Source organism: Apolloniradiicaulis salifontis (assembly GCF_053756655.1).
This window is the reverse complement of sequence record NZ_CM132387.1, coordinates 2872065-2929735: the sequence shown is the minus strand read 5'-3', so window position 1 is coordinate 2929735 and position 57671 is coordinate 2872065. Positions and strand designations below refer to the sequence as shown.

General features: G+C 61.8%; 44 protein-coding genes, 1 other RNA gene and 2 pseudogenes (2 of these 47 cut by a window edge). 26 read left to right on the top strand and 21 right to left on the bottom strand.

Annotated elements, in window-relative coordinates:
• The 5 genes in view from ACWCOP_RS13885 to ACWCOP_RS13865 are tightly spaced (at most 60 nt apart) and all read left to right on the top strand, a layout consistent with a single transcriptional unit that may run on beyond the window.
• Positions 1 to 386: the 3' portion of a KdsC family phosphatase gene (locus ACWCOP_RS13885; RefSeq protein ID WP_478248883.1), read on the top strand. Its footprint begins 145 nt before the window's first position; only the last 386 of its 531 coding nucleotides appear in the window; its start codon lies off the left edge, out of view; the stop codon is at positions 384 to 386.
• Positions 383 to 1237, top strand: a complete 855-nt coding sequence (locus ACWCOP_RS13880; RefSeq protein ID WP_478248882.1) for an SDR family oxidoreductase — start codon at positions 383 to 385, stop codon at positions 1235 to 1237. Before ACWCOP_RS13885 ends, ACWCOP_RS13880 begins: the two co-directional genes overlap by 4 nt.
• 32 nt (positions 1238 to 1269) lie before the next feature.
• Positions 1270 to 2742: an aldehyde dehydrogenase family protein gene (locus tag ACWCOP_RS13875; RefSeq protein ID WP_478248881.1), complete on the top strand. Its 1473-nt coding sequence runs from the start codon at positions 1270 to 1272 to the stop codon at positions 2740 to 2742.
• Positions 2742 to 3506, top strand: a complete 765-nt coding sequence (locus ACWCOP_RS13870) for an acylneuraminate cytidylyltransferase family protein (RefSeq protein ID WP_478248880.1) — start codon at positions 2742 to 2744, stop codon at positions 3504 to 3506. The genes ACWCOP_RS13875 and ACWCOP_RS13870 overlap by 1 nt, the downstream gene beginning before the upstream one ends.
• A gap of 60 nt (positions 3507 to 3566) precedes the next feature.
• Positions 3567 to 5477 (top strand): transketolase C-terminal domain-containing protein, encoded by a 1911-nt coding sequence (locus ACWCOP_RS13865; protein WP_478248879.1) that lies wholly within the window; start codon positions 3567 to 3569, stop codon positions 5475 to 5477.
• A 1196-nt stretch (positions 5478 to 6673) separates the two neighbouring features.
• On the opposite strand, the gene ACWCOP_RS13860 is transcribed toward ACWCOP_RS13865, so the two are convergent.
• Genes ACWCOP_RS13860 through ACWCOP_RS13840 form a run of 5 tightly spaced genes read right to left on the bottom strand, consistent with a single transcriptional unit; the run spans position 6674 to position 10811 of the window.
• Complete coding sequence (locus ACWCOP_RS13860) at positions 6674 to 7291, bottom strand: class I SAM-dependent methyltransferase (RefSeq protein ID WP_478248878.1); 618 nt, start codon at positions 7289 to 7291, stop codon at positions 6674 to 6676.
• Entirely contained in the window at positions 7288 to 7731 is a 444-nt protein-coding gene (locus tag ACWCOP_RS13855) for a GtrA family protein (protein ID WP_478248877.1), read from the bottom strand. Before ACWCOP_RS13855 ends, ACWCOP_RS13860 begins: the two co-directional genes overlap by 4 nt.
• Positions 7728 to 8636, bottom strand: coding sequence for a class I SAM-dependent methyltransferase (locus ACWCOP_RS13850; protein ID WP_478248876.1), 909 nt, complete (start codon positions 8634 to 8636; stop codon positions 7728 to 7730). The genes ACWCOP_RS13855 and ACWCOP_RS13850 overlap by 4 nt, the downstream gene beginning before the upstream one ends.
• Positions 8637 to 8640: 4 nt before the next feature.
• Entirely contained in the window at positions 8641 to 9603 is a 963-nt protein-coding gene (locus ACWCOP_RS13845; protein WP_478248875.1) for a glycosyltransferase family 2 protein, read from the bottom strand.
• A 44-nt stretch (positions 9604 to 9647) separates the two neighbouring features.
• Positions 9648 to 10811 carry a DegT/DnrJ/EryC1/StrS family aminotransferase gene (locus ACWCOP_RS13840; protein ID WP_478248874.1) on the bottom strand — a complete coding sequence of 388 codons (1164 nt, stop codon included), beginning with the start codon at positions 10809 to 10811 and terminating at the stop codon, positions 9648 to 9650.
• Between the two features lie 192 nt (positions 10812 to 11003).
• On the opposite strand from ACWCOP_RS13840, the gene ACWCOP_RS13835 reads away from it, so the two are divergent.
• Positions 11004 to 11702, top strand: a complete 699-nt coding sequence (locus ACWCOP_RS13835; protein ID WP_478248873.1) for a WbqC family protein — start codon at positions 11004 to 11006, stop codon at positions 11700 to 11702.
• Between the two features lie 12 nt (positions 11703 to 11714).
• Here the strand turns inward: ACWCOP_RS13835 and ACWCOP_RS13830 are convergent, their stop codons facing one another.
• The 7 genes from ACWCOP_RS13830 to ACWCOP_RS13800 all read right to left on the bottom strand — a co-directional run bounded on the left by ACWCOP_RS13830 (position 11715) and on the right by ACWCOP_RS13800 (position 18934).
• Positions 11715 to 12476, bottom strand: a complete 762-nt coding sequence (locus tag ACWCOP_RS13830) for a class I SAM-dependent methyltransferase (protein ID WP_478248872.1) — start codon at positions 12474 to 12476, stop codon at positions 11715 to 11717.
• Positions 12477 to 12562: 86 nt separating this feature from the next.
• Positions 12563 to 13012 (bottom strand): GNAT family N-acetyltransferase, encoded by a 450-nt coding sequence (locus ACWCOP_RS13825; protein WP_478248871.1) that lies wholly within the window; start codon positions 13010 to 13012, stop codon positions 12563 to 12565.
• Entirely contained in the window at positions 13009 to 13965 is a 957-nt protein-coding gene (locus tag ACWCOP_RS13820; protein WP_478248870.1) for a glycoside hydrolase family protein, read from the bottom strand. The genes ACWCOP_RS13825 and ACWCOP_RS13820 overlap by 4 nt, the downstream gene beginning before the upstream one ends.
• A gap of 2 nt (positions 13966 to 13967) precedes the next feature.
• Positions 13968 to 14933, bottom strand: a complete 966-nt coding sequence (locus ACWCOP_RS13815; RefSeq protein ID WP_478250695.1) for a glycoside hydrolase family protein — start codon at positions 14931 to 14933, stop codon at positions 13968 to 13970.
• Between the two features lie 52 nt (positions 14934 to 14985).
• On the bottom strand, positions 14986 to 15876 hold the full coding sequence (rfbA, locus tag ACWCOP_RS13810) for a glucose-1-phosphate thymidylyltransferase RfbA (protein ID WP_478248869.1): 891 nt from the start codon (positions 15874 to 15876) through the stop codon (positions 14986 to 14988).
• Positions 15876 to 16940 (bottom strand): dTDP-glucose 4,6-dehydratase, encoded by a 1065-nt coding sequence (gene rfbB, locus ACWCOP_RS13805; RefSeq protein WP_478248868.1) that lies wholly within the window; start codon positions 16938 to 16940, stop codon positions 15876 to 15878. Before rfbB ends, rfbA begins: the two co-directional genes overlap by 1 nt.
• Positions 16937 to 18934: a hypothetical protein gene (locus ACWCOP_RS13800; RefSeq protein WP_478248867.1), complete on the bottom strand. Its 1998-nt coding sequence runs from the start codon at positions 18932 to 18934 to the stop codon at positions 16937 to 16939. The genes rfbB and ACWCOP_RS13800 overlap by 4 nt, the downstream gene beginning before the upstream one ends.
• 532 nt (positions 18935 to 19466) lie before the next feature.
• On the opposite strand from ACWCOP_RS13800, the gene ACWCOP_RS13795 reads away from it, so the two are divergent.
• The 4 genes and pseudogenes from ACWCOP_RS13795 (at position 19467) to ACWCOP_RS13780 (ending at position 22987) form a co-directional block, all read left to right on the top strand.
• On the top strand, positions 19467 to 19706 hold the full coding sequence (locus ACWCOP_RS13795) for a hypothetical protein (protein WP_478250694.1): 240 nt from the start codon (positions 19467 to 19469) through the stop codon (positions 19704 to 19706).
• A 625-nt stretch (positions 19707 to 20331) separates the two neighbouring features.
• Positions 20332 to 20943, top strand: coding sequence for a hypothetical protein (locus ACWCOP_RS13790; protein ID WP_478248866.1), 612 nt, complete (start codon positions 20332 to 20334; stop codon positions 20941 to 20943).
• Between the two features lies 1 nt (position 20944).
• A complete protein-coding gene (locus ACWCOP_RS13785) occupies positions 20945 to 21907 on the top strand; it encodes a hypothetical protein (protein WP_478248865.1) in 963 nt (320 codons plus the stop codon).
• 130 nt (positions 21908 to 22037) lie between these two features.
• Positions 22038 to 22987: pseudogene (locus ACWCOP_RS13780) on the top strand (IS630 family transposase).
• A gap of 9 nt (positions 22988 to 22996) precedes the next feature.
• Here the strand turns inward: ACWCOP_RS13780 and ACWCOP_RS13775 are convergent.
• The 3 genes from ACWCOP_RS13775 to ACWCOP_RS13765 are packed head-to-tail and all read right to left on the bottom strand — an operon-like array spanning position 22997 to position 26460.
• Positions 22997 to 23956, bottom strand: coding sequence for a glycosyltransferase (locus ACWCOP_RS13775; RefSeq protein ID WP_478248864.1), 960 nt, complete (start codon positions 23954 to 23956; stop codon positions 22997 to 22999).
• A 9-nt stretch (positions 23957 to 23965) separates the two neighbouring features.
• Entirely contained in the window at positions 23966 to 24925 is a 960-nt protein-coding gene (locus tag ACWCOP_RS13770; protein ID WP_478248863.1) for an NAD-dependent epimerase/dehydratase family protein, read from the bottom strand.
• An 8-nt stretch (positions 24926 to 24933) separates the two neighbouring features.
• Complete coding sequence (locus tag ACWCOP_RS13765; RefSeq protein ID WP_478248862.1) at positions 24934 to 26460, bottom strand: glycosyltransferase; 1527 nt, start codon at positions 26458 to 26460, stop codon at positions 24934 to 24936.
• Between the two features lie 155 nt (positions 26461 to 26615).
• On the opposite strand from ACWCOP_RS13765, the gene ACWCOP_RS13760 reads away from it, so the two are divergent.
• The 9 genes and pseudogenes from ACWCOP_RS13760 (at position 26616) to ACWCOP_RS13720 (ending at position 35652) form a co-directional block, all read left to right on the top strand.
• On the top strand, positions 26616 to 27326 hold the full coding sequence (locus tag ACWCOP_RS13760) for an acyltransferase (protein ID WP_478248861.1): 711 nt from the start codon (positions 26616 to 26618) through the stop codon (positions 27324 to 27326).
• 37 nt (positions 27327 to 27363) lie between these two features.
• The gene (locus ACWCOP_RS13755; RefSeq protein ID WP_478248860.1) at positions 27364 to 28203 is read left to right on the top strand and encodes a class I SAM-dependent methyltransferase; all 840 of its coding nucleotides are present in this window, start codon (positions 27364 to 27366) and stop codon (positions 28201 to 28203) included.
• 68 nt (positions 28204 to 28271) lie between these two features.
• Positions 28272 to 29981: a capsular polysaccharide export protein, LipB/KpsS family gene (locus tag ACWCOP_RS13750; RefSeq protein ID WP_478248859.1), complete on the top strand. Its 1710-nt coding sequence runs from the start codon at positions 28272 to 28274 to the stop codon at positions 29979 to 29981.
• Between the two features lie 14 nt (positions 29982 to 29995).
• Positions 29996 to 31066 (top strand): GDP-mannose 4,6-dehydratase, encoded by a 1071-nt coding sequence (gene gmd, locus ACWCOP_RS13745; RefSeq protein WP_478248858.1) that lies wholly within the window; start codon positions 29996 to 29998, stop codon positions 31064 to 31066.
• 3 nt (positions 31067 to 31069) lie between these two features.
• A complete protein-coding gene (gene fcl / locus ACWCOP_RS13740; RefSeq protein ID WP_478248857.1) occupies positions 31070 to 32002 on the top strand; it encodes a GDP-L-fucose synthase in 933 nt (310 codons plus the stop codon).
• Between the two features lie 149 nt (positions 32003 to 32151).
• Positions 32152 to 32865, top strand: coding sequence for a hypothetical protein (locus tag ACWCOP_RS13735; RefSeq protein ID WP_478248856.1), 714 nt, complete (start codon positions 32152 to 32154; stop codon positions 32863 to 32865).
• A complete protein-coding gene (locus ACWCOP_RS13730) occupies positions 32862 to 33701 on the top strand; it encodes an ABC transporter permease (protein WP_478248855.1) in 840 nt (279 codons plus the stop codon). Before ACWCOP_RS13735 ends, ACWCOP_RS13730 begins: the two co-directional genes overlap by 4 nt.
• A 257-nt stretch (positions 33702 to 33958) precedes the next feature.
• Positions 33959 to 34609, top strand: a pseudogene (locus ACWCOP_RS13725) (ABC transporter ATP-binding protein); the annotation flags it as partial.
• A 35-nt stretch (positions 34610 to 34644) separates the two neighbouring features.
• A complete protein-coding gene (locus ACWCOP_RS13720; protein ID WP_478248854.1) occupies positions 34645 to 35652 on the top strand; it encodes a Wzt carbohydrate-binding domain-containing protein in 1008 nt (335 codons plus the stop codon).
• Positions 35653 to 35658: 6 nt separating this feature from the next.
• On the opposite strand, the gene ACWCOP_RS13715 is transcribed toward ACWCOP_RS13720, so the two are convergent.
• From ACWCOP_RS13715 to ACWCOP_RS13700, 4 genes are all read right to left on the bottom strand, one after another.
• Positions 35659 to 37251 (bottom strand): hypothetical protein, encoded by a 1593-nt coding sequence (locus tag ACWCOP_RS13715; protein WP_478248853.1) that lies wholly within the window; start codon positions 37249 to 37251, stop codon positions 35659 to 35661.
• A gap of 599 nt (positions 37252 to 37850) precedes the next feature.
• Entirely contained in the window at positions 37851 to 38906 is a 1056-nt protein-coding gene (locus tag ACWCOP_RS13710) for a phytanoyl-CoA dioxygenase family protein (protein WP_478248852.1), read from the bottom strand.
• Between the two features lie 38 nt (positions 38907 to 38944).
• A complete protein-coding gene (locus ACWCOP_RS13705; RefSeq protein ID WP_478248851.1) occupies positions 38945 to 41416 on the bottom strand; it encodes a sulfotransferase domain-containing protein in 2472 nt (823 codons plus the stop codon).
• Between the two features lie 102 nt (positions 41417 to 41518).
• A complete protein-coding gene (locus ACWCOP_RS13700) occupies positions 41519 to 42970 on the bottom strand; it encodes a glycosyltransferase (protein WP_478248850.1) in 1452 nt (483 codons plus the stop codon).
• 163 nt (positions 42971 to 43133) lie between these two features.
• Between ACWCOP_RS13700 and ACWCOP_RS13695 the strand changes: the two genes are divergently transcribed.
• Positions 43134 to 43835, top strand: coding sequence for an FkbM family methyltransferase (locus ACWCOP_RS13695; protein ID WP_478248849.1), 702 nt, complete (start codon positions 43134 to 43136; stop codon positions 43833 to 43835).
• Positions 43836 to 44012: 177 nt separating this feature from the next.
• Here ACWCOP_RS13695 and ACWCOP_RS13690 read toward each other — a convergent pair whose 3' ends face one another.
• Both ACWCOP_RS13690 and glmM read right to left on the bottom strand, forming a co-directional pair.
• The gene (locus tag ACWCOP_RS13690) at positions 44013 to 44570 is read right to left on the bottom strand and encodes an NUDIX hydrolase (protein ID WP_478248848.1); all 558 of its coding nucleotides are present in this window, start codon (positions 44568 to 44570) and stop codon (positions 44013 to 44015) included.
• Positions 44567 to 45916, bottom strand: coding sequence for a phosphoglucosamine mutase (gene glmM / locus ACWCOP_RS13685; RefSeq protein WP_478248847.1), 1350 nt, complete (start codon positions 45914 to 45916; stop codon positions 44567 to 44569). The genes ACWCOP_RS13690 and glmM overlap by 4 nt, the downstream gene beginning before the upstream one ends.
• Positions 45917 to 46106: 190 nt before the next feature.
• On the opposite strand from glmM, the gene ACWCOP_RS13680 reads away from it, so the two are divergent.
• The 6 genes from ACWCOP_RS13680 to ACWCOP_RS13655 form a co-directional block, all read left to right on the top strand.
• Complete coding sequence (locus ACWCOP_RS13680) at positions 46107 to 46430, top strand: DUF4164 family protein (RefSeq protein ID WP_478248846.1); 324 nt, start codon at positions 46107 to 46109, stop codon at positions 46428 to 46430.
• Positions 46427 to 46849, top strand: a complete 423-nt coding sequence (locus ACWCOP_RS13675) for a cell division protein ZapA (RefSeq protein ID WP_478248845.1) — start codon at positions 46427 to 46429, stop codon at positions 46847 to 46849. Before ACWCOP_RS13680 ends, ACWCOP_RS13675 begins: the two co-directional genes overlap by 4 nt.
• 34 nt (positions 46850 to 46883) lie before the next feature.
• A non-coding RNA gene (gene ssrS / locus ACWCOP_RS13670) (6S RNA) lies at positions 46884 to 47043 on the top strand.
• 101 nt (positions 47044 to 47144) lie between these two features.
• On the top strand, positions 47145 to 47717 hold the full coding sequence (locus tag ACWCOP_RS13665) for a 5-formyltetrahydrofolate cyclo-ligase (RefSeq protein WP_478248844.1): 573 nt from the start codon (positions 47145 to 47147) through the stop codon (positions 47715 to 47717).
• Between the two features lie 155 nt (positions 47718 to 47872).
• Entirely contained in the window at positions 47873 to 57100 is a 9228-nt protein-coding gene (locus ACWCOP_RS13660; protein WP_478248843.1) for an Ig-like domain-containing protein, read from the top strand.
• Between the two features lie 57 nt (positions 57101 to 57157).
• Positions 57158 to 57671 carry the 5' end (the start) of a GspE/PulE family protein gene (locus tag ACWCOP_RS13655; RefSeq protein ID WP_478248842.1) on the top strand. The gene runs 1076 nt beyond the window's last position, so 514 of the gene's 1590 nt are visible here — the first part of the coding sequence; its start codon is at positions 57158 to 57160; its stop codon lies beyond the right edge, outside the window.

Genomic DNA, 57671 nt, shown 5'->3' with positions numbered 1-57671 from the left:
AGGGTTACGGGCTGCGCCGGCTCGCCGCGCACGGTGTTGGAATGGCGGTGATCTCTACCGAGATCAATCCGGTGGTCGCGCGGCGCTGCGAAAAGCTGAAACTGATGTGCGTTCAGGGCGTCGAGGACAAGGTCGGGGCGCTTGGCGCCCTGCTTGAGCAGCGCGGCCTGGATTTCACGCAAGCCGCGTTCGTCGGAAACGACGTCAATGATCTGGCGGTGCTGTCGCGCGTGGCGTTCCCGGTCATCGTCGCCGACGCCCACCCCGATCTCGACGGCCTGGGCGCGTTCCGCACCAGCCGGCGCGGTGGTGACGGCGCGGTAAGGGAAATTTGCGATTTGATATCGGCGGTCATCGAGGCCGAAAATGAGGAGGGCCGGGCATGAGCGTGCACAGCGACGCGCTGTTTTCGGTGGAGGGGCGCACCATTGTCCTGACCGGCGGCTACGGAAAGCTTGGACGGACATTTGCGGAGGGGCTGCTTGAACGCGGCGCCAATGTGGTGGTCATCGAGCGCGCCGGGGCCGCGGCGATGGTCGCGGACATGTTCCCCGTTCACGCCGGGTCTGACCGGCTGCTGGTGGTGGAGGCCGACGTCACGTGCCGGGAGTCGCTGGAAGCGGCTCTCGAAACCATCCGCGCCCGCGGCCTTGAGCCCGACGGGTTGATCAACAACGCCGCGATCGACAGCCCGCCGGACAGCCCGCCGGAGGAAAACGGCCCGTTCGAGGATTATCCCGAAGCCAGCTGGGATCGTGTCTTCGACGTGAACACCAAGGGCGTGTTCCTGTGTTGCCAGGTATTCGGCGCCGCGATGGCGCGTCGCAACTCGGGTTCGATCATCAATATCGGCTCAATCTACGGCGTGGTCTCGCCTGACCAGGCGCTGTATCAGTATCGCCGCGATCGTGGCGAGGTGTTTTTCAAGCCAGTCGCCTACAGCGCCTCCAAAAGCGCACTCTATAATCTGACGCGCTATCTGGCGGTCTACTGGGGTCCGAAGAACGTGCGCTCGAACATTCTAACTTTCGCCGGCGTGTTCGGCGGTCAGGACGAGGCGTTCTTGAACGCCTACGCGGCCAAGATCCCGCTTCGCCGGGGGGCGGCGAACGAGGGGCTGGCCAATATGGCGTCAGCCCGTGACTATCTCGGCGCCCTGATTTACCTCCTGTCGGACGCGTCAAGCTACGTGACCGGCTCGGAGATGCGGGTGGACGGCGGCTTCACGGCGCTCTAGGGCGAAAGCACGATACAGACGAGGGGCGAGCCATGCTCGAGACATTCGACAAGACGCGGATCCGGTCCATCGTGGGCGGCGAGGCGCGCGGCTCCGGCCGAACGGCGGACATCCTCAATCCCCACGACGGGGCGCGCATCGGCGCGCTGGAGCTGGCGGGCCCGGATGTGGTCGAGGAGGCGCTGGCCGCCGCGTCGAAGGCGCAGAAAGCCTGGGCGGCCACGCCGGCCGTACAGCGCGGTGCGATCCTTCACAAAGCCTGCAATCTCATCGAGGCGCGCGCCGAAGAGCTTTCGGCGCTGGTCGCCGAGGAAGCCGGCAAGCCGCTGGCCGATGCGCGCGGCGAGACCGGCGGGGCGGTTCTGTGCGGCCGCTTCTTCGCCGGCGAGGGTCAGCGCCTGTTCGGCCGGACCATGCCGTCCGGCGCGCCGGACAAGTCGGCGATGACCGTGCGCCAGCCTTGCGGCGTCGCCGTGCTGATCACCGCGGCCAACACGCCGGCTCCCAATTTCGCATGGAAGGTGTTTCCAGCCCTGATTTGCGGCAACGCCGTGGTCCTGAAACCGGCTGAGGACACGCCTGTATCCGCCGACTGGATGGCGCGGGCCCTGATCGAAGCCGGCGTTCCGGCGGGTGTTCTCAACGTGGTGCAGGGTCTGGGCCCGGAGGTCGGGCCGCCGCTTTATTCCGACCCCCGCGTCGACGTCGTCTCCTTCACCGGCTCCACCGGGGTCGGGCGCATGATCGCAGAGCAGTGCGGCAAGGACCTGCGCAAGGTGTCGCTCGAGCTTGGCGGAAAGAACGCCTTCATCGTCTGCGACGACGCGGATCTGGACACCGCGGCGAAATGGGCGGCGGCGTCGGCGTTCTCCAACGCGGGCCAGCGCTGCGCCTCCGGCTCCCGGTTTCTGGTGTTCGAAGCCGTATATGACGCCTTCGTTGAAAAATTCGTCGCGGCGGCCCTGGCGCAGAGGCTCGGGGTCGCCGAGGGCTCCACGCTGGGCCCGGTGATCAATCAGCGCCAGCTTGACCGTATGGTCGCCGCCGTGAAGACCGCGCAGGAGCAGGGTGCGCGCGTCCTGACGGGCGGCGCGCGGGAGACGGAGAACGGGCTCGGGTCGGGCTACTATATGCAGCCCACCATCATCGAGAATGTCGATCCGGACGCCGAGTTGTCACAAACCGAACTCTTTGGTCCGGTGGCGGCGCTCTACCGGGTTTCCGGCTACCAGGCGGCGGTGGCGATGGCCAATGACAGCCCCTACGGATTGACCGCCGCGATCCATACTCGCAGCTTTGACCGCGCCTGGACGTTCGCGCGCGAGGTGTCCGCCGGCGTCGCGGTGGTGAACGCGGGCACTTTCGGTTCCGAGCCTCACATGCCGTTCGGAGGCGTGCGCGCGTCCGGCAACGGCACGCGCGAGCCCGGCACCGAGGCGCTGGACATCTATTGCGAATTGAAAGACGTGTACCTCATCACCGATCCGGGAAAGCTCGAGACCTGATGAACGACAGCACCAAGACTTGCGTCGCGCTTATCCCGGCCCGGTCCGGCTCCAAGCGCGTTCCGGACAAGAACATCGCCCGGCTCGAAGGCCATCCGCTGATGGCCTACACGATCTGCGCGGCGCGGGCCTCGGGGGTGTTCGACGAGGTCATGGTCTCCACCGACAGCGAGGCTTACGCCGACATCGCCCGCTATTACGGTGCAACCGTTCCGTTTGTTCGGCCGGCCGAGCTCGCCGGCGACACCTCGCCGGACATTGACTGGATCCGGCATGCGCTCACCCATTACAGATCGCAGGGGCGCGCATTCGACGCGTTTTCTATTCTCCGGCCCACGAGTCCCTGCCGGAAGGCGGCGACCATCCGGCGCGCCTGGACGCAGTTTCTAGCCTCCACAGGCGCGGATTCGCTGCGCGCCGTCGAGCTGTGCGCTCAGCATCCCGGCAAGATGTGGGTGGTGCGCGGAGACCGCATGCACCCGCTCATGCCGATGGCGCCGGACGGCGTGACGCCGTACCACTCCACCCAGTACGCCGGCCTGCCGAAAGTCTATGCGCAGAACGCCTCGCTGGAGATCGCCTGGAGCGCGGTGGCCATGGACCATGGCACCATCGCCGGCGAGGTGCTGACGCCGTTTCTGACCGAGAAAGACGAAGGGCTCGATGTGAACGCGCCGATCGACTGGCGTCTCATCGTGCAATTGCTGGCCGACGGCGAGGCGAGCCTTCCCGAGATCGACCGGACGCCCTATCCCGGCGCCTGAACTGACTGCGCAGATGCGGGGGGCGCATGCTGCGAAACCAAACCTTGAGGAGAATGACGCGTGGGTGATCTGGTTACGGCCGCCGTTTCGGGCAAGCTTTACTACGCCGGCAAGTCCGAGTTCGAACGTGTGGCGTCGAGCAACGCCGCGGCGCACGAGCGCGCGGCGCTCTACGCCGACATGGCGCGGCTGAATACGCTCTACATGATCGCGACGGCGGGATCGGGCCATATTGGATCGAGCTTCTCCAGTCTCGACGTCGTCACCTGGCTCTATACCGAAGGCATGGCCGAGAAGGACGTGTATTTCTCCTCAAAGGGTCACGACGCGCCCGGCCTCTATGCGGTTCTCACCGCTCAAGGCGTGCTGGACTTTGATTTGATCCACAAGCTGCGCCGGATTGACGGTCTACCGGGCCATCCGGACGTCAACGTGCCGGGCATGGTGACCAACACCGGTTCTCTGGGCATGGGCATCTCCAAGGCCAAGGGCATGGCCTTCGCCCGCCGGCTACGCGGCGAGCCCGGCCGGTTCTACGTGATGACCGGCGACGGCGAACTGCAGGAAGGCCAGATCTGGGAATCGCTGGTGTCGGCCGCTAATCACAAGCTGCACGAGATCACCTGCATCGTCGACCATAACAAGATCCAGTCCGACTATTCGGTGGAACGGACCTCGTCGCTCGGCGATCTCGAGGCCAAATTCGCCGCCTTCGGCTGGCATGTGCAGTCGGTCGACGGCCATGACTACCCCGCCCTTGAGGCCGCGCTCGACGCCGCCGCGAAAGAAACCGATAAGCCCAGCGCGATCATCGCCCACACAATCAAGGGAAAAGGCGTCGGCTTTATGGAGGGCGTCTCCATCGACTCCGATGTGGAGCGCTTCAAGTTTCACTCCGGCGCCCCGCAGGCCGATGATTACACCCGCGCCGCGCAGGAGCTCATAAGCGCCATCAAGACCCGCGCCGTGAAGCTGAATCTGGGTGAGATCGAGTTTGAACTGGTCGACCGTCCCGCCGGCCCGGCTCCGGGGGAAACCGTTCGCCTCTTCCCCGCCTACACCGAGGCCCTGCTCGACCAGGCCTCGCGCAACGACAAAATCGTCGCGCTGGACGCCGATCTCGTGCTCGACATGGGACTGGAGCCGTTCCGCGACGCCTATCCGGACCGGTTCGTGGAATGCGGCATCGCTGAGATGGACATGGTCAGCCAGGCCGGGGGCATGGCCCTGGAAGGCCTTCTTCCGGTGGTGAACTCCTTCTCCTGCTTCCTGTCGACGCGTCCCAACGAGCAGATCTATAACAACGCCACCGAGCACACCAAGATCGTCTATGTGGGCGGGCTTTCCGGCGTCGTGCCGGCCGGTCCGGGCCACTCGCACCAGTCTCTGCGCGAGGTGTCGACGCTCGGCTCGAACCCGAACTTCGCCGTCCTCGAGCCGGCGTGCCCTGAGGACGTCGCGCCGCTCCTGGACTGGGCGCTGAACACCCATGACGGATCGAGCTTCATTCGCATGGTCTCCATCCCCTACGCCACCGCCTTCAAGGGCGAACGCGCCTGGAGCCCGCAGTCCGGCTGCGGCCGGGTCGTGCGCGCCGGCGACGACGTGGCGATCGTCGCGTCCGGTCTCGTCGGGGTCTCCGAGGCCCTCAAGGCCGCAGACGAGCTGGCGAAATCCGGCGTCTCGGCGCGCGTCATCGCGGCGGCGTTCCTCAACCTCGCCGACACTGGCTGGTGGGCCGACGCGGTGAAGGGCGTCAAGGCGATCGTGACGGTGGACAACCACTACAAGCGCTACGGTCTGGGCGATACGGTGGGTATTGCGCTGGCGGAAGCGGGTGTGTTGGCGTCGGTGGGCTTCAAGCGTCTCGGCGTTGAAGCCACGCCGCCGTGCGGCTCAAACACCGAAGTCCTCGACGCGGTGGGGCTGGACGCGGCCGGCGTCGCGAAAGCGGCGAAGGCGCTGCTTTAGGGACCGGACGCACCGCTTGGACTGTGAGCCGTTGCGGCTAAGCGCGCCAGTCTGGTCTGACTTCGGGCTCTAATCGGGGTATGACTTTGTATGTCGGGTGTCGGTGCGCGGTGACGGGATGAGCAGTCTAGCGGCTCGAGAAGCTCGAAGCTGTCTTGGCGCCTCCCGAACCGGCGTTACCAAAGTTTGGCTTTCCCTTCGAGCGAACGGCTTTGGTGCGTAATTGCACGCTTGCACGGCGTAGCCACAGGGCGCGGGCCCGCCGAGAGGAGCCTGCGGTCGCCGAAGATCATACCCGAACCTCTTTTGCTCGACCGATTTCGGTGGACACTGATTGACCAATATCGCTCTAAGTCGTTGACGTGCGGTCTTTTCGAACCGCGAACCGCGAACCGCGAACCGCGAACCCGGTACCCGCTTTCGCTGAAATGGCTCTATATCAGGCGGCCAGGCTGGCGATTGCGAACGGGCGACGCTCGCCCGCCAGGTCGTGCGCGCGTATTAGCGAATCGTCGTCGTGGCTAGAGCGTTTTGGGACTGGAAGGTGGACCGATCGAGCACTTCAAGGTGCAGGCGGTCTTGATTTAGCCCGACTAACCATTACATGAAACCAGCTAGGCTTGTTGTCGATAACTACGCATAGTTTAAGCGCTTAGGGGGATCGCATTATGCAACGGAGCGTCAATGATAGCGTCTTGTGCACCGGTGCCCTGGCAATGCTGCTGGTATTGTCGGCGTGCGGACAAGGCAATCAGGCTGCTCAGAATGTCGTTGCTGCAGAAGAGCCACTGGTCGGCGCTTACAGCTGGCAGTCGATTGCTCCAGCAATTATTGATCTTGGCCCACCGGCCACCCTGCAGCTTTCGGGCTCTGGGTACGCTTTCATAGCGCTTCCTGATATGAGCGTTAGAGCCGGCGAAATGCTAAGAGCGAGCTATACAATTCAGGGGAGCGCAGGTCGCGTAGTACTCGTTATGGTGTCCCGTCATTGTGATGCTCAGAACGGCGATGATCACGCTAGGGAACGTGTTACCCTAACTGGTGTCTCACAGGTAAGTGAGGTAAGTCACGTATTCGAGGCAAATTATTCATGCGTTCGGATTTCATTCCATTCTTCAGATGGCGATCCTTTAGGGCTTACGGTGTCCGAAATAAAAGTCATGAGGTCCGCGCAACCGCAATAAGCTTTAATCAAGTCAGGGCTGGCACACCATGATGCAGGCAGCGTAGGGAAGGGGAGCCATACCATGATCGAGATGGACGTCGACAACGCCCATCACCGATTGCGCCAACCGCTCATAATCGCGTACGTGCCGCACATTTTGTCCGCGATCATTGCTGCTAACGTAACGGGAGAGTGGATCCTGATTGTCGAAGAAGCACGGATCAACGCTCAAGATGCGGCCCGTCGGCTTTAGCGCCGTCTTGGCGATCTCGAACAAGCCCTGCGCCCGCTCATCGTCGAGGTGGTGCAAGATCCCGTAGGCGATCGCAATATCGAAGTCGCCCTGATCGTAAGCTGCAAAATTTTTCACGTCATCGCAATGAAAGCGACCGCGACCAGCGAAACGCTGACTTGCATACTGTATGTAACGCTCGCTGTGGTCGAAGCCCACATAGTCGACTTTAGGCAAGTAGGCTAGAACGCCGCCAGGCCCGCAACCGATGTCGAGCACCTTCTCCCCCGCCACCGGCGCCAGATAGCGGTCAATGGCTTTGCGCATATAGGCGCGCGCCCCGATAAAATGTTGAAATAACTCGTAAACTTCAGGCCGTGACAGCACGGCCCGCAGCCCTGTGGTCGTCTCGCTCATGGGTCCCTCGCTTTGGATAATCTCAAGGATGTATTGCCTCTACGAAGCAGAACAAACTTGATTACTGCGTAATTATATACGATCACGAAGGGGATAGCGATCAATTGTGCGAGCAACGCGTCCGCGTCAAAAAACTCCACCAGCCCGTAAAGTATTCCCCAATTCAGCAAATAGGCTGTGGCGTAAACCAGAAAATACTTCCCGAGCGGACCGTCACGAGGAACGGCGTCAGCAACCCGAAAAACCCAAACCATATGAATTGTGTAATTAAACAGCACGCTCGCCACCCACGTGATGGTGAGTGCAATGTGGTAATTAACCCGAAGCACTTCGATAAGCGTAAAAAAGATAGTAAATGTGAAGACGAAATTGACGCCGCCGGCTATCAGGTAGCGCAGGATCTCCATACGGCGTGCTCGATCGGCGATCAGGAAATTCAAGCGCCCGCCTCCGCAGCATGCCCATCGGGCACGACGAGATCGAACACCATGTACGGATGGATCGCCACTGGCAAATGGCGCACGATCAGGTGTAAGTTAGTCTGTAGAAGAATGCGCGCCGGCAGCGCGATCGCGCCATGGCGCTGACTGATCTTCGTGCCGTCCTTGAACCGGTCAAACATGCGGACCACAACTTCTTTGTGAAAATTCACTTGCAATCGGTGACTGCGCGCAAGACGGGCAGCGCGGGACGAGTTGATGAAATTAATGCTATCCCATAGGCCGTTGCAGTCGTGCTCCTTATCAAAGCGCTCAATATGAGTCCTGAACAGTTTGCGCGTGAGCCTCCCGTTAAAAATGATCGGAATGCTGTAGTGGGATTCATAAGGAAAGTGATAGTTCGGACACGCAACGCGCAGGGCACCACCCTCGCGCAAAAGCCCAGTAACGGCTCCAAATGCGTCGTCGAGCCGCTCAATGTGCTCGAAAACGTTAATCGCAAAAGCAAAGTCATACATTGCACTTGGCTTGTGCTCTTCGACGAAATCGCGACTGATAGTGAAGCTCAGGCCTTCCGCCTCGGCGAATTCGAGCACGCTATCCTGGATGCGTCTTAACGCACCGAAGCCGACGCCCAAGGGCTCGAGCGCCGTGACCTTGTAGCCGAGCTGGGCGAGCCAGGTCGAAAGGATGAATGCGCCTGCGCCCACTTCGAGCACCGTCGCGGCTTGTCCCTGTTCGGAGATTTCTTTGAGACGGCCCCCGATCACATCAACGCCGAATAGAGCCTCTTCAAGCAGCGTACTGACCCAATGAAGCTCATCGGGGTGGCGCGAGCGCAGGTGCGCGCTTAAACGCTCAAAATACGCGGTGTCGATTGCAGGCTGGGGCGCCGAGTTCTTCATTTCTTCAATACTTCCGCCGGATGACATAAGGCGGCTTTCCGCGCACCTGATCAAAGATGCGCCATACGTACTCCCCGATAATGCCCAGCATGAGCATGATCATGCCGCCGACCAGCAGCAGGGCGATCATGAGCGCCGCCCATCCTTCTGGCGGCGTAGCGCCGACCAGATAGGCGATGATGACGCTTATGCCCCAAAGGAAACCGAGAAACGCGGTGATGACGCCGCATACCGAGATGAACCGGATCGGCAAATAGGAAGCGTCAAGAAGGGCGTCGAGAAAATTCTTGAGCTTCTTCCAAAAATTGTAGCGTGAGCGTCCGATCGTGCGCTCACGCCGCGCGTAGGGAATAAGCGCGACGCGATAGCCGAGCCATAATAGATCGCCTTGAATGAATCGATTTCGCGCAGGGATGTCGTTGTAGGCGTCCATTACGCGGCGATCTATCAGGACATAATCAAATCCGCCGGCGGGCATTTGCGGAATACTCAGTCGGATGAGGCCGTAAGCCAGCCATGACAACAGCTTTGATGACAGCGGATCGTTGCGTGAAACGCGGTGGGCGACCACGACCTCCGCTCCGTCGCGCCATTGTTCAACCATCTGTTCTACCAGCTCGATTGGATCCTGGAGATCGGCGGACACGTTCACGATCATGTCGCCCGTGGCGTGATGGAATCCCGCAGCCATGGCCGCCGCTTGGCCGAAATTGCGAGTAAACGTCAATACCGTGACGTTCGGATCTTGCTCCTTGATCTCAAGAAGCTCGGACAGTGAATTATCCAGCGAGCCGTCGTCAACAAAGACGATCTCGTATTCGTACTCCGGAAGCCGATCGCGAAATAGCGCCTTAATATGATCATGAGTAACCGTCAGCGCGGTCTCATTAAAGTAAACCGCGATTACGAAAGAAACCTTTGCACGCTTCGCGCTCGGGTCTACTTTCACACGCTTTTCCTCAATCATATCTACGCCCCGCCCCAGATCTCCACCTTGTTCGCGACGTCCTCTTAACGCCCTCCTTGATGAATGAAAAGGATAATATCACAGATTCTCTGCGCATCATCGTCGCTCAATCCGCCAAAATACGGCAGGCACATGACCTCCTGCACGACATGTCTGGCGACCGGTAAATGAGCGCCTGCGGCGTTCGCGGTATAGGCGGGGAATTCGCTGCAGAGAGGGTAGAAATACCGCCGTGTAATGACGTTGAACTCCGCCATAGCGTTGACAAGCGCGTCCCGTGACAGGCCAAACTCTGCCTCGCGAATGAAGATCGGAAAGTATTGTCGGCTGTCCACGACCCCGTCCTGGGGCTGTGGAATAAACACACCCGGCACCTGTGACAGCCGAGAGCGATAGATGGCCGCCACGTTGGTGCGTTTGCGACGCTCTTCTTCGACAAGCGGAAGAACTTCCAGACCGAGCAGGGCGTTCAGTTCCGACATCTTGCTGTTCATGCCCGCAGCCTCGACCAGGCCGTCTGGTCCGAAGCCGAAATTACGGCTACGCTCGATTCGAGCGTGCAGGTCGGCATCCCAGGTGGCCAGCGCTCCGCCCTCAGCGGTGTGAAACAATTTGGTTGCATGCAAGCTGTACATGACCGCGTCGCCGAAAGACGAAATCGGGCGGCTGTCGATCTCCGCTCCGAACGCATGGGCCGCATCATAAAGGAGCTTCAAACCATGCTTGTCGGCCACGCGTTGCAAACCTTCGACGTCGCAAGCACGTCCAAACACGTGCACCGCCAGGATCGCCGAGGTCTCGGGCGTGATGGAGGTTTCGACAGCGGCGGGATCGAGATTGAATGAATCCGGGTCGATGTCCGCAAATACGGGCGTCAGGCCGGCCAAGACGATGGAATTGGGAGTCGCCGCAAACGTGAACGGAGTGGTGATCACCTCTCCTGAAAGGTGCATCGCCCGAAGTGCCAACGCTAACGCTAGCGTGCCGTTCGCATGCAGTGAAAGATGTTGCGCCCCTAAAAGCGTCTGCAAGCGTTTTTCCAGCTCTTGGGCCTTCTGCCCGCCGTTAGTTAAATACTGGGCTCGCCAAACATCCTCGAGGTGGCTCTGGAGTGACTCTATGTTCGGAAGAAGCGGCCGAGTATACAAGATCGGCGATCCGAAAGGCTGCGGCCTCCGCACACCCGAGGCCAAAAATTCAGACACCACAAGCAACCTCCATCGCTGACCCCTGCGTTATCGATCATGTAAATAGTGGCATGCGCGCCAAATTGGAAGGGTTTACACTTTCCTAAGGCGACGTTCGCGGGCTTGCCTACCAACGCCAAATCTGGGATCAACCGGTGCCATGCTCAGATAAGCATCTGTTTTACGCCGCGCCAAGGCAGCCGAGGATTTGCGATGAAACTTGCAATTATGCAGCCATACTTTTTTCCCTATATCGGCTACTACCAGCTGATTGGCGCTGTTGATCATTTTATCATTTACGACAATATCAAATACACAAAGAGGGGCTGGGTCAATCGCAACCGAATGCTCCGAAACGGGACCGACGCCACGTTTTCATTACCCATCAAAAAAGGTTCAGACTTCGACAACGTTTGCGAGCGCCAGGTGGCCGACACATTTTCGGCGGGTAAATTTTTAGCGCAGCTACGCGGCGCCTACCAGAAGGCCCCGTTCTTCAAGCCAACCATTGCGTTTGTTGAACGCGCTCTGAGCGCTCCGGACCCGAATCTGTACACCTTTCTCGATCATTCAATTAACGAAACTATCAATCACTTAGGGCTCGACACAAAAGTCTTAGCCTCGTCAGACGTCGATATTGATCACGACCTAGCGGGGCAGAACAAGGTCATCGCCCTCTGCAAGGCGGTTGGCGCAACGACGTATGTCAACCCCATAGGTGGTCAAGACCTCTACGCCCGTGAAACGTTCGCTGAGAGCGGCATCTCATTAAAGTTTCTAAAGCCTACGCTGATTGAATACACGCAGTTCGACGCGCCATTTGTGCCCTGGCTTTCAATTATCGATGTCCTGATGTTTAACGCCCTCGAAGACGTGCGCGCTCGCTTCCTGCCAGGCTACGAGCTCGTCTAGCGCCAGGACATTCTAGCTTTTTGTCGGCCCTTTTTCGCACAATAGGAAAATGCTCGAGCACAGATCGGGATACTGCTGGCCGAGCTCGTAGCAGCCCTCCAAATACTCGTCCGATATAATATCGGTATTCAGCAAGCGGTCCCACTGGAAGTTCGCCAGCGCCTTGAAAAAGATGCCCGAGCGCAGGACAACCTTCAGCCCGGCTGCAACGGCGTCTCGCTCAAGCGTATCGAGCGAATATGTGCAGCGATGCCCATGGACTTCCTCTGCAGGCGTTACCGCCGCGTTGTGCGAAATAAGGCCCATCTTAACCGCGATCTGGCGTGACGGTGCATTGGCGTTGGGACAGACTAGGAAAAAGCGCCCGCCTTCGGCAAGCCACTCATCGTTAATACGCCGCAATACGGCGACCGGATCGTCGAGGTGCTCCAGCACGTGCGTCAAAATGATGTTGTCGTAGCGGACCGGAAGCTGAACCGTCTCGAACAGATCGTTCACATAAGTCAGCTTGTCACCAAACCGGGCTTTCGCCGTTTTAATCGCCTCATCAGATGCTTCGACGCACGTGATATCATCAAAATGCTCAATCAGCCGCTTGGTGAATTCGCCGGTGTAACTCCCAAGTTCCAGCGCACTTCCTTTTACGAAGAACGGCTCAAAGGAGCGGACCATCAGCGGATGGATGACATCGAAGTCGAACGAATATGCGTACTTCTCTGACGCCGACAGCCCGTCGTCGCTAAGCTCGCGATTATAGTCCCGTTTTATGTTCACCAATCCACTCCTGTTGAGCCTGAGCCGTGGCAGCCAGATGTAAATAGTCGGTAAAACGCCGGGTTTCCACCCAGCGAACGCGAGGTTCATAGCGATAAGCGCAGCATCTGTGTCGGCCCGCGCTCACCTGAAACCAAAAACCCTGATCGTCGATAAAGAGCGGCGGCCGCTTCATTCGCGGCGTTCACTTCCAGGAGCAGCTGACTAAAACCCGCCGTGCGCGCATGGTCTATGCACGCTTTAATCAGCTGTGCGGCGATTCCCTGCCCTTGAGCCGACGGCAAGACACTCACATTTGTAACGAATGCAGAGTCCCGGTCATGAGCATTGCAATACGCCGCGACTAGCCCCGCCAAACTATCGCCTGCCCATGCCTCAAAACGTTCAGCATTAGCGGCGATTTTAAGAGCGTAAGCCTCGATGTCGACTGTGGTGCTGAGCGGCGGCATAAATTCAACGTCACATTCGCGCAGGTGCGCGGCGATGTCGTCGGCGATGGACTCGTTCTGCTCATACCTGACCGATTGCGGTTTCATGGCTCGAGCGTAGCCAAACCGAAGCCGTAACGACCAAACTCGTTGCCGTTGTAGAGCAAATGGACGCGGTCATCGCACTCGAATGCGTGTGGGTAGCATTGCATGTCGCTATCCCAGGCGTCGGACTCCAGCTCAACGTGCGGTGTCTGATCGTCGCGAGTCCAGGTCTGCAAATCGTCGGACCACGCGTGGCCGATGCGGTAGCCGCGATTTCTATTGGCCCTGAAGTCAAACGAGTGCCGATAGCAGAAAAACATGTGGTGGCGTCCGGCGATCTGCACCACGGTCGGCAATGCTTGGCTTTCGTCCGGACCGAGGCGATCTGCTATGATTTGCCGACCGTCCTCTTTCGACCACGCCACCCCGTCCCGGGAAACGGCGTGCCCGATCTTATAGGTGCGGTCGGGAGCTGCATCGGCGGCGTAACTTTTCCATCCCGTTCCAAAGATATACCACATGTGAAACAGGCCGCCGACTTGCTTCACGAACCCGTCTCCAACCAGGCAGGGCTCGTGCAGTGATTGCGCGAGCACCGGGCCGGCCCCAATTCGTGAAAAGGTCTCTCCACCGTCGCGGCTGACAGCCAGGCCGATCGCAGTGTCCACTGATACGGAGACACGTCGATTCCACCCGCAAGTATAGGCCCAAACTTCGTCACCTACGCGCAAAACATTAAATGGAAAAATACCGTGTTCATCGAAGCAACCAAGATCGCCAAGAGGTAATACTGGCTTGTTCGATATTCTGATGACATCACGGAAGTCTTTTGAAACATCCAAAAACGCAACGTGGCTCAAAAATTTTCCGTTCTGATCAATCGCTCGCGTCGAGAAATAGATGCGAACGAAATCATCGAATACAAGTGTCTGGGGTGATTGAGCGAACTGTTCGCAGCCTTGCGGGAGAACATGCTCAGTCGGATCAAAGATCTTTCCTCTACGGACCCAACGCATGATCAGCCCAACTTTCCATCGAGAACAGCAAGGCCGAAACCGTACCGCCCGACCTGATCGCCCAAGTATGCCATGTAGACGCTCCCGTCGAGTTCGAAAACGTGAGGATAGCTCACCATTTCCGCATCCCAGCCGTCGGCGGATACGTCAATACCCGCTTTCGAGTCGTCTCGAACCCAATCGGTAAGATTGGTGCTTGAAGCATATCCGATGCGATAGCCCTTACTCTTGCTTCGAAAATCGCTGCTGTAGCGGTAACAAAAAAACATATGGTACATGCCGTTGGCGAAGAAAACGTCGGGACTCGCCTGCGCTTCGTCTTCTTCGACGCGCGATTCGATCAGGTCGCGCCCGAGCTTTCTCCAGGCGACGCCGTCGTCCGAAACAGCCATCCGAATTTTATAAACCGGTTCGGCGCGGCCATCGACGACCTTCCATTTCCGGCCCGCAATATAAAACAGATGATAGAAGCCACCATAGCGCCGTATTTTGGGCCCGCTCAAGACAAATGGCTCATCCGGCGAGTAACTAAGCACGGGACCATTACCGAGCTTTTGGAATGTTTTGCCACCGTCGCTGCTTACGGCGCAGCCAATCGCCGTATTAAACGGTACCGACTCACACCGAGTCCAACCCGCATAATAACAACGTATGGATTTGCCTTCGCGAAGAACAGAAATTGGGTACGTGCCGAATTCGTCAAACTCGCCCAAACCGCCAAGAGACAGTACCGGCTGCTCGGCCAACGCCCGTACATTAAACAGGTCTGTTCGATCCAGATCCACATAAGCCGTGTAGCTTACATAGTTGCCGCCTTGATCAGGCCCAGGGCGGCATGAAAAATACACGCGCACAAAGTCGTCAAATACAAGAGTCGCGGGAGCTTGAGCAAATTCCTGGAGCCATGGGCGCTCTTCCGCCATCTGAGGCGCGAAGACCTTACCAAGTTTTTTCCACTGGAATGACATGATTAACTCATCTTTCGCGCTTTTAAGATCAACGCTACACATGCGGGATGACTTACCCGCGCGGCGCCACAAGGCTGTGGAGGTATGATCCATAAGCATTATTTCTTAGGGACTTGGCATTTTCCAATAAGTCTTCTGAGCTAATCCACTTGTTTCGCCAAGCGATTTCTTCGAGGCAGGCCACTTTGAGCCCTTGACGACTGTCCATTACTTCCATCAGGATTGCGGCTTTTAAAAGGCTTTCGGGTGTGCCGGCGTCGAGCCAGGCCATGCCGCGTCCCATCACCTCCGCACGCAGCTCGCCCGCCTCCAGGTAGAGCCTGTTGAGGTCGGTGATTTCGAGCTCGCCGCGGCTGGACGGCGCCAGACCTCGCGCAAGCGCAGGTGCCTTATTGTCGTAAAAGTAGAGTCCAGTGACGGCCAAATTCGAGGTCGGGCGTTCCGGCTTCTCGGCAAGCGCAACCGGTCTTCCTCCGTCGTCAATGTCAACGACGCCGAATTGCTTGGGATCGCGAACGCCGGCGGTGAAGATCGTAGCGCCGTTCGTCGCGGCGTCGGCGCGCCGGAGCATCGGCAACAGTTGCTGCCCAAACAGAATGTTATCGCCAAGGATGAGAGCCGAGGGACCGCCTTGCAAAAACTGCTCGCCGATTATTAAAGCTTCAGCCAGCCCATTCGGCTTGGCTTGTTCTGCGTATTCGAAACGCACCCCGATCTGTTCACCGCTGCCGAGGAGCTTGCGAAACAACGGCAATTGCTCCGGCGTTGAGATAATGCAGATATCACGAATCTGAGCCAGCATGAGCACGGACAGCGGATAGTAGATAAGGGGCTTGTCATAAACGGGTAGCAATTGCTTGCTGACGACCGCAGTCATCGGATAGAGGCGGGTTCCCTGGCCGCCGGCGAGGACGATGGCTTTACGCTTGACCGGAAGTGTCATTATGAGGCCGCCTTACCCAGACCAAGACGTTCGCCTTGATAATCGCCGTTGAGGATCGCATCCCACCAACGCTCGTTCTCGATGTACCACTTGATGGTTCGGCGAAGGCCGACTTCGAAGGAAGTCTGAGGCGCCCAGCCAAGTTCACGCTCGGCTTTCGACGTGTCCATCGCATACCGGAAATCGTGACCGGGTCTGTCTCCGACGAACTCGATTGCGACCTCATGGGCGCGTCCATCGGCCCGTGGGCTGAGCTCATCAAGAAGTCGGCAAATCGAGAGGACAACATCAATATTCTTGCGTTCGCTACGCCCGCCGAGGCAGTAGGTCTCACCGGGGATCCCTCTTGCAAGCACTGCTTCAAGCCCCTCGCAATGATCCTCGACATAGATCCAGTCGCGAATATTTTCACCGCGCCCGTATACGCGCAGCGGACCGCCGCGCAACGCCGACACCACTGTTAGTGGAATGAGTTTTTCCGGGAACTGAAACGGGCCGAAGTTATTCGTTGTGTTTGCGACCATGGTGGGTAGGCCGTGCGTGTGCCGCCACGCGCGCACGAGGTGATCGGACGCCGCCTTTGAGGCGGAGTACGGCGAACGAGGATCATACGGGGTGGCTTCGCTAAACATGCCCGTCGGACCTAGCGAACCATAGACTTCGTCGGTGCTGACGTGCAGAAACCGAAACTCATTGCGGTCGCCGTCCGGTGAGTTGCGCAGGAAAGTCGTCGTCGCTTCGAGCAGACGGTGCGTGCCTTCGACATTCGTGCGGAGAAAGATGGCGGAACTATCGATAGACCGGTCCACGTGGGTTTCGGCCGCGAAGTGGACGATCGCTCCCGGCTGATAACGTGACAAAAGGATTTCAATCAAAGGCTGATCACAAATGTCGCCATGCACAAAAGTATAGTTATCTGGGTCCTTCAAACCGGCGAGGGCCGCCGGCGAACTCGCATACGTTAAAGCGTCCAGATTAATGACGTGCCTGCCTTGCGCGCGCGCCCTGCGGACGAACGTGCCGCCAATAAATCCTACGCCGCCAGTTACCAGAATTGGCTTCATTGAAAACGTACCTCAATTACCATGGTCTCCCTAAACGTGGCCGACTCTAGAAGATCCTTTGCCACGGGCCAAGGCGCCGGCGCTATCCGGTACAGCCGAAAGCCTCGGCCGTGCGCAATGACTTCCCCGTCGAGCACGCCTGGTACGGGATCTACGAGCACCGACACTAGCACATATTCTACAACCTGATCCTCTGGGTAGACTCCCTCGTTAAGCGCAAGCCGCCGGTCCTTGTTGTCGAACATGAAGCCTGAAATGAAAACCGCCTCCCGGCGTGCGGCGAGCATGTGCATGTAGAGGAGTTGCTCCCACGGCAACGCCGCTATTTCGGCCGGGGGAAAATAGACGGCGATTCTGCCCCGAGGAATTCGCTCAATGGCCGCTTCGATACGAGGGTGGGTCTGGAAGTAGGCTTTCGTTGTGGTTGTCGCCATCGTTGAATAATCGACCATCGGCCGGCCGAAGGATTGTGTCCAATAGCCGAGGCCCCCAAGGGCCAGCCCGCTGATCAATAGGACGCTGATCATGTTAGCGGCCGACGATGCCCGTGCTGACAGAATTTTGACACCGTAACGTGAGGCGGCGGCAAGCGACGCCGCCGCAGCAACAATCGAGATGATTCCAAAAAACGAAAGCGCGCGGTAAGCGATATAGGGCATCTCAGTTGAGAAGCCGCGCCAGACCAGAAAGCCCGTCGCGAGCGCGTAAAGAGCGAAGGCAAGTCCGACGTGGGAATTGAACGCGCCTCGAATGGCTGCGAGGCAAAGCGCCGCCGCAGCCATGATACCTAGAGGCAAGTGCAATACCGAAGGCACCCAGGACACGTATAAACCCGTCCACGCCGCCCAAGAGTTCTGCGCAAGGAACTCGCCTGTGGGTCCAATGAACGACTGAAGCTGCATCGCACCAAGAGACAGCACGCGAATCCAGTTGAAAATTGTAAAAACCTGACCATTTATAATCAGGACGGCCAATGAAACGCCTGCTGTAACACCTACCGCGATAAGGTCCTTGCGCCTCCGCGAGATAAGCGCTCTCACGATCATTGCTCCGCCCACGGCCATCGCGAAAAGCAAGCCAAGTTCGGGATAGATGGTCACGCCGGCGGACAAAAGAACAGCTAACGCAGCGCCAGCTTTGACCTTCGGTACGACTCGATCGTTCGCGTCGAAGGCGGTCGCCAGCACCAGCAGGGCGCCGACCATGACCGGCATGGCCGCGAACTGATTGCTATTGTCCGACTCCCGGACGATGTAACTCCATCCTCCAAGTACCGAGAATGCAATAACAGTCGCGAACCAATGAGGAGCATTGAATTGACGCAGCAGAGCGTAGCCCCCTCCACCAGACATGGCGGCGGCGCTCAAGAGGAGAGGGAGATAGGCCAAATATGCAGGGAGCGCGAATAGAGACGCGAACAGACCCATGGTCATGCTCGTCGCATGCCGCACCCCATACTCTGTGAACCGAGCCGAGAAGGCGCCGATCGGAGATTCACTGAGCAGCGTTTCGAGTGCGCCGGGTTCCTGCTCAATGAAATCGGCGACCGTGGTGGCTCGAGCGTTCATCCATAGGTCGGCGAGGGCGATGTTAACGAACGCGTCGCTCGAATTGGTCCGGTATATGCCGTAGGCCTCACCTGCGATCACCGGCAAAGCGAACAAACTGCCCGCAAAGACTGTAACTCCCACCGCGATTACAAGCGCTCTGCGCGGAGGAACTTTGTTGTAAATTGAGTTGCGGCGGATAAACTGAATTTCAAGTGCCGCGCCAATCAGCGCCTTAAAAACGAACAAGTATACAACAAACCGCATCCCGTTCAGCGATTGATAGAGAGGTTCGACCAAGAGAGTGAGGAGTGCGTAGCCCGTGGCGACGCTGACCGCGACGTGCGTGGCGGCTCTAGCGTTTCCTAACAAAAATCTGGTAAGTGGCGCGCCAACAAAAAAGCATAGCGCAACGAACACTGGTACTGTGAAAAGTGCATATATCATTCGTATCCTCCTCTCCGCCGCTCAGTGTCTGCGCCGAATACATTTCTTATAAACAGCGTTTCTTTTAGTATCGTGCACGCTAAGGCGCATCCTACTACAGCTATCATTGTGTGATTTGGCGTGTCCGTTTTGGAAATATTGTCATACCCAGATCGTTCGTACGGACCCTGCTAGTGCCGCGCGGCTTGCGTCAAGTCAGTGTTGGAGAGGTGCGGTTCGCATAGCGATGCGCCGTAACCGCCGGCCAGCAGCGGTTCGGACAGGTTCGCCTCGTCCTGGATTTGCCCGGTGATAAACAAATGGTTCTCACGATCACATCGGCCCAGGGATCGCTATAGTTGTGCCAGCATTCGATCAGCGTACTTTGCCATACGAGCGTATATCCTCTAACAAGTGGGTCGCGCAAGGTGGTGCGGACATGCCCTAATGGCGCCAGCAGGCGTGACGTGGCCCCCTGCAATTTCTCCACGGTAGGGTAGGGGTCGGCTCAAGGACGGGAGGAGTGATGTAGCGGTCACGATTTGGCGGTGAACTGATCATCGCGATCCTGCGCGAACAGGAGCCGGGCGTCCGTGCGGCGCAGGTTCGCCGGCCCCACGGCGTCGGTACGATCAGGGTGTCCAAATGGAGCGCCAGGCTTTCAGGGGGGGGCTTGACGGAGGCCAAGCTGCTGCACCTGCTCGAAGAAGAGAACGACAGGCCAAAGCGGCTGTTCGTTGATCCAATGCTCGATAACACGGTATCTAAAGACTTTCTGGGAACAAATTGGTGATGCGTCGGCTCGATGCGAGGCCGTGGCGCTACGTCGAGCGAGGGCTCCGCGCCCTGGCCTCTGTCGACGCTGATCAGTCACAGATCAAATCACCCCAGGCCTCTCGCGTCGACTGGATGGAAATCCAGAGTAAAATCATGTAAAGAAACTGAATAAAATTTGTGGGTGTTCAGTTGGCGTGCGCAACAAAGCACTAGTTGGCGACCGATCTGAGCAACGTGACTTTCAAGGCTGGTTGGCGTCCCTCCCGATTGCAATCTTCATATCGATGCCGTATTGGACCGATCGGCTGAACATATAGCGGGCACGGAGGCGATCTCTTTGCCACGCCGCTGTTTCTGCGGGGAGTCACAGAATGTAAGCTACAGCAACAAGCCGCGCCAATAAGTCGTTGGCGGTATGTTGATAGCCATCCATTCCCATCGCCTTCGTGACCCTTATAGATCCCGCAACCCCACCTGCCACCCTTTCCTTTCGAGCGAGCGTATGGGATTATGGTTTTGGCTGATAGCATCGTTTGCGGGCCGCATAGGCGTGTATCGCTGTTGTTGAGGCGGTGCGAGATAGAAGATACTAAACAGTAACAAAGAAAATTCTCTAATGTTAGCAGAAGTAGAATTGTTAAATGTACTGGATCCGCTTGGTAAAAAAATCTTTTGTATTAATCCCGCATATGCTTGTCGGCGGGACCATGATGGCGCTGACTAGCTTCGTTTCAGGCTGCGAGTACAATCCGAGCGGTCCGTCCAGTGCTGAAAGCGAAGAGCGCAGCGGCGCCATTTCTGAATTCGCTTTTCCGCTTAGCGGGCCGCAAGATAGCGAAATCTATCTAGTATCTGAGGGAAACTTTACAGGCTGGATTTTGCCAAGTGGCGAACTGGCAGCACCCGAAACTGCGGCGGAAGGGATGTTTATTGACTTGCGCGCCGGTGAGACGGTACGGGCCTTATTTCCAGAATTGATGGTTGCGCCAGGGGACAAGGTGTCGTTCATCTTCGACGCATATAGTTTTGACCAAAGTCCAGTCACTGTAACAATCTCGCGCCTGTGCGATGCTGAATTAGGAACGGATTTTGCGCGCTATGAGGTGAGGCTCACTGGAGGCCCACTCCAATATGGATTTTTACATACGTTTAGTGGGCATTCAGGGTGCATGTACGCCGAGATTTCTTCGAGCAGTGATACGCGCATATATTTACGCTATATAAGAACTGAAAGACTTATCCGAGGGCGCTAATATGAAAGATGGAATTCCGCCGTCGGCGTTAGCAGCTTTACTTTTCCTTTTATCCGCAACCGGAACGGCCAATGCGCAAGCTGCACGGCCAGCATCGAATTATGAGCGTCTGGAAGAGCGACCTGATGGTGAGACAGCGTTGATCGCTTACGGTGACAGTATTGCGAATGGGTTCTCGTTCAGAGTTCTGTCTCCAAGGCTGTCAGCGAGCTTTTATGCGGGCGAACCCAACGCGAACTTCCGCTCACCGCTTCACGTGCTTCAGATGATGCTGGTGCAGGTCGACGTCGAGCCTACGATTGTATCCTACGGCGGCGGAAGCGGCTTGCCTGGTCGCTCCGGTGTGGTCGAGTCAACAGTTCGCTTCAACAACTACTTCGCCGCGCAGAGACTTCGATCCGACGATTATGTGGTCATCTTGGACGCAGGACTCCACGGGTGCGACATTGAAGCTTACCTGGAAAATCTGGACCACCTTATGACAAGTGTAGCGAGCTTGGCTGATCGCGCTTTTTTTATGCTTCCATTTGAGGTGAATACGGAAAGTTGGCCGCTCGAAAGAAAGTGCTTGCAGTGGAATCAGATCTTTAATGAGGGGGAGCTATCGGTCAACGATGCTATCCGGGCGCTCCATAGTTCAAGCGAACAAACACAGACGAGCTGGCGGCTTATAGATCGCATCGAAGACATGAGTAATCTTCGCGACGAGCTTATCGCGCGTTATGGTATAGATTTTATGGCTAGTGACGATATTCACTATAATGTCTGGGGAAACATTGTCATTGCAATAATTTTGATGGAGGCAATGGGCGTAGATGAAGACAAAATCAAGTCTTTGGCGCTCGAGGGTCTATTGTATGATCATGTCTCAAAGTGGGGGTATCGATTTTCGGTCAGAGTTTCAGGAGAAGTCCTTACGCCGGAAGAATCAAGAGAAATTCTGCAGGCGATAGTTAACATGTAGTCTAAATACTTGTGTTTTGTGTCAGTAATTGCATCTAGAGCGGTATCCTGACTGATTGAATCGGATTGGGGATTCCGAGGGAGTCCGAACGCTGATTCATACTGTCTACCGGAGCAGGAGGCCGGCGGACATGTCCAAGGCGTTATCTGTTGATCTTCGCAGCCGCGTTGTTGCTGCAGTAAGGGTCGGCGCGAGCCATCGTGAGGCCGCGGCTAGGTTCGGTGTAAGCGCAGCGAGTGTGAGCCGTTGGCGGCGTCTGGATCGCGAGCAGGGCGACGTGCGCCCCGGGCCGCTGGGCGGAGATCGCCGATCTGGGCGGGTCGAGGCCCAAGCGGAGCTGATCCTCTCCATCCTCGACGAGACCGGAGACATCACGATCGAGGAGTTGCGCGCCGCACTGGCCGAGCGCGGACACCGCTTTGGCTATGGTACGATCCATCGCTTCCTTCGGCGTCGCGCCATCACGCGTAAAAAAAGACCGGCCACGCGGTTGAGCAGGATCGCCCCGACGTCCTGAAGCGGCGTCGGGCATGGTTCGACGCCCAGCCCGATCTCGATCCCGAGCGTCTGGTGTTCATCGACGAGACATGGGCGAAGACGAACATGGCCCGCACCCATGGGCGCTGCCGGCGCGGCAAACGGCTACGCATGGGCATGCCTCATGGCCACTGGCGCACCACCACCTTCGTCAGCGCGCTCACCTTGCGCGGCATAATCGCTCCGTTCGTGCTGTCCGGCCCGATCAACCGCGACGCGTTCGAGGCCTATGTCGAGCAGGTGCTGGCCCCGGAGCTGCGCCCCGGCGACATCGTCGTCATGGACAATCTCTCAAGTCACAAAGGACCTCGTGCCCGAACCCTGATCGAGGCCTGAGCCGCAAGGCTGGTCTTCCTGCCGCCCTACAGCCCGGACTTCAACCCGATCGAGAAGGCGTTCGCCAAGCTCAAGGCCATGCTGCGCAAGGCCGCGGAGCGTACCGTCGACGGGCTCTGGAAAACGATCGGCCGGATCTCGAAAACCTTCACGCCGGCTGAATGCGCCAACTACTTCGTGGCCTGCGGATACGATCCAGACTGGTAGGACTCTGCTCTAATCGGTCCGCGCCGAATTTACGGCTTGTAGTTCCGACGCGGCGATCTTGCGGCCGCGATAGCGCTGGCGCAGGTGCCAGGGCTGGCCGCGGCTGGCGATGAGATCGAACAGCCCGACATGCTTGGCCATCAGCGTGTTGTAATAATCGCGCGGCAAGTGCCCGAAAACCGCCTCGGAAGAATTGATCGACAGGCGCTTCTTCAGGAAATCCATCTTGTTGGCCTGCGCCCACAGGAATTTCTTCAGAGACCAGGCCGGCGTCTTTTTCTTGAAGCGGCCATAGGTGTCTTCATAGAGCGACTTGAACCGGTCGTGCTTGGCCTGCAGTTTCTTGTAGTCCTCGCTCTGGGTGTCTTCGGCCCAGTTGCGGTAATGGTGGATCGCGATCTCGCGGGTGTAGACGATATCCCAGCCGCCGAAGAGAACCTTGGCGGTGAGGTCGGGATCGATCCCGTAATCGCGGAATTCCTCGCTGAAGCCGCCGACGGCGTGCATGACCTCGGTGGGCAGCATGCCCTGATTGACGTTCAACACGCCGATCTGGGAAACGCCGCCGATATAGGGCGCCTTGACGAACGGGCCGTCCTTGTCGCGCACTTTCAGGCCGACCATGCCGATCCGGTCGTCCTTGCGAAGGATCTCCACCGCCTTGTCGAGCCCGTTGTTCACGATCTCGTTGTCGTCGCTCACCCAGCAGACATAAGGGGTCGTCACCTGCCGGAAGACATCGTTGTACGCCTTGGCCTGACCCAGCAGCTCGCCCACGAAAATCGGCCGCACGGTGTCGGAGGCCACCGACTGAAGGTATTCGATCGTGCCGTCGGTCGATCCGGCGTCGGTGACGTAGAGGATATGCGGCAGCCGAGTTTCTCGCGCCACCGAGTCGACGAGGCGCTCGATTTGGTCGCGGCGGTTATAAGTGCCGCAGACGATGGACAGGACCGGTGTATCGGACATCAATGAACCCTAGCTGCTGCCTCGCACCGAGCGGAACCAGTCGACATAGCGCCGCAGGCCGTCGTCCAGGGCGACGTGCGGGGTGAAGCCCAGATGCTCGGTGGTCTTTGAGGTGTCGGCCACGAGATGGCGAGGATCGCCTTCGCGGAACTTGCCGTTGAATGTGAGTTCGACCTCGGCGCCCACCGCTGCGAGCAGACGCTCGGCCAGGTGGCGCACGCTGATCGCGGCCCCGCATGCGCCGTTATAAAGCTCGCAAGAGCCGGCCGGCGTGCGTTCGCAGAGCCGCGCAAGCAGGGCGGCCGCGTCGTCGACATGGAGAAAATCCCGGGTCTCGCCGCCGTCACCCCAAAGCTCGAGGGCGTCCGGTTTTGCGCGCAGGCGCTCCAGAAGATCCCAGAGTAGCTGTTTGCGAAGCCCGTCACCGTAAAGAGAGAAGAAGCGCACGACCGATACGCCGAGGCCGGTCATGCGCGCCTCGTTGCAGGCCAACTGTTCACAGACCTGCTTGTGGGATCCATAAGGCGACATAGGCAGGCTGGGATCGGACTCCCGGCGCGGCGCGTCGTCGATCGCGCCGTAGACGGCCGCGGAAGACACCAGAACGAGGCGCGCCCCGGCGCCTTCATGGCGCAGAAAATCGAGAACCTCGGCTGTGGATCCGACCGACATCTCAAAATCACCGCGCGGATCCTGCCAGGACCGGCCGACTGACGCGCCGCCGGCGGCATGGAGGACGACACCGGGAACCCCGAAACGTTCGCAAGCTGCGGCGAGAAGGCCGCGATCGATGAGGCCGTCGAAATGATGAAGCCGATCGGTGTCGGCGGCGTCAGGGGCTCCAAGGCCAAGCGAAACCACCCGGCGCCCGGAATTCAGCAGGGCGCGTGCGGCGGCCTGCCCGAGGAAGCCGCCGCCGCCGGCGATGAACACCAGATCTTCGCCAGAGGTGGACCGGTTTTGGGCCATGGCGCGCCTCAGGCCTCCGCTTTGGGGGCTAGCTTTCGGCGCACATAGTCGCGGATCCGAAACAACACGGCGTTAAACTCCACCGCCGCCTGAGCCGCCGTCGCGCCTGTGCGGCGCTGGGTGTCGCGGACCGCCGCGATCAGGGCGTCCGCGTCCTGGTCGGTGGCCGGATCGTAGGCCAGGAAGCGTTCCCGCATCGGCCCTGGCGCCTTGACCAGCGTGGCGAGCACCAGAAGGTTTTGCGCCTCTGCGGCGAAGGCGCCGTCCTCCGCTATGATACGACCTGCGATCTTCGCGAGATCCTCGGGGTGATCGCGCAGCGACAGCCGAAGATTGGCGAGAAAGCGGTCGAAATCGGCCCGGTCCAGATCGCCGGCGAGGGTTTGCGTCCAGGTGCGCTCGATCTCCCGAACGGCGACCGAGACGGCTCCGTGGTGCTGGGGCTCATAGCGTTTCGCGGCGCCGGCGGCGATGTCCAGGAACGTGCGGGCCCGGTCTGCGATCAACGCGTTGCTGGCGGCGCGCGCTTCGCCCCGGCTTGGCGCAGGCGGCGGCTCGGCCAGGAAACGGTCCAGCGCCTCGGCGAGGGCGCCGGGATCGTCGGGATCGAAGAATTGCGCCCCCGGCGGAGATTGTTCGCGGTGCACCGGGATGTCGGACAGAACGCCGGAGAGGCCCAGGGCGCGGGCCTCCTCGACAAACGTGCTCCAGCCCTCAAAGCGGCTCGGCTGAATGAAGCCGCGCGCGCCCAGAAGAATGTCGATCTGATCGCGCCGCTCCACCGCGCCGGTCACCAGAACGCGGTCCGCCACGGCGGGATCATCCAGCAGCGCGCGGATCTCCTTTGTGTAGTCCGGCCAGCGGGTGTCCTCGAGCGCACCGGTCATCACCACGTTCAGATCGAGGTCGGGGCGCGCCGCGAGCGCCTTGAAGATCGCAAGGTGGTTTTTGTGCTTCCAGAACTGGTTGCAGACAACCAGATAGCGGTCGGGAAGACCCAGCCGCGCCCGGGTTGCGGCGGCGCCGGCCTCGCTGCGCTCCCACGTTTCCGGTCCGAACACGGCGGGGAAGTGGAACACGCTGTAGCGACCGTCCTCCGGCTCGCCGAACAAGCTGACGGTGTCGCTAAGCGCCTGTTGCGATGAGAATACGCAGGCCGCCGGGCCAAGCGCGAGAGAGCGATATTGCAGGAAGCGACGCTGGCGCTCGGCGTCGTCGAACATGTCCGGCCGGTGACGGCATTGCCAGTCAGGAATCCAGCCGCCCCAGCAAACGCCGTAGGCCGCCTCGGGCAGCTGGGTGGCCGGATACACGAAATCCAGGTCGAGCGAAGCGGCTGCGGAGAGCGGCGCGATCGCATCGGCCAGATCGGCATGGTCGGCCGCGATTGTTTCTGACTCCGGCGCCGTCGTCAGAAATGTGACGCGCGGGCGTTCCGCCGCCGGCAGCGAATGCAACATGCGTGCTATGTTCAGGACGTAATTAACGCCTCCAAGCCATCCGGGACTGTAGAGCACGCGAAGGCCGATATGCATTGCCGCTCCCCCGAGGCAGGCGAAATAGTCGCAAGGCTTCCCTAAGCCAAAGCCGCATGTACTGTAAAGTTTGCGTTGCGGTTCAAACAGGTTGCGGGTCAGGCCTCAAGCCGGTAAGCACGCGGCGAAAGCTGGCGCGCGGCGGGGGTAAGCGCATGAGAGTTTCAGTTTCGCCGGACGACCATGCTTTTGCCGATGGTCCGGTGTTCGCACGGATCGACAGCCTCGAGGCCGCGCGGGCCGCGCTCGAGCCCTGGGGCGATGCCTCGGTTGACCGTCATGCCGGCGAGCTTCTTGACGTCTGGTCGCGTTTTGCGGCCGCCAGCATCCTTGGCGATGGAATTCGTCTCGGACTTGGCGCGCGCATCGTCAATCTGAACGATCCCGGCGCCGTCAAACTCTCCGGCCCGGCCGCCATACGCGGCGTTCTGCGCGCGGATGCGGGCGGGCGCATCGAAATCGGTGAATTCTGCTATATCGGAGACGGCGTCGTCATTTCCGCCCACCAGAGCGTGAGCGTCGGCCGGTGCACGTTGTTGGCCCACGGCGTGCAGATTTTCGACAACAATTCCCATCCGACCCAGACCTTTCAGCGTGAAGTCCAGTTTCGGCGCATGCTGGGCGACAAGAGCGTTTACGTGCCCATGAAGATCGGCGCGGCGCCGGTGGCGATTGGCGCCAATTGCTGGATCGGAATGAATAGCCTAATCATGCGTGGCGTATCGATCGGGGATGGCACGATCGTTGCTGCGGCCAGTGTCGTGACGTCCGATCTGCCTGCGGGCGTCGTGGCGGCCGGCAACCCCGCGCGCATTGTCCGCGAGCTGACGACAGAAGAACTGGAACTTTCGGCGGGCGAGAGCTAAACCCTCGCGCGCCGCCCTTTGTTAGGAGACTGAGCCCGTGTCTACGAAAGCCGAACGCTTTGGACCGCTGCCCGCCGGCACGGTGTTGCCCGAGCCCGATTACACCAACGACGCCGCGCGCGCCGAGAATGTCTGCGCGCCGCCTGTGGGCGAGGGCGAGACCGAGTGGTACCCCCCGGTGATGATCGGCGCCGACGCGGTCGGCCGCACCATTGCGAAGGACTGCCGCAAATATCTTGATGAAGGCGTCGCTCTGCTCGATCGCCTCGAGCCTGACGCCTATATCGAGTACCTGAAGGGGTACTACAAGCGCGGTCTGGACCGGTTCGGCGACGATTGGGGCTATGTGGACATTCTCACCGCCATGCTTGGCCTTGGGGAAATCCTGCAGCCCAACAGCTATCTGGAAATCGGCGTGCGGCGCGGGCGCAGCGTCTGTGCGCTGGCGCACAAGCGGCCGGCCGCACACGTCGCCATGTTCGACATGTGGGTGCCCAACTATGCGGGCATGGACAATCCGGGCCCGGAACACGTCGTGAAAGAGCTCGACAAGATCGGGCATACCGGCGTGCGCGAGTTCATCGACGGCGACTCCCACAAGACCCTGAAAGCCTACTTCGCCGAGCACCCCGACCGGTATTTCGACCTGATCACCGTTGACGGCGATCACTCCAATCTGGGTGCGGCCGAAGACATCGCCGACGTGCTGCCGCGGCTGTCGATCGGCGGCGCGGTGCTCTTTGACGACACCTGCAACCCGAACGTGGCCGGTCTCGGCGAAGTGTGGAAGCGCATGCTGGTCGATAATCCGCGCTTCTCCTCTTACACCTACTCTGATGTCGGCTACGGCATCGGGTTCGCGATCCGCCGTTATTGATCCCTTTCGCGCGTCTGGCCGCGCGCCTCATGGCGCGCGCGCCCGGCCCAGCAACGCAGGAGACCGGTATGAGCGACGGGCTGACCGCTCCGCCGAAATTTCCCGGAGCCCAGGCGCCGTTCGCGCCGGAGAAGGGCTTCCCGGACTGGTCGGCGCTGATCGAGCAGTTCGGCAAGGCCTGGCCCGAAGCGGTGTCGAGCGCGGGCGGAAAACGGGTGCTCATCGCGTCCAATACCGGCATGCACGGCGCGGTGACGACGATGGACTCCATGCTCGCCCTGGCGCTGACCGCTCGCGGCGCGCACGTGTCCCGGGTGTTCTGCGACGGCGTGCTTCAGGGCTGCCTCATCCCGGTGATCTCGGAGGCCACGCCGCCCGAGATGATCGCCGGGCGGGGTCTAGTGGGTCGGCTGTGCAAGGCTTGTTTCAACCGCGGCACCAACAACCACCGGCCTTCGGGGCTTCCCGAACACCGGTTTTCCGACCACCTGAAGCCGGAAGACTATGCGCGCGCCGAAGCGCTCGCCGCCGAGCCGGCCATGGCCGACATCGCGTCCTGGCGTCTTGATGATCTGCCTGTAGGCGAGCACGCCTACGCCGGCGCGTTGCGGTACTTCGGGACGGGCGATCTGTCCGGGCAGGACCTTGCCGAACCGGTGCTGCGCCGGTATCTCGAAGGTGCGATTCTTGCGGCCTGGGTCTATGACCGCATCATTGATGCGGCGAAGCCGGACGTCGCGGTGCTCCACCACGGGATCTACAGCCCGCAGGGGGTCGCCGCGGCGGTGTGCCGCAAGCGCGGCGTGCGCGTGGTCACCTGGGTCGTGGCCTACCGCAAGAACTGCTTCATTTTCAGCCATGACGACACCTACCATCACACCCTGATGGACGAACCGACCGAGCAATGGACCGACATCACCCTGTCGGGCGGCGAGCGCGAGGCGCTCCAGTCCTATCTGGCAAGCCGCGCCACCGGAGGACGTGACTGGATCTATTTTCATAAAGATCCGGAGCAAAGCTTTGAATCGTTCGCCCAAGCACGCGGAATCGACACCGGCAAGCCGGTCGTCGCGGTCCTCACCAATGTGATGTGGGACGCCCAGCTGCACTATCCCGCGAACGCGTTTCCCGGCATGAAGACCTGGATCCTTGAGACCGTGGAGTATTTCCGCGTGCGCACCGATCTGGAGGTCGTCATCCGCGTGCACCCGGCCGAGGTGCGCGGCGCCGTTGTGTCGCGCCAGCGCGTCGCAGACGAGATCGCCGCGGCTTTCCCAGACCTTCCCAGCCACATCCATGTCGTTGGCCCGGACGAGGAGGCCAGCACCTATGCGATAGCGGCGGCGGCCAATGCGGTGGTGATCTACGGAACCAAGATGGGCACCGAGCTTACGCCCGCCGGCAAGCCTGTGATCGTCGCGGGCGAGGCGTGGATCCGCAACAAGGGCCTGACTCAGGACGCGCGCAGCCGCGAGCACTATTTCGAATTGCTAGACCAGTTGCCGCTGGACGAGGGCCAGTGGGTTCCCGATCAGGAGCGCGCGCTGCGCTACGCCTTCCACTTCTTTTTCCGTCGCATGATTCCGTTGCCCTTCATGGAGCCGAACGGCACGGGCGCCATGTTCGACGTCAACATTTCCGGGCTCGACCAGTTCGCGCCCGGCCGCAATCCGGGTCTAGACACAATCATGGACGGCGTCCTTGATGGCGCTCCGTTCACGTACCGCGCCGAGACCCACGGCATTCACGACCGGCAAGCCCCCGCCAAGTCAGCGTAACCAATGGGATTCCTATGAGCCAATCGAAAAAAACCGCGCTTGTGACCGGTGTGACCGGTCAGGACGGGGCCTATCTCTGCCGCCTTCTTCTGGAGAAGGGCTATGAAGTGCACGGGCTGCGCCGCCGCGCCTCGAGCTTCAACTCCACACGTCTGGAGGACATCTACGCGGACCCCGCGCTGGACACCTCCAGGCTGACCCTGCACTACAGCGACATGACGGATTCCACCAATCTGATCCGTCTGATCAACGAGGTGCGTCCGGACGAAATTTACAACCTCGCCGCCCAGAGCCACGTGAAGGTGAGCTTCGAAACGCCGGAATACACCGCGAACGCCGACGCGATCGGCGCTCTGCGCCTGCTTGAAGGCATCCGTATTCTCGGCCTTGGCGAGACCACGCGATTCTACCAGGCCTCGACCTCGGAACTGTACGGGTTGGTTCAGGAAGTCCCGCAGTCGGAGACGACGCCCTTCTATCCGCGCAGCCCTTACGCGGCGGCGAAGCTCTACGCCTACTGGATCGTGGTCAATTATCGTGAAGCCTACGGCATGCACGCCTCCAACGGCATCTTGTTCAACCACGAAAGCCCGCTTCGCGGCGAGACCTTCGTGACGCGCAAGATCACGCGTGGCGCGGCGGCGATTTCGCTGGGTCGCCAGGACGTGCTGCGTCTGGGCAATCTGGACGCCAAGCGCGACTGGGGCCATGCCCGCGAATACGTGGAAGGCATGTGGCTGATGCTGCAGCAGGACCAGGCGGACGACTACGTGCTCGCCACCGGTGAAACCACCGAGGTGCGCACCTTCGTCGACTGGGTGTTCGAAGAGGTGGGGCTGCCGCTGGAGTGGACCGGCTCGGGCCTCGACGAGAAGGGCGTATGCAAGAAGACCGGCCGCACGCTGGTCGAGGTGGACCCCGCCTTCTTCCGTCCCACCGAAGTCGAGTTGCTGCTGGGCGACCCTTCGAAGGCGAAGGCGAAGCTGGGCTGGACCCATAAGACCAGCCCGCGCGACCTCGCCGTCGAGATGGCCCGTTACGACCTGGAACTGATGAAAACCGCTCCGGTCGTACGGGAGAGCTGAGGCATGTACGCGCTCGAAGGAAAGAAAGTCTGGGTCGCAGGACACCGCGGCATGGTCGGCGCGGCGACGGTGCGCCGCCTCGAGGCTGAAGGCTGCAACGTCTTCACCGCCGGACGTGACGTCGTCGACCTGGTTCGCCAGGAGCAGGTCGAGGCCTTCTTCGAGCGCGAGCGGCCCGACGCCATCGTCGTCGCCGCCGCGAAAGTCGGCGGGATTCTTGCCAATATGAGCTATCCCGTTGATTTTCTATATGAAAATCTCATGATCCAGGCGAACCTCGCCCAGGCCGCCCACAATAGCGGCGTGGAGAAGGTGCTCTTCCTGGGGTCCAGCTGCATCTATCCGAAATTCGCCGAGCAGCCGATACGCGAAGACAGCCTTCTGACCGGGCCGCTTGAGGCGACCAATGAGTGGTACGCCATCGCCAAGATCGCCGGCATCAAGCTCGGCCAGGCCTATCGCGCGCAATACGGCGACGACATGATCTCGGCGATGCCGACCAATCTGTACGGACCCGGTGACAATTTCGACCTGCAGTCCAGCCACGTGCTGCCCGCGCTCATCCGCAAGGCCCATGAGGCCAAGCTCGCCGGCGCGTCCTCCATCGGCATCTGGGGCACCGGCACGCCTCGCCGCGAGTTTCTTCACTGCGACGATTGCGCCGACGCTCTGGTCTTCCTGCTCAAGAACTACTCCGGCGCCGATCATATAAATGTCGGGTTCGGCGAGGACGTGACGATCCTCGAGCTGACCGAGATGGTGTGCGACGTGGTCGGCTTCGATGGCGCGATCGTCAAGGATGAGAGCAAGCCTGACGGGACGCCGCGCAAGCTGATGAGCGCGGACCGGCTGCGCGAGCTGGGCTGGACGCCCAGCATCCCTCTGCGTGACGGAATAGCCTCCACCTACCAGTGGTTCCTGGAGAATGTGGCCTGAGCGCGGATCCGCCGAACGACGCCCGCGCAGCAATCATCGCGACCGCGCTGGAGCGCCGCCACGAAGCCGAGGTTGGTTGCGCACCGTTTCACCGAATTCAGAAGGACGCCGCCGCGACGCTTGAAGCGGTCGGGCGGGACGGACCATGCGTGCTTATGCTCGGCGACAGCCTTTCGCGCGGGCCGTCTCCCCGGCCTGACGGCGCAGACATCTTCGACCATCCCGATCTGATGTTCAACGCCGTGGCGATCGAGGGCGGATCGCCCTTTCGCGCCTATGCGCCAGGGCAGTTGCTGGACGAGGTCGCCATCGGTCTTGCTCGACTATTGCGCCCAGGAGATGTGTTGGTGCTGCAGGACGCGGGGCCCCATCACGGCGTCGCCGCACTCGCCGGCCTGGCCGTTGAGCGCTTGATCGCCGCGGCGCGGCCCGGTGTCCGGCCGGTGGCTGTGACCGCTCCGGCCGATGCGCACACACCGGCCGCCTGCGACTGGTCCACGCCGCTTTCCCCGGCCGGCTCGGCGAACGACGCCGTACGCGAGGCCGCGCGGCGGTGCGCCGCCGGAGTGGTCGATCTGGAACGGTTGCGGCCTGTTTGGGACGCTGAGCTCTCCGTCATCGGTCTACGCGTGCTCGAGCCGGACGGCGTTCACCTGACACGCGCCGGCGGAGCGCTTTACGCCGCGGCCGCGGCCGGCGCGGCGGCCGTGGTGAACGAGCGCGCGGCGCGGGCGCTTGCGGGCGCTGTGGATGGAGAAAGCGGGAGCCGGTTCACAAGGCTGGCGGCTTCAGCTATGAGGTCTGGGGTGGCTGCGGTCGGTCCTGACATCGGGGCCGAACGCGCGGCGAGCAGGGGATTATGAGCAGCAAACCGCAGATCAAAGAGACGGTGATCGAGCCCAACCGGCCACTCGGTTTCGGCGACATCGCCGAGGTGTTTCGCTATCGGGGCCTGCTTTGGTCGATGACCGTGCGGCGCTTCAGGGGCGACTTGGCCGACCTGCAATTGGGCGTGATATGGTTCGTGGCCCGTCCGCTGTTGATGCTCGCCGTATTCACCATGTGGCGCAATCTGTCCGGCGCCAATATGGGCGTCGACATGTCCTACCCGACCTATCTCTATTCCGGTCTGATACTCTGGTTCTACTTCACAGAGGCTGTTCAAAACACCGCCGGCGCGGTGCAGCGTGACGCCGGCCTTATTCGCAAGGTCTATTTTCCACGGCTGATCAGCCCGTTGACCGCCGTACTCGCTCCGCTCACCGCGCTGGCGGTGGCCAGCGTTCCGCTGGTCGTGATCATGGTGCTCACCTCCACCGTGCCGGACTGGAAAATCCTGCTGCTGCCGCTTGTCCTGTTCCAGGCTGCGCTGCTGGCCTTCGGCCTTGGGTGCCTGTTCGCCGCACTGAGCGTGAACTCTAATGACTGGGACCGCGCGCTGGCGCTGGCGCTTTATATCGGATTGTTCATCTCGCCGGTTATCTTCTCGCCGGCGCTGCTTGCGGAATCGCGCGGCTACTGGGTGTATCATCTCAATCCGATGGCCGGCACGCTGGTGGCGCTGCGCTCCACGCTGGAGGCGGACGTGGCGTTTCCGGTGCAGGAGTTCGCCTACTCGGCCGGGTTCACCGTGGTGTCGATTCTTGTCGGCTTCTTCCTGTTCCAGCGCCTCGAGCGCGCGCTTCTGGATCGACTGTGACCAAGATTGAAACCCGCCTGCCGGATCCGGCAGAGTCCGATGAGACCGGAACGGCCGTTGCGACGGTTCCGGAAGACTCATTCGTGATTTCCGTCGAAAATCTGGGGAAGCGCTACAAGATCGGCAAATCGGCCGGCGCGCCGGTGCAGGTCCTCCCCGATTTCGGCTGGGCGTTCCGCCGGATAACGCCCGGCGGGCGCCGCAAGGTCGCCGAGCAAAATGAAGCCGACACGCTGTGGGCGCTCAAAGACATCAATTTCACCATCCGGCCGGGCGAGCGCGTCGGGGTGATCGGACGAAACGGCGCCGGCAAATCGACCCTTCTCAAAGTGCTCTCTCGCGTCACCTATCCCACGGTGGGCCGCGCCCGCGTGCGCGGGCGCCTGACTGCGCTGCTTGAGGTGGGCACGGGCTTCTCCGAGGTGCTCACCGGGCGCGAGAACATCTATCTGAACGCCAACATGCATGGGCTTGGCCGGGCCGAGGTCGACGAGCGCGTTGATGAAATCATTGATTTCGCTGAAGTGCGGCGCTTCATCGACACACCTCTGCGCTTTTATTCAAGCGGCATGCGGTCGCGCCTCGCCTTCGCCGTGGCGGCGCATCTGGAGCCCGACGCGCTGCTTCTGGACGAGGTGCTGGCGGTGGGAGACATCGCGTTCCAGAAAAAGTGCCTTGAGCGGATGCAGGACATCACCCAGGGCAGTCAGGCGCTGATCTTTGTGAGCCATTCCATGGATTCCGTCATTCGCTATTGTGACCGGTGCCTCTGGATCGATGCCGGCCGACTGCGCATGGACGGGCCGGCCGCTGAGGTCACCGAAGCCTATGTCGGCGAAGTAATGGGGCTGAAGTCGCACATGCGCCTTCCTGATTCGGTCCGCCGGCCGCCGCCGCCCGATCAGTGACATCCTCGTCCCTCGGCTGGAACAGGGGAAATTTAATGGACAAGAACGAGCTGGAGCGCCGCCTCGGCGATGCGTTGCTCGCCGGCGCCGGCGCCGCGTCCGCGCGTTTTGTTGCGTGCGAAGTGCGCGACGAAGACGGCAAGAGGGTGCTGCTGCGCCCGGCGGACGCCGCCGTGACGATCCGCCTGGAATTCGAGCTGGACAAGCCGGCGCGTCTGGTGCCGGCCCTCGGGCTCAGCCTTGAAGACGGGCGCGGCCTGGCGTTCTGGGCCGTGCATGAGGCAGCGCCCGCTCAAGCTCTGGACGCCGGGCGTCACACCGCCGAGATGACGATTCCGGGCTGTTTTCTGGCGGTCGGCCCCTACAAGGTGAGCGGAGCCCTTCTCTCGCTTGATGGCGAGCCGGCGCTCGCCGCAGGACCCGAGACGCTCGTCTCGTTCTACGTGGTCGAGGAAAGCGATCCGGAGGGCTCTGCACGCGGGCCGCATATTGATCATACCACCGGCCTCATGCGGCCGCGGCTCAACTGGAGCGTCGGGGATCTTGAAGAGGCTCAGGGCGGCGAACGCAAGCCGGCTCCCGGTCTTGATGAAATCGCCGAGGAAGGGGTGGCCGAGCTGGTGTCGGCCACCGTCGCCGATGAGCACGGTGACGCCGTGACGACGCTATCTCGCGGGGATCGGGCGACGATCGAACTGGTTTGGCGCCTTGATCAGCCTTGCATTTTTGCGGCGAGCTTCGGTGTGATCGACGAGCGCGGCGTGGCAGTTTTTCGCTCTACGCTTCGCGAATACAGGATTGAGTCCCTCCTCTGTCCGGCGGGGCATCGTTACGGGGTCGTATGGCTGCCTCTGGAGCGGCTGCGTCCCGGTCAGTATTCGATCGACGCGGCCGCATCGGATCCGCGGACGCGGCCGCTCCGCCGGTATTTTCGGGAAGCCATGGTCGCACGGTTCACCCTTGTGGCCGAGGGCGAGGCCGGCGGCGCCCAGCTTGGCGCGGTGCGCGCGCCGGTGAGCTGGACGCCCATCGTGAAAGCCTGAGGGCCCTCAGCTCTCCACACCATAGCGCAGCTTGCGATAGACCCGCAGCACAGGCTGCAAGGGCGGCGCATTGCGAACCCACGCGCGCAGCTTGCCGGTCGCGCTCGTCGGCGGGGGCGGCGGCGGGGGTGCGGCCACCAGGATTTCGCCGCTGAGTGGGCCCATTTGAACGGTGACCGAAGGTCCCCGGCCAAGAGATTCCGGCAGCGGAACAACGACGGTGGCGGCGCCTTTATTGTTGTTCAGCACCACGACCCCGCGTTCGAACTGACGCATGAACACATGGTCTGCAAGTTGCTGCCGGCGGCCGGTCGGTTCGCCGATATCGGTGTCCCAGAAATCGAAATAGGCCTCACTGGCGAAGATATCGAAAACTTCGGTGGGGTGGGTGTAGATCAGAGTGTGGTAGTGCCGATTGGCGAACAGCAAAAAGAAGCAGGTGAAATGTTTCGCCAAGTGGCGCTCAATCCCGGCGTCCGTGCGCTTATATCGCTCAAGCCAGCCCGAAATCACATCCTCGGTGCCATGATATCGATAACTGCCCACCTTGAAGATGATCTTTTTCTTGAAAATGGCGGACTCTGTAATGAACCGCTCTATCCGGTCGTAATAGTCTTCTTCGCCACTGAGGTAGGTCTTCCATTCCCAGCGGAACGGCTGCTCCCAGAAAAGACCGTCGCAGGCCTTGGCGAACATCCTTGTCATGGTCGGCTCGGTCACAGCGATGCTGTCCAGCATCATGCCGTTCAGGAACAGCTCTTTACCGGCCGCCTTCAACTTTTGATGAATATCAGTCATCAAAAGAAGTTGCGACTCCTGGAAGTTATCCACCCAGCTTTCAGGGAGCTTGTCGATCAGTGTGGGCAGGCCGAACGCGTAGCGCCGCACCGCATAGTCGATCAGTACGGCATCAAGCTCGCCCTCCACCGTCCGTTTCGCCACTCGTGTGGCGATCATCCGGCGCACTTCAGGCCTGCGGATATCGAAGACGTCGCCGCTGGCCACCAACTCCCCGACATCCTTGAAATGGAGCCGGTCGTTCGGATCCAGGCTGTCTTCGGGGTAGTGAAGATAGCTGGACTCCGGCATCTTCTCGCTCGAGGAAAACAGCGTTCCGTCGACGAAATTGACCACCGCGTAGCCGATGAGCTTCTTCTTCAGCCCGTGCTTTTCAAACAGCGCCCTGAGCAGGCGCGCATAACGCATTTCCTGGGAAAGCCGTCCGAATTGCTCATCGTAGTGGTATGGCGAATTGGCGTGTTTGGCGTAGTTGAGATAGTCCGCAAGCGCCTGGGGATCGGCGCCCTCAAGCACGTCAGTGCGGCGGCCTAGCTCGAGGCGAAGCAGGTGGCGGCAGGAGCTCGTTCCGACCGGGATGAAGCGGTTCATACGCTTGCTATTGACCCAAGGGTCCCCGAAGGGATTCAGGATCCGCTCGGTCCGGGTTTTGACATCCCTATGGGCGATCTTCTCCGGTGATGAAAACCGGGCCAGGCCAAGAGCGCGTCCGTCGCAGGACTCAGACCGGAGATTGACGCGCTCCATCCGCGCTCTTTGCCGCTCCGCCGCCTGCTCTTGGAGGCTGAGTTCGGGCGTCATTGGAACGATGGGCTCCGCAGCGGCTATTCTGGCGACGCTCCTGCTGCGGCCGGGCTTGGATCGAGGGGCTTTTTTCCGGGTTGAAAGACGCTCGGTTTTCGCCGGCCGTCCCGCTCCAGCTGCTGGAGACGACACTTTGGAGCTTTTGGCTTTGGCGCTCTTTCGAGCCGGCCCGCCAGAAGCGGAAGAAGCCGACGGCGCACGCGCACTGGAAGCGGGCGCCTGGCTGGCCGCCCGCGTTTGCGTCGCGGTGGGGTCGCCGCTGGAGCGTGTCGCAGCGCGTTTCGATTCGCCAGTGGCTTTCCGGGCGCCGCTCCGGGCCTTCTCGCGAGCCGCCGCCGGCGCATCCGTGCTCGAATCCCGTTCGGCTTTTTTCTTCCGCGCCGGCGATTTTGACGGTCTGGCCGTTGAGGGCTTGGCAGCCGATTTCGGTGTTGCTTGCCCCGGGCCCGTCGCGTCGTCGCGCTCCGCCGGCGCTCCTGTGTCGTTAGATTGCGCCCCAGAGCCGCGGACTCGCCGTGTAGTGGCCATTAATCGTTCCCCAATGTTTAGATGTCACGGCTCTGCGCCCGCCCGTCCCCTCGTGGCGTCTCACAAAATCAGGTTGGTTCAGTCCAGGACTCCAGAGGCCCGTAGACCAGGCTTTCGCCAAGAAGAGCAGACTCGAATGCGCTGGACGGCTTTAAAGTAACCCCCGCCATCCGGTTGCGCATTTCGCCGTCGCCCTCATAAAGCGGCGCCCAGAGATATGTCGGCAGATTGTATTCGATCGAAAGCATGAGACGCGGCCGGCCGCCTGGTCGCGCGCCTCCGTGGAGACAGCGGCAAGTATCACAGAAGCTGACGGTGCCGGCCGGACCGGTCGCCGTGCGGATTGCGCCGGGCGCAACGACCGTATCATCCATCCGGTCGAGGATGAGACGTTGATCCGTGAAAAGCGGTTCGCTCGCAGCGGCGCCCGCAGACATGAAAGGGCCGGAGTCTTCATCAACATCAGTAATGTATACGAAGACTTTAACCTGAGTTCTGTCCTCGGGGTCAAAGTGTAGGCGTTGCGACGACTTCCTATGAAACTCGTTATTGCGGGCCAGAGATATCGAATAACCAGTCAGTATCGGAAGGGCGCCAAAGTACCGTGTGATCGGGACAAGCAAGTCCGGGCTCGTCGCCAGGGCGTACGCGGCGCTATCTTGACCGTAGCCGGACTTTCCTGCGCTGATGACGTACTCAAGACTGCCCTTCCCGACGCGCTCGGCTTCGAGCCCGCCTGTTTCGTCGAAAATTTTGCGGGCCTCGTCTACGGCTGCGATAACTTTGGGGCGGTTTGTGAGGTCAAGTGTTGCAAACGCGTCCGCAGCTCGCAGGTCCAGCCCGGCCGCTTCCGGCGCGGCGTCGTCCGAGTGCTGCTCACAATAGGCGCGGCCAAGCTCGGAACGCTGCTGTAGCAGAGGGGCCTTTATGCGCCGAGCAAGGTCCGCGTAAGCGGCGCGTTGACCCATCGAGCCGCGAACCATGAGAAACTCGCGGTCAAACGATTTCGCAGCCCGTAAAAAGTGCTCAATCTCGACAACTTTGATATTGAGCCGGTCCACCTCCGCCTGAAGCGGATTAATGACGACCGGCGCGCTGCTTCCAGCTGCGTCCGTAGCTGTCATTCCCTCATCCCCCGATCGTAGGCGCTCGGTTAAGCACTTCAGGTTCGCACTGGCAATCCTTTAGTGTCGTGGTCAGGGCCGCCGACCCCGTCGCCAGTCCCCGACAGCGGGCTTGCGCTTGCCTGCAATCTTGCCCGCAGCTCCGTTTCGCTCGCCCTGGCGGCGTCCAGACGCTCGCGCAATGCGCTATTTTCACGGATCTGCGCCTCAAGGGCGGCGCGTGCGGACTGGACCGCGGTTTTCAACGCTGCAGCGGGCGATCCGCCTGAGATATCAAGATCCAGCTTGGTCGCGACACTTTCCAGCTCGCGCCTGACCTTCAGGCCAGCTTGCGCTTGCGAGAGCGCCTCGGTCGTTGACTGGAGCCGTTGTTGGGTGGCGCCGAGCTTCTCGATCAAGGTTCGGGCCTCGGCCGCTTTCTTTTCCACGAGGCTGACGAGCTGTGCGCGCGAGGCGTTTGACGATTGCGCCAGTTCAGCCAGCCGTAGCGCCAGGGTTTGACGCTGGCCCTCTAAGGTCTCAAGCCTCTGCCTGAGCGCCTTGTTGTCATCGCTTTGTTGCGCGGCCCGCGCGCTGGCAGCTTCACTATCAGCCTCGGCTTTTTTCAGGAGGGCTTTGAAGGCGTCGACTCTCGCACCGCTGCGCTCGCCCGCGTCCTTGAAGGCCTCCAGAAGGTTGCGGCGTTCTTTTTCGGTCCTGGCCAGGCGCTCCTTCAGGTCTTCAATGGTGGCGTTGCGCTGTTCGACCCGTTGGTTGATGTCGTTGTTTTCGCTTTTCGCGGCCTGCAGCATGGCTTCCAGCGCTTTGGCTTGCGCACCGCTGCGCTCACCAGCTTCCTTGAGGGCATCCAGAAGGTTGCGGCGTTCTTTTTCGGTCTTGGCCAGGCGCTCCTTCAGGTCTTCAATGGTTGCGTTGCGCTGCTCGACCCGGTCGCTGATGCTCTTGTTTTCTTTTTTCGCGGCTTGGAGCAGCGCCTCAAACGCCTTTGTCTGCGCCGCACTGCGCTCCGCGGACTCGGCGAGCGATGTCTCAAGCGCGGCCACCTGGCCATCGCGCTCGCTCAGCCGCCTCAAAAGCTCCTGCCTCGCCGCCTCGGCCTCTGTCTGGAGCAAACGTAACTGGTCTTCGAGTTTCACTTTCGCGGCTTCGAGCGTTTCGCCGCGTTTCATCCAATCAGCGAGCAGTATCTTGGCGTTGGCGAGTTCCGCGCGCAGGCGATCGACTTCCTGCTTGAGCGCAGGCAGCGGGCGGTCCGCGTCGAGGTCAAGCTTTTGCGCAAGAGAGGCGAGCTCGCCCTCCACCTTGGCGATCTGACTGACTTTAATGAACTCGGCGCGTAGCGCGTTAGTCGCCTCGGCGCGCTTGGTGAATTCCAGCTCGAGTGCTTTGTATTCATCCGCTGCGGTGTTCAGCCGGGCCAGCGCACCCTCAAGGCGACGCTCGGCGGTTTTTGATCGCGCTTCAAGCGCGGATATGCGCCGTGAGACGGTCTTGGCCAAGGGTTCACTCAGGTCGTCGCGCTCGCTGCGAACGGTCGCAGCTACGGCTTGTAGCTGGCTTTCAAACGCTTCGGTATCAGCCTTGGCGGCCTTGTGGCGCTCGTCGATGAGCGCGTATCGTTCATCGACGTTGAACGTATACGTTTCAAGTCTCTCAAGGCGCCAAACCCGCCAGCGCGAAAGCAGTTGTCCGGCGTGCGCATTAAACGCCTCGGCCACTTTGGGACTGAAATGGTCCCGCCACGCGCCGGTTCGGCCCTTGTAGAAGGTCCCCGCTCGACGGTTAAAAGCGGCGCGGGCGGCGTAGGCGACCCGTTCCGGGTCCGCTTCGACTCCTAAATGATCGCAGATTTCCTCAAAGGTACGGCGCTGGCGCTCGGCGGTGCCACCGCCCTCAGGGCCCACAAGGTCTTCAAAGCAGACGGTCAGCACGCCCGGCTGTCCAATCCAGCCAAGGAAGCCGTCGACATAATCGGCGAAGGCGATCAGGTCGCCATGCCCTTCCAGAAGCGAAATCAACGCATCCTCGTCGTCCAGCTCCGCAAGGCGCTTCGCCAGATGTTCAGGCTTTGACTGACTGCGGGCGTAGTTGAGCATGCTCACGAGTACGTCGCGCGGATCGCGCCACACGAAGATCGAGCGGCGTTCTGCGTCCCTCAGCGCGTCGGCGACCGGGGCTAAAAATGGCAGATGCTTCTGCGCGATCTGACGAGCGCGCAGCGCTCCGATTGCGGCTACAGCCTCTTTCGCCGGTGAAAAGTCAGCCGGGGAGGGCGCGATGGCGCGATCAAGGCTGAATACAATAACACCATCGTGATCCGCGTAAACGAGATCATGAACCGATGCGTTGAATGACTCGTCCATGCTGACGCGCTCAAACCCAAGCGCCGAGAAAAAAGTATAGATTAAATTCTTGCCACTCTTGGGAAGTGAATTAAAAAATACACCTTTTTCTCTGGAATTTTCTTGAGGCGCTTCCTTAGCGCTTTTCACAACATTCGATCGGGGCATATGTGTCCTTCGAAACACGAGCTATTACGACTGTTGGCAACAGATTTTCGCCTACAAGGCGAAAAATGCACATTTGCCCCCGGTATGCTCCTGCTGTTCTGTTTACTTTTTCTTGTTTGGCTCATTTCGGCTTTCAGTCGTGCGGACTGTCGCAGACGCTTTGCGCGTGCTGCGCTTGGCCGCAGGGGTGGCGCCAGGCAGTGGCGCTGCCGCACCACGCGTCGCCTCTGTGTTCTGCGAGGCGCTTAAATGGCGGCCGCCAGATCCTTGCGCCGGCGACGGCGGGGCGTCTCCGGCCGTCCGCGCTGTTTTTTTGCGGCGATTTGGCGCAGCACCGCCTGTCTTGGCTGCTGGTTTGGCCTTTCTTGCCGGTTTGGCGCCGCCTGATGGCGATGCGGCGGCTTTCGCAGAGCCGGCACTGTTCGCAGTCGCGCCTCCCCGGGGTGCGGCAGGCTTCCTGGTCCGCTTGGCCTTCGCCGGCGCCCGCCGCGAGGTTTCGGCCTCCGCCGCTTGGTCAAGAGTGCGTTGCTCCGCCTCGCGCAATGGCCGCCACAGTGCTTCGATACTGTCGCCGGGCTCCAGGTCAAGAGTAAGCTTGCCCATCTTTCGAACGGGTTCGCCACTGACGAGCTCCGGCCACAGCCGACGCATCTGCTCGCGATCATAGTCCATCACCGCGTTATTCGACTCGCGCAGCGATTCGGCGATCCCGACATAGTGCTCGCAGATGGAGTCTCGTGAATCGAGGATCGCGTATCCGGCCCTCCAAAGTCTGAGCGATAGATCCGTATCAGCTTTGTAGAAGACATAGTCGTCCTCGTTCGCGAACCCGACCGCCTCAAGCGCCCGTTTTGAGTAGACACCATGATTGACCATCAGGTTCCCGCCGAGGGTGCGCTGCACATAATACTGCGTTTCTTCAGGCCAGTTCCGGAAATAGAACGCGCATCCGCCCACGGAAAGGCCGACGCTGCGCGCCTGCTCCATTCGGGCCAGACCCGCCTTGATCGCGCCTGGAAGAAGCCGGCAATCGTCGGAAATCATGACCACGTTCTCGGCCGCCGCGGCTTTGAAAGCGATGTTCATGAATCCGCCCCATGAGCGGCGCCGCATTTTCAGATCGCCCGCCTCAAAGCGGTTATTTTGAACCACCGTTATGATATCGGGCTGCGAGACCAGCCATTCCAGCGCTCCATCCTTGGAGCCGCCGTCGATGACGATTATCTCGCCATCCAGCGTCTCCAGCTCCTGCCTGACTGAATCGATCGCGATCTTGAGTAACTCGACCCGGTCGAGACTGCCCAAAACGACACTGACATCCGGCCGCCGGCACAAGGAGGGGTGGCGCGGCTCGAGGTCGGGCGAGTCGGCGCCGACGGGCCGGACTGGTTCGACGTCCAGATCGCTCAAGAACGCCTTCGCCGCGCCGGCTTGAAATGCGGCGCGCCTTTCCAGCGCGACATCAAGCGACCGCTCACCCTGGGGGGCGGCCGTATCGCCTTTGTTTTCCGCGCCGCCAAAGGCGAGTCTGACTCGACGCATGAAGTCGCGCATTGTTTTCACCCACCCAGCCCGTATTCCACGATCAAATCCGGTACGCCCCGCGTACATCCTAACGAAATCGTTTTCTGACCTTCAGCGCAAGAGCGCGGCTCTTGCGGGCGAAGACAGGGCGCAGTAGAGGACCCGGACGGTTTTGAAAACAGTGGGGGACGAAATGTCGGGAAAATCCAATGTCGGCGAAGCGCTCCAGCGTATGGGCAAGCGCAAGCTTGGAATTCGGTCCTTCATCAATCTCGGATCGGGCGCCGGAGACGATATCGGGTTTTACCGGTCGGTCTGGCCGGACATGAGCGCCCTGATGGTTGAGATGGACACGCGCTTCGTTCCTGGTTTCAAAAAACTTGCGAAGAAGCACGCGGATTTTCACTGGGCGACCTGCGCGGTGGGCCCGCGCGACGGCGTCGGATATTTCGACAAGTCCAATGATGTCGGCGGCGTGTTGCGCATCACCGACAGCGAGGACTCCGTGCCGGAGGGGTCCAACCCTGTCCGGGTTGCAAAGCTCGACACGCTTGTCGATGAGTACGGACTGCAAGGGCCGCACTTCATCAAATTCGACACCCACGGTGTCGAGCGCGAGATTCTCAGCGGCGCCGAGAAAACGCTGCGCAACACCGGCATGATCATCATGGAAGCCTATAACTTCCGTTTGAATTTCACCGGCGGTAAGAACCTGACCTTTGACGAAATGGTCGGCTATATGCGTGAACGCGGCTTCCGGCTCATTGATTTGATTGATCCGCTCTACCGCCCCAAGGATCATGCGCTCTGGCAGGTCCATCTGGCGTTCATCCGTGACGACCATCCGCTCTGGAAAAGCAATTCCTATAGCGGCGGCGATCCGGAATTTGGTTGATCCGGCGGGGTCGGCCTAGCCCGAGGCATATTTCGGCGCGCTAGCCCCGCTTGTCTCATTTCAATTGCTTGGCGCGCCATGCGCGATCACACGGTCCCTGAAGCGACGAGGGTTGCAAGCATACTCCAGCAACAGGGTCAGGCTGACGTGAGATCGCCGTCATGGAGTTTTCCAGGGTCAGGTGCATGAAGACCCCAGGTTGGCGCAAAGCGCGTCATGGACTGTGACGATCTGGCCGTCATTGAGGGCGCGGGTGATCATTTCGGTGCTGACAAGTCTGACGCTTGCCCGCTCGACATCCTGCGCCCCGCGTTCGCCGCAGCGCACCGCGCCGCGGGCGAGATAGAAATTTCCCCAGCCGATATGAAAGTTCGAGTGCATTGAAAAGCGGCCCAGCGGTTCGACCCTCTCGGCGGTCCAGCCTGTTTCTTCGCGCAGTTCGCGCAGCCCTGCTTCCCCGGGCTCTTCGCCGGGCTCCACATGTCCGCCGGGAAAGCTCAACGCGAACCGCCGGGGGCCTTGACGCCACTGCCGCAACATGACGATCCGGCCGTCCGTCGCTTCTGCGTACACGAGCACGAAGTCCTTCGCCTCGACCCGGTAAAAGTCGTCGATCTCAACGCCTGACCCGGTCCGGACCTGCTCCTTGCGCACCTGAATCCAGGGCGAGGCGTCCAGCACGAGCTTGCTCGACCGGGTCGTCCACGGGGCTTCCGGTTCGTCTTGATTGCTCATTTGCCGGTGTCCGCGATCGCCTTGCAGATGCGATCAATCAGCGGTTTGACGAGCCGGGCTTCACCCTCGGCCATCACCCGGATGACCGGTTCGGTGCCCGATTTGCGCACCAGGAGCCGTCCTTTGCCCTTGAGGGCGTCTTCCGCCTCGGCGATCGCCGCCTTGACCGTCTCCGATTCCAGTGGAGCCGAGCCGCGCTCATAGCGGACGTTTTTGAGCACTTGCGGCGCCGGCGCAAACACCGACAGAAGCTTGCTGGCCGGCTGGTCGGACTCCACCAGCAGCGCCAGCACCTGCAGCGCCGCGATCAGCGCATCCCCGGTGGTGGCGAAATCCGACAGCACGATATGGCCGGACTGCTCGCCGCCCACATTGGCGATCCCGGCGCGCATGGCCTCGACCACGTAGCGGTCGCCCACTTGCGTACGCTCCATTTTGATGCCGGCTTTGGCCAGGGTCTGCTCCAGGCCCATATTGCTCATCACGGTGGTGACGATGCTGTCGCCGACGAGCTTCCCGGCGGCTTTCCAGGATAAAGCGATCAGCCCGATGAGCTGGTCGCCGTCCACGATGCGCCCGGTTTCATCGCACAGGATCACCCGGTCGGCGTCGCCATCCAGAGCGATCCCCAGATCGGCGCGGTATTTCAGGACGTGATCGGCCATGCCCTGGGGCGAGACCGCGCCGCAATCTTCATTGATGTTGTAGCCGTTGGGCTGGTCGTTGATGGGGATCACGTCCGCGCCCAGCTCCCACAGCACGCGCGGGGCGACCTTGTAGGCGGCCCCGTTTGCGCAATCGACCACAATGCGAAGCCCGGAAAGGCGCATCTGGCGCGGGAAGGTGGCCTTGACGATCTCCACATAGCGCGCCTGGGCGTCGTCCACGCGCTTGGCGCGGCCCAGCGCAGCCGGCGCGGCCAGGGCTTGCGAGGAGTCGGCGTCCATCAAGGCCTCGATCTCCAGCTCGGCTTCATCGTTGAGCTTGAAGCCGTCGGGACCGAACAGCTTGATGCCGTTATCCTCATAAGGATTGTGCGAAGCGGTGATCATCACGCCCAGATCGGCTCGCAGCGAGCGCGTCAGCGTGGCCACCGCCGGGGTAGGCACCGGGCCGAACAGATTGACGTCCATGCCCGCGCTGGTGAAGCCGGCGGTGAGGGCGTTCTCGATCATGTAGCCGGACAGGCGGGTGTCCTTGCCGATCACGACGGTGTGGCGGCGCTCGCCGCCATTGCGAAAATAGCAGGCCGCCGCCATGCCCAGCCGAAGCACGATCTCGGGCGTCATCGGCTCGCTATTGGTCGTCCCGCGAATGCCGTCCGTGCCGAAATATCGCTTGTGCATGCCGCCGTCCGTTTTTCTTCGTATTGATCCGTTCGCCAAATCGCGACCCTACAAGACCGATCCTTAGGACGGCTTAACGCTGTCGCCAAGCGGTTGGGCCAAGAGCGCCGGCTGTAAAATCCGGCCCCGCAGCGGGTTCGCCCTGCCGCATCACTTGAACTTTGCGGCGTAAAGGCGGAATTTAGGGACGATGACCGGTTCCGCCTCCGCCCCGAACGAAGATCTGCTGGCCTCCGCATCGGCGCGCCTTGAACGGGCATGCGCGCGCGTCGGCGCGCGACTCAATGAGCTGGAGCGCCGGTGCGCCGCCGCCGAGGGCGAGGCCGCCGCGTCGCGCGACAGCGATGCGGACCGGTCGCGTCTGGCTGAAGCGCTGGATGCGGCGCGGGGCCGCGAGGAGGAGCTGACCGCCGCCGCCCGCGAGGCCGACGCCGCACTGGAGGCCGCCATGGCCGAGCTGGCCGCGGTGCTGGGCGATCCAGGCGATCTGGATGATCCGAGGGGCGCTTCGTGAGCAAGGTGACGATTTCCCTGAACGGGCGCGCCTTTACGATCGGGTGCGAGGAGGGCCAGCAGGCCTATCTTCGCGATCTCGCCGGTCATCTGGACGGCCATGTGCGCGATCTCGCCGACAAGGTGGGTCAGATCGGCGATGTGCGCCTTCTGCTCATGGCCTCGCTCATCGTCTCCGATGAAATGCGCGAAGCCCAGGGCCGGGCGGAGTCCATGAAGGAGGAGATGACCGAGCTGAAGGGCCGGCTCTCCCAGGCCGAAGCGCGCGTCCGCGCCGAACGCGCCCGCGCCGCCGAGGCGGTGAGCCGGGCGGCCGAACACCTTGAAGCGCTGGCGGGGGCTTGCGAATCCGATTCCGGCGACGATCCTGATGACGACCCGGACGAGGATGCGCAGGGCGCAAGTGGAGAAACCCCTTGAGCGCGGAGCGCGCCGACCCCACATTCGTCAATGGCGGGCTCTGGAGCGTTCGACAGGCCATAACATCCCGAGGACCTTACATCTCTGAGAGGGAGCTACCTCTGTCCCTGGCCGTGGCCTTGGACACGCGGCGCCCACCTGGTTTACCGGGTCATCAGGGTTGGAAAATGGTCACCGGCGCATTTGGACCCGCTGCTTTTCTTTTTTGGAGATCCTCGCTTTCGCTGCGGGCGGGCGGTCGCCCTTGCGGGCCCGCAGGGCCCGGGGGGGCGATCCAGCGTCTCGGATTTGCGCCATGCTGATGGGTTGGCGGAAGAAGCGCGCCCGCGCCGGGGCGGCCCGCAGGCGCGCCGCAGCGCATGCGGCCGACCCCCGGGCCGGCGAGCGTCTCGCCGATAATTTTCCCGACGAAATCTGGCCGCCGCTCCACTCCGTCGTGGCGGGCTATCGCGCCATCCGCGACGAGATTGATCCTGCGCGGCTTCTGGAGACATTCTATTGCGAGCAGGTGCGCATCGGCCTGCCCTGCGTCACCGGCCCGGACACGCCCCTGGTGTTTCGCAGCTGGACGCCGGGTGATTCGCTGGTCAGGGGCGCGTTCGGCGTGGAGGAGCCCTCCTCCACTCACCCGGAAGTGCGCCCCGTCCTTGTGCTCGTGCCTCTGCTGGCCTTCGACCCGGCGGGCCGCCGCCTTGGCTATGGCGGCGGGTATTACGACCGCACATTGCAGCGACTGCGTGAATCCGGGCCGGTGATTGCGGTGGGCCTCGCCTATGAGGCGCAGCTCCTATCGCGTGTACCGACCGAGACACATGATGCGCCGCTGGACTGGGTTCTCACTGAAGTCCGGGCCCGAAAAATCGCCTGACAGGCAAGGGGTCGCGCGAAATTCAGTTGATGGCAAATAGACTTATTACTCAAATTTCGCTGTTTTGCGTTCCCGCAAAGCCCGCATAGGTGTAGGGTCGCCACCAGATTTATGGCGTCCGCATTGTTCGCGGGCGCCAAAGGGGGGCGACGCACATGTTTACGCACACTTTCAGAGCCATTGTGTTCGCCGCCGCGATTGGATGTTTCGCCTTCGGCCACAGCGCGGCGCAGGCTCAGAGCGTCGGCACCACCGCGGTTTTTGACGCCACCCCGGTAGTCAGTGCAGCCGGCGTTGTGGAGCCCGGCGATCAGATCCAGATCGAAATTCCCATATCGTCACCGGCCACGTTCACCGGAACCAGCGGCTCGATCGCCACATATTCCGGTAACACCCTGTCCAACATGTCGCTCAGCATCAGCCTGACCGGGCTGGGAAGCGGCGGCCAGGTGGTCACGTTCTCTGGCGGGAGCGGCGCAAGCTCGTTTATTGCCATCTCCGACCCGAACTGCAACGGGTCCGGACCCGGCGTCGGCGCCGCCACGGCGAACTGGTCCGGGATGTCGCTGGGGCCCTACCCCTCATTTTCACCTAACCTGTCCTGCACCGTTGCAGTGACCGTGCAGCTTCCCGCCGACATTCCTGCCGGTGTCTACACGATCAGCCCCGGCAATCTCACGGGGTTTGCGCAGCCGGTCACCTTCGAGAACGGAGGCGCAAGCGCAAACCAGCAAAACGTCGGCGCGCCGACAGCGTTTTCCCTGAGCGTGCCGTCAGTCGATCTGACCGTGGTGGCCGACACTGCGCCGCCGGTCGCCACGATTACCCCCAGCGAGACCCTTGTCAGCGTCGGCGAGGTGTTTTCAGCCGGCGTGTCATTCAATGAAACCGTCACCGGTTTCGATGTCGGTGATGTGAATGCGCCCAACGGCACGGTCTCGAACTTCACCACGGTCACTGACGAAACCGGGGCCATCAGGGGCGGCAATTTCGACGTCACCGCCACCACGGCCGGCACGATCGCATTGTCTGTCAATGCGGGCGGCGTGCAGGATCTGGCGGGCAACGCCAACACCGCAGGAACCCCGGTCAATGTCACCGTGCTCGACGGTCAGGCTGAGTTCTCCATGGCGATCACCGGTCCCGCGCCGGCGCCGGGCGACACGGCGACGCTGCAGTTCACCATTGCGAACACCAGTCCGACGACGGCCGTGTCGGGCGCGTCGTTCTCGCTTAATCTGACCGGCGCTCTCTCCACGCTGGCCGCGCAGGCGCCGCTGCCCACCGACCCCTGCGGTACGGGCTCCAGCATCACCGGGACGACCTCCCTCAATTTCTCTGGCGGAAACCTCATCGCCAATGGCAGCTGCACCTTTTCCGTCACTGTGCTGGTTCCGGGCGGCGCGACGCCGAACAGCTATAATCTTGCGACAACCGCTCTAAACTATACGCTCGGCTCCACGGGCCGTAGCGGCGATCGGGCGTTGGCCACGCTGACCGTCGCCGGCGCGGAAGGCGCGGGCGCGCCGCTGCAGTTCACGAAATCTTTCCTCAACGACCCGGTTGTCGCCGGCTCCACGACGACGCTGCAATACACGATCGTACCGGCGGAAGGGACCAGCGCGACCAATCTCGCCTTCACCGACAATCTGGACGCGGCCCTTTCTGGTCTTGTGGCCACGGGTCTGCCCGCCTCCAATGTGTGCGGCGCGGGCTCCACGCTTTCAGGCACGAGCACGATCACGCTGTCGGGCGGCAATATCGCCGACGGGGCGACCTGCACCTTCTCGGTGACTGTGCAAACGCCGGCCGGCGCCGCCGCCGGCGCCTATCCCAGCACCACCAGCAACCTGACCGGTTCCCAGAATGATGGCGGCGGCGCACAGGCGATCGCTTCGGGATTCACCGCTTCCGACAGCCTGACTCTCTTCACCGCCGTCCCGCAGGTCGTGGTCACCGGTCCCGCCGGCCCGGTGGGCGCCGGTGTCGGATTCACCGCCAGTATCGGATTTTCCGAGACCGTCACCGGTTTTGATGCGGGCGACATCACCGTGGTCAATGGCGTGGCGAGCGCGCTGAGCGGCGACGGGCGGGACTTCACCGCCACCATCACGCCCGCGGCGACGGGCGCCGTCACCGTCAGCGTCGGGGCCGGCGTGGCGCAGGACACCGACACGAACGGCAACGCGGCGTCCAACACCTTCACGGTCCAGGCCGTGGCCGCGGCGCCGGAGATCGAGGTTCAGATCGTGGGCGCCTCGCTCCCGATCGGCGACGGCTCAGCAACGGTGTCGACAGCAACCCTCACCGATTTCGGCAATGTGGATGTCTTCGCTGGTTCGGTGACGCGCACGGTTCGTCTGTCCAACACCGGCACCGGGCCGTTATCAATCGCCTCAATCAACGTTACCGACGCCGCCATTACTCCTGGTGGGAGCGGCTTTTCTCAAAATGTCAGCGCATTCCCCTCTGTGATCGCGCCGGGCGCTTCGGCCACCTTCACAATAAACTATAACCCGCCATCACTTGGGTCTGATCAGCGAACCTATATCATCAATAGCGATGACGCTGACGAGGCCGCGTTCGATTTCGTCGTTCGCGGAACCGGCGTGGCCGGGTCCGAGATCGAGGTGCGCGGCAATTCGGTCGTCATCGAGAGCGGGGACGCCTCGGCCAGCGCCGCCGACCACACCGAATTCGCCGATGCGGCCATCGCCGCGACGTCGTCACGGACCTTCACCATCAATAGTCTGGGCGGCGGTGCGCTGACGCTGGGCGCCAACGCGGTGTCGATCACCAATGACAGCGCAGGCGTCTTCTCGGTTTCTGATCAGCCCGCAACCAGTATTGCGTCGTCGGGCACGGACACCTTCACCGTGAACTTCACACCGAATGCGGCCGGAGTGTTCAGCGCGCGGATCTCCATCGCCAACGACGATTCCGATGAAAACCCCTACACTTTCGTAATCCAGGGAAGCGGAACCGGCGCGCCGGAAGTGCAGCTGGAAGGCAATTCCATCGAGATCATCTCCGGCGACTTCACGACATCGTTCGCCGCTGGCACCGGATTCGGGTCAGTCCGGTCAGGGACCACCGCGACGGCGAGCTTCACCATCCGCAATATTGGCGACACCAATCTCACCCTGACTGCGCCATCCGGCGCGCGCGACGTGATCGTTGAACGGATAAGCGGCTCCGGCTTCTTTACTGTCCTCTCTCAGCCTGGCGGCTCGGGCGTTATTGCACCCGGCGGGTCGCAGGCCTTTACGATTCAATTTGCGCCAACGAGTGACGGCTTCCGGGCGGCCGCATTCGCATTTTCCACCTCCGACTCCGATGAGCCGCTCTACCAGTTCGGCGTGAACGGCGCTGGCGTCTCGCCCGAGATCGCCGTTGCGGGTCTGGGCGGCGCCGACATCGCCTATACGGACGCGACGCCGGACGCCGGCGACGGCACGGATTTCGGAGCCACCGGCTTCTCCGCCGGCGCGCCGATCACGCGTACTTTCACCATTTCCAACCCCGGCACGGGAGTTCTGACTCTGGGTGCCAACGCGGTGTCGCTCTCCGGCGCCGGGGTGGGGGACTGGACAGTCACCACCCAGCCCGCCGCCACTGTTGCAGCGAACGGCGGAACGACGACGTTCGAGATCAGCTTTGATCCCACCCAGCAGCTCGTGCGAACGGCGACGGTCTCCATCGCCAATGACGACGGGGACGAGGCGCCCTTCACCTTCGCCATCCAGGGAACCGGCGCGGACGACGCCGCGCCGGCGGGCTATACCGCCTCTTTCGATCAGGGTGTTGTGAGCGCCGCCAATCAGGGCGCCATCTCCTTCACCTTCGCCGGCGGCGAGCCGGGCGCCGCTTACGCCTATAGCATTTCGTCCAGCGGGGGCGCGGGCGCCGTGACGGGCGGCGGCACGCTGGCCACCGCCACTGACCAGATCACCGGACTTGATCTGTCGTCACTGGCTGACGGCCTGCTGACCCTGTCTGCGACGCTGACCGATAGCGCGACCAATGAAGGCCCCGCCGCCACCGCCACGGCGACCAAGGACACCGGCGCGCCCGGAGTCTCCATCACCACCGCGTCTTCTGGCCGGGTTTCCGGCACGTTCTCTGTAACCGTAACGTTCACCGAGTCCGTCACCGGCTTTCTGGTTGGCGATCTGTTCGTCGTCAACGGCACGGCGTCCAATTTTGCAGGCTCTGGAGCCACATATACCGCCGACATCACGCCGGCGGCTGAGGGAGCGGTCAACCTCCAGGTGGCTCCCGGTGTGGCCAGTGATGCCGCGAGCAATCCCAATACTCAATCTGAACTGATCCGCGTAATAAACGATGCGACTGTCCCAACGGCTGTAATTTCTTCGCAGACAGGAAATAGTCTGGTATCTGGCACCTTCGGGATCAGGGTCACTTTTTCTGAGGCTGTTCAAGGCTTTTCCCTGAGTGACTTCATCGTCACAAACGGCACAACATCGACTTTCAACGCAGACAGTAGCGGTATTCTGTATAGCGCAGAGGTCACTCCGAACGCAGACGGTCCAATTACTGTCAACGTCGCTGCGGGAGCGGCCACCGACCTCGCTGGCAACCCGAATTCCGCCGCCCCCGAGTTCTCGATCATCAGCGACAGCACGCGTCCGGGCCTTTCGATCACCACCGCGTCCAGTGATCCGGTGTCGGGAGCCTTCACTGCGACCTTCACGTTCACCGAATCCGTCACCGGTTTCGCGTTGGACGATATCAACGTGACCAATGGCGCGGCGTCGACCCTGGCCGGTTCAGGCGCAATCTACACCGCCACTATCACCCCGGCCGCCGATGGTGAGGTGGGGGTCGACGTCGCCGCGAACGCCGCCACGGACACGGCCAACAACCCCAATACCGCGGCGACGCAGTTCTCCATAACCCGGGACGCCACGGCGCCGACCATCACGTTTTCGGCCAGCACTAATGCAGGCGCAAGACTCGACCCGACTGTGGTCGCCGGCGGGCAAATCAGGTTGACCGTCACCTTCTCCGAAACCGTCACTGGCTTCACTACCGCCGATCTGAATGTGGTCAATGGCCGTCTGGATGGCTTCTCGGGTTCGGGCGCTGTCTACATTATCGATGTCACCCCGGTGGCCGAAGGGACGCTTCAGGTCGGGATCGGCGCAGGCGCGGCTGTTGACGGAGCGGGCAATGGCAATATCGCCAATCAGTACAGTCTGGCTGTCGACCTCACCGCGCCGACGACCACGATCAGCTCCACGGCGAGCGATCCGGTCTCGGGGGTGTTTCCCATCACGGTGACCTTCTCAGAGCCAGTCTCCGGCTTCACAGCGGCTTCTTTGACTGTCGGCAACGGCTCGGTCTCCAATGTGGCCGGAGGCGGCGCTGCATACACCGCCAACATCACGCCCACGGCCGATGGTGCTGTCACGGTCGACGTTCCCTTCGGCGCCCTGATCGATGAAGCCGGCAACCCCAATGTCGCAGCGCCGCAGTTCTCCATCCAGGCCGACGGCACGGCGCCGACCGTAACCTCTACAGCCCGCGTGACGGCGCCCAACGGCACGACGAGCGCCGACACTCTTGTGGGCTCGGTGACATTCAGCGAACCGGTTCAGAACATTTCGGGCGATGACTTCACAGTGACCGGCCTGACCGGCGCCAGCATCGCCGTTTCGGCTGCGACCGGAACCAGCGTGACTCTGACCGTGTCTGGCGGCGATCTCGCCGGCTTCAACGGCGCCGTCGAAATCCGGCCTGCCACAGGTCAGAACATCACGGATGCCGCCGGGACTCCACTCAATCCGAGCGGACTGGTCAACTTGGGTTGGCTCGTCGACAATACGCCGCCAACGGTCAGCATCCAGGCCGTATCGGCGACCGGTCCGGTGACGGGCCCGTTCGACATCGGGATCGGATTTTCGGAACCGGTCAATGGCGGGCCGAATGTTCTTGTCGCCAGCGAAGTGGTAGTTGGCAACGGAACGCTTTCGAACTTCCAGCCGCAAGCGGGCAACAGCTATACAGCAACGGTTACGCCGACGGCGGAGGGCCCGGTCACGGTCGACATTCCTGCAGGGGTGGCCACGGACTTTGCCGGAAATCTTAACATCGCCGCGCCGCGGTTCTCGATTGCGAATGACGCCACGGCGCCGGGGCTCGCTATCACGACGGCGAGTTCCAATCCGGTCTCTGGAGCCTTCACCGCGACCTTCACCTTCACCGAAGCCGTCACCGGCTTTGCGCTGGGCGACATCGTTGTGGGCAATGGCGCGGCGTCAAATCTCGCCGGCTCGGGCGCGGTCTACACCGCCACCATCACCCCGGCGGCAAACGGCGCGGTGACTGTGGACGTGGCGGCGAACGCCGCCAACGACGCCGCAGGCAACGCCAACACGGCGGCGACGCAGCTCTCCATCACCAATGATGGCACTGCGCCGGGCCTCGCCATCACGACGGCGAGTTCCAATCCGGTCTCTGGAGCCTTCACCGCGACCTTCACCTTCACCGAAGCCGTCACCGGCTTTGCGCTGGGCGACATAACGGTGGGCAATGGCGCGGCGTCCAGTCTCGCCGGCTCGGGTGCGGTCTACACCGCCACAATCACACCGGCCGCCGACGGCGCGGTGACTGTGGACGTGGCGGCCGCTGCGGCCAGCGACGCGGCCGGTAACGCCAGCCTCGCGGCGGCGCAGCTCATCCGTCAGAACGATGGGACGGCGCCAAGCGTGGCGCTCAGCTCCACCGCGGCCGGTCCGGTGTCGGGGGCCTTCACGCTCGCCGTCACCTTCTCAGAGCCCGTCACCGGCCTGGCGCTGGGCGATTTCGCCCTGACCAACGGCACAGGCAGCGAGCTGTCCGGGTCTGGTGCAGCCTATACGCTCACCATCACGCCGGCCGCCGACGGCCCTGTCGTGGTCAATCTTCCGGCGGCCGCAGCATCTGACGCCGCAGGCAACGCCAACACCGCCGCCGAGGCGTTTACGATCCAGAATGACGGATCGGCGCCCCGGGTGACGAGCCTTGTGGCGTCCGACAGCGATCTGCGTCTCGACAATGTCGGCGATGTGTTCACGCTCACCGTCACCTTCTCCGAGCCTCTGAGCGCCGCCGTCGCCGGGACAGTCACCTTTGACGCGGATCTCTCGTCGACCCTGTCGACCACCGTGGGCGCGTTGAACGAGGCGCGAACCGCCTATGTCCTCACCGCGACGGTCCGGGACGGCGGACAGTCTCTTGCGGGCGTGAAGGTGTCTGTCGCCGGCTTCGCCGACGCGGCGGGCAACACCCTGACGCCGTTCGAGCAAAACGGCGCCTTTGCGGTGGACATGCGCCGAGCCGGCCTCACGGTCAGCGTCGCGATCAACGGCTCGATCGACGAAACCTTCGCCTTCACCGGCGGTCTTGGCGCCTTTGACATCACCACCTCCGGCCAGACCGGCCAGGCGAGCTTCAATACGCTGGCGGAAGGAAGCTACGCCTTCGCCATTACCGACGTAGACGGATTCACCCTGGATTCGGTGAGCTGCACCGGGGCCGCCAACCAGACCGACAGCGCTGCGGGCACGGCCAGCGTCACCCTGGCGCCGGGCGACACCGGCGCCTGTGTGTTTGCGGTGGAGGCCGAAGCGGGCGTCGATCCTGATATCCAGGTCTCCGTCCCGATCACCCTGCCGTCCGACTTCACCGACCCGGCGTCAGTCAGCGCGCAATTCCCGCTGACCAATGTGGGCGGCTCGCCGCTGAGCTTCCGTGTCGAGGTGAACGTGGACTGGCTGGACATCACCCCCGCCGAAGGGTCGATCCCGGCCGGCGGCACGGCGGTCTTCACCGTGGCGTTCAACGACAATGTCCTGGCGCTCGACGCCGGCACGTACAACGCCACGATCCAGATCTTCAATCTGTCAGGATCTTCGGCGCCCAGCGGGTCAATCGGGACCCAGGCCGTGCGGACCCAGACGATCGCCATCCCGGTCACCGTGCAGATCGTGGAGCGTCTGGGCTCGCTCACCCTGATCGCCACCACCGCGCCGGACATCGCCGGTGACGGCGATTTCGGCTTCACCTCGGACATCGCGGACGTGGACGGGCGCACGCTCTCCACGGTGAACGGAACCAGCCGGCTGGGTCCGCTTGAGGTGACGCGCGGCCAGTATTCGATCCGCCAGATCGCGCCGGAAGGCTGGCGTCTCCAGTCGATCAGCTGCGCCGGCGACAGCGACGGCGGCTCCAGTTTCGACGTCGCTGGCGCCAGCGTGGCGCTGGATCTTGATCCCAACGAAAACCTGACCTGCACCTTCGCCAATGTGCGCGATGAGGCCTATGTCCAGCGCGTCACCGCCACGGCGATCCGCGACTTCATGGCCCAACGCGCCGATCAGCTGCTGACCATGAGCCCGAGCATCGGCGATCGGCTGCGGCGCGGGCGCGCCCAGGCCGCCAACGGCTTCTCGGCCGACTTCACCGAGGGCAGGTTCGACTCCGCCTTCGCGCTTTCGCTCTCGGGCATGCGCGAAATGGGCCGCGAGGGCGATCCCTTCGCCGACGAGGACGAGCCGGCCTATGCCGGGTTCGACTTCTCCAACGCCGGCGCTCCGGGCGTCATCGATGTCTGGGTGCAGGCGAGCTATTCAGGGGTCGAGGACAACCGGGCGGGCCTGTCATCGTCCAACAGGTTCGGCCTCGTCTATCTGGGCGCCGACTTGATGATCAACGAAGACCTCCTGGCCGGCGTGCTGATCCAGTATGACCGCATGGAGACCACCACCGGCGAGCTGAGGAGCCAGGTCGAGGGCGATGGCTGGATGGCCGGGCCTTACATGGCGATGCGCATTGGCGAGAACCTGTACTTTGACGCCCGCGGGGCCTGGGGCCGGTCGGACAACACGATCAACCCGCTTGGCCTTTATGTGGATGACTTCGAGACCGATCGCTGGCTGCTGGAGGCCAATCTGGCCGGTGAAATCTTCCGCGGAAACTGGCGGATCACCCCGGAAGCCGGGCTCGCCTGGTTCTCCGAAGACAGCGGCGCCTATACCGACAGCCTGGGCTTCGCCATTCCCGGTCAATCGGTGACGCTGGGCCGGCTGCGCTTCGGACCGGAGTTCGCCTATCGCTTCGTGAAGAGCGAGACGGCCTATATCGAGCCGTACATGACGCTACAGGCGATCTATAATTTCGATCAGGCCGAGGTGATCAACGCCACCGGGTTCCTGGAGGGCCTGTCGGAGTTCCGCGCCGACGCCCGCGTCGGTCTGAACGCCGCCTTTGACAATGGCGCCAGACTCTCCGGCGAGATCACACTGAACGGGCTAGGCGACGGCGATTTTGACGCCACCAGCGCCATGATCCGGCTGCGCACTCCTCTGTCCATGCCATAAATCCCGCGGCGCCGGGCGTGCTATGCGCGCCCGGCCCGCAGGCTTAGGATCACGGATATGACGGCGCATCCAGGCCTTGCTCACATCCTCGCCTCCGGCGCGCTGGACGCCGCCGACGCCGCCCATGTGCGTGCGCTGGCGACGCGCGGCGAAGCGCCCGACCAGATCCTTTCAAGACTGGGGCTCATGGACGAGGCGGCGATCGCGCGCCAGTTCGCCGAAGCCGCCGGCCTCGATGCGGTGATCGACGGCGAAGGGCTTCAAATCGATGCCGTGTCCGTCAGCTCCAGGGTGAATCGCGCCTTCCTCGCCGCCGCAAGGTGCGCGCCGCTCACCCTGGACGGCGGCGCCGCGACCGCCCTCATCGCCGATCCGTTCGACACCGACGCAACCGCCGGTCTCGCCTTCGCCCTGGGCGCCCCGGTGCGCTTCAAGGTGGCCCCCGCCGGCCTGATCGAGCGGTTGATCGCGCGCCTGCCCGATGCGGCCGTCCCGGATCCGGGCGGCTTTGACCGCGATATCGCCGCCGACGCCGAGCGCCTGCGCGACATGGCCAGCGCAGCACCCACGG

Excerpts from the sequence above, each read along its gene's own strand:
- glmM (WP_478248847.1), bottom strand. The coding sequence starts at position 45,916 with ATGCACAAGCGATATTTCGGCACGGACGGCATTCGCGGGACGACCAAT.
- ACWCOP_RS13820 (WP_478248870.1), bottom strand. The coding sequence starts at position 13,965 with ATGCGTTGGGTCCGTAGAGGAAAGATCTTTGATCCGACTGAGCATGTT.
- ACWCOP_RS13880 (WP_478248882.1), top strand. The coding sequence starts at position 383 with ATGAGCGTGCACAGCGACGCGCTGTTTTCGGTGGAGGGGCGCACCATT.
- rfbA (WP_478248869.1), bottom strand. The coding sequence starts at position 15,876 with ATGACACTTCCGGTCAAGCGTAAAGCCATCGTCCTCGCCGGCGGCCAG.
- gmd (WP_478248858.1), top strand. The coding sequence starts at position 29,996 with ATGAGCCAATCGAAAAAAACCGCGCTTGTGACCGGTGTGACCGGTCAG.
- ACWCOP_RS13715 (WP_478248853.1), bottom strand. The coding sequence starts at position 37,251 with ATGACGCCCGAACTCAGCCTCCAAGAGCAGGCGGCGGAGCGGCAAAGA.
- ACWCOP_RS13750 (WP_478248859.1), top strand. The coding sequence starts at position 28,272 with ATGAGCGACGGGCTGACCGCTCCGCCGAAATTTCCCGGAGCCCAGGCG.
- ACWCOP_RS13705 (WP_478248851.1), bottom strand. The coding sequence starts at position 41,416 with ATGCCCCGATCGAATGTTGTGAAAAGCGCTAAGGAAGCGCCTCAAGAA.
- ACWCOP_RS13785 (WP_478248865.1), top strand. The coding sequence starts at position 20,945 with ATGAAAGATGGAATTCCGCCGTCGGCGTTAGCAGCTTTACTTTTCCTT.
- ACWCOP_RS13690 (WP_478248848.1), bottom strand. The coding sequence starts at position 44,570 with ATGAGCAATCAAGACGAACCGGAAGCCCCGTGGACGACCCGGTCGAGC.
- ACWCOP_RS13730 (WP_478248855.1), top strand. The coding sequence starts at position 32,862 with ATGAGCAGCAAACCGCAGATCAAAGAGACGGTGATCGAGCCCAACCGG.
- ACWCOP_RS13835 (WP_478248873.1), top strand. The coding sequence starts at position 11,004 with ATGAAACTTGCAATTATGCAGCCATACTTTTTTCCCTATATCGGCTAC.
- ACWCOP_RS13845 (WP_478248875.1), bottom strand. The coding sequence starts at position 9,603 with ATGATTGAGGAAAAGCGTGTGAAAGTAGACCCGAGCGCGAAGCGTGCA.
- ACWCOP_RS13790 (WP_478248866.1), top strand. The coding sequence starts at position 20,332 with ATGTACTGGATCCGCTTGGTAAAAAAATCTTTTGTATTAATCCCGCAT.
- ACWCOP_RS13700 (WP_478248850.1), bottom strand. The coding sequence starts at position 42,970 with ATGCGCGACTTCATGCGTCGAGTCAGACTCGCCTTTGGCGGCGCGGAA.
- rfbB (WP_478248868.1), bottom strand. The coding sequence starts at position 16,940 with ATGAAGCCAATTCTGGTAACTGGCGGCGTAGGATTTATTGGCGGCACG.
- ACWCOP_RS13875 (WP_478248881.1), top strand. The coding sequence starts at position 1,270 with ATGCTCGAGACATTCGACAAGACGCGGATCCGGTCCATCGTGGGCGGC.
- ACWCOP_RS13665 (WP_478248844.1), top strand. The coding sequence starts at position 47,145 with ATGCTGATGGGTTGGCGGAAGAAGCGCGCCCGCGCCGGGGCGGCCCGC.
- ACWCOP_RS13660 (WP_478248843.1), top strand. The coding sequence starts at position 47,873 with ATGTTTACGCACACTTTCAGAGCCATTGTGTTCGCCGCCGCGATTGGA.
- ACWCOP_RS13680 (WP_478248846.1), top strand. The coding sequence starts at position 46,107 with ATGACCGGTTCCGCCTCCGCCCCGAACGAAGATCTGCTGGCCTCCGCA.
- ACWCOP_RS13760 (WP_478248861.1), top strand. The coding sequence starts at position 26,616 with ATGAGAGTTTCAGTTTCGCCGGACGACCATGCTTTTGCCGATGGTCCG.
- ACWCOP_RS13815 (WP_478250695.1), bottom strand. The coding sequence starts at position 14,933 with ATGTCATTCCAGTGGAAAAAACTTGGTAAGGTCTTCGCGCCTCAGATG.
- ACWCOP_RS13870 (WP_478248880.1), top strand. The coding sequence starts at position 2,742 with ATGAACGACAGCACCAAGACTTGCGTCGCGCTTATCCCGGCCCGGTCC.
- ACWCOP_RS13710 (WP_478248852.1), bottom strand. The coding sequence starts at position 38,906 with ATGACAGCTACGGACGCAGCTGGAAGCAGCGCGCCGGTCGTCATTAAT.
- ACWCOP_RS13800 (WP_478248867.1), bottom strand. The coding sequence starts at position 18,934 with ATGATATATGCACTTTTCACAGTACCAGTGTTCGTTGCGCTATGCTTT.
- ACWCOP_RS13720 (WP_478248854.1), top strand. The coding sequence starts at position 34,645 with ATGGACAAGAACGAGCTGGAGCGCCGCCTCGGCGATGCGTTGCTCGCC.
- fcl (WP_478248857.1), top strand. The coding sequence starts at position 31,070 with ATGTACGCGCTCGAAGGAAAGAAAGTCTGGGTCGCAGGACACCGCGGC.
- ACWCOP_RS13695 (WP_478248849.1), top strand. The coding sequence starts at position 43,134 with ATGTCGGGAAAATCCAATGTCGGCGAAGCGCTCCAGCGTATGGGCAAG.
- ACWCOP_RS13775 (WP_478248864.1), bottom strand. The coding sequence starts at position 23,956 with ATGTCCGATACACCGGTCCTGTCCATCGTCTGCGGCACTTATAACCGC.
- ACWCOP_RS13765 (WP_478248862.1), bottom strand. The coding sequence starts at position 26,460 with ATGCATATCGGCCTTCGCGTGCTCTACAGTCCCGGATGGCTTGGAGGC.
- ACWCOP_RS13860 (WP_478248878.1), bottom strand. The coding sequence starts at position 7,291 with ATGAGCGAGACGACCACAGGGCTGCGGGCCGTGCTGTCACGGCCTGAA.
- ACWCOP_RS13850 (WP_478248876.1), bottom strand. The coding sequence starts at position 8,636 with ATGAAGAACTCGGCGCCCCAGCCTGCAATCGACACCGCGTATTTTGAG.
- ACWCOP_RS13770 (WP_478248863.1), bottom strand. The coding sequence starts at position 24,925 with ATGGCCCAAAACCGGTCCACCTCTGGCGAAGATCTGGTGTTCATCGCC.
- ACWCOP_RS13825 (WP_478248871.1), bottom strand. The coding sequence starts at position 13,012 with ATGAAACCGCAATCGGTCAGGTATGAGCAGAACGAGTCCATCGCCGAC.